The sequence below is a fragment of the Mycobacterium sp. IDUB_39 genome (genome assembly GCF_055419205.1).
In genome coordinates this window covers 1-57,671 of the sequence record NZ_JBVAXF010000015.1, presented here as the reverse complement: position 1 = coordinate 57,671, position 57,671 = coordinate 1, and the positions used below count along the sequence as shown (strand labels likewise).

Below are 57,671 nucleotides of genomic sequence, written 5' to 3'. Positions count from 1 at the left end.
ACCGTCGCCTCGCGGCGTCGAACTCCTTGAGCGCGTACGCACATTCATCTCCGACGAGATTTCGCCGATCGAGGAGAGCTACCGCGCCGAGGTCGCCGCCCTGCGAGCCGGCGCCGGAGACCCATGGACGCCGCTACCGATCCTCGACGAACTGCGAGCGAAGGCTCGGGCGGCCGGCCTCTGGAACCTTTTCCTCCCGGCCGAGCACGCTGGCGACTACGCCGCGCGGTTCGGCACTGACGGCGGTCGAGGATTGTCCAATGTCGACTACGCGCCGATCGCTGAGGAGACCGGGCGCTCGGAGATCGCGCCCCACGTCTTCAACTGCAACGCACCCGATTCCGGGAACATGGAGGTGCTGCTGCGCTACGGGACAGAGGAGCAGCGTGCGCGTTGGCTCGAGCCGCTACTAGCCGGTTCCATCCGATCGGCGTTCGTCATGACCGAACCGGGCGTTGCGTCATCGGATGCCACGAACATGGCGGCCACCGCCTATCCCGACGGGGACGACATCGTGCTCAATGGGCGCAAATGGTGGTCGACCGGCATCGGACATCCCGATTGCGAGCTGCTCATCTTCATGGGCTTGTCGAATCCCGAGGCCCCGCGGCGGTCCCGGCACACCATGGTGCTGGTGCCTCGCAGCACTCCGGGTGTGTCCGTCGAGCGGATGCTGCCGTCGATGGGACTCTACGACGAGCCGTTCGGCCACGGCGAGGTGTCGTTCACCGACGTACGGGTCCCCGCATCCAACGTGTTGCTCGGCCACGGCCGCGCATTCGAGATTGCCCAGGGCCGTCTCGGGCCGGGGCGAGTTCACCACTGCATGCGGCTGATCGGGCTGGCCGAGATGGCCCTCGAGCTAGCCTGCCGCCGCGGCCGGGACCGACACGCGTTCGGTCGGCCGATCATCGAACTCGGCGGCAACAGGGAGCGAATCGCCAAGGCTCGCATCGCCATCGACACCGCCCGCCTGCTCGTGCTGAATGCCGCATGGAAGCTGGACACCGTCGGATCTGCCGGCGCACTCGGCGAAGTGAGTCAGATCAAGGCCCACGTGCCGACGGCGGTACAGGAGGTCATCGACTTCGCGATACAGATCCACGGAGGCGGCGGGCTGTCAGACGACTTCCCGCTCGCGGTCGGGTGGATGCTGGCTCGCCAGCTGCGCCTCGCCGATGGGCCCGATGAGGTACACCTGGGAGTGATCAGCAAACTGGAGCTGGCCAAGTATGCCTAGCCGTCCGGAGGCTCCCGCGAACGCCGACGAGGTGCCCGATGTGTCCTCTGTGCGCGCCGAGGACGCATTCGACATCGACCGCTTGCACGGCTGGCTACGCGGACACGACCCCAGCCTCACCGCGCGGCCCGAGGTCCTGCAGTTCTCCGGCGGCGCCTCGAATCTGACCTATCTACTGCGGTTCCCACACAAGGACCTGATTCTGCGTCGCCCGCCAGGGGGGCACAAGTCCTCCGGCGCGCACGACATGTCCAGGGAGTACCGCATCCAGCACGCACTTCGGCCAGTCTTTGACTACGTGCCGCGCACCGTAGGACTCTGCGAGGACACCGAGGTCATCGGCACGCCGTTCTACGTGATGGAACGCATCGACGGCCACATTCCCCGCCAGGAGTTCCCCGCGGGGATGTCGCTGTCGGCGACCGAGGTCACGGCTTTGTGCACTGGCGCACTCGACGTGCTGATCGACCTGCATCAACTCGACCCTGCGTCCGCAACTCTGGACTGGCTGTTCAAGGGTGAGGGCTACGTCAACCGCCAGCTACGGGGGTGGTCCAAACGCTACCGACAGGCAAAGACACCCGACGCCGGCGACTTCGAAGCGGTGATGACTTGGCTGGAGGACAACCAGCCGTCCGATGATCGTTCCTGCCTGATCCACAACGACTTTCGGTTCGACAACGTCGTGTTCGATCGGAACCGTCCGCATGCGCCGGTCGGCCTGCTGGACTGGGAAATGGCGACGATCGGCCACCCGTTGATGGATCTCGGCGGTGCGCTGGCCTACTGGATAGAGGCCGACGACGAACCGGAGATGCACCAGTTTCGCCGCCAACCCACTCACGTGGCGGGCATGCTGACCAGATCGGAAGTCGTCGACTACTACTGCCGCCGCATGGGCATTGGGCTCACCGACCGGGAGTGGGGCTTCTACGAGATCTTCGGACTGTTCCGGACAGCGGCGATCGGTCAACAGATCTACTACCGCTACTACCACGGGCAGACCACCAATCCCGCATTCCAATCGTTCGGCGTGCTCGCCGCCCAGATGGAACGCCGCTGCCGCAGCATGATTCGCCGCTATCAGTGATCGGCGGTTACGCCGGATCAGGAACGACACCGGGGCCGGGTGGACGATGTGACATCTCTGTCTGTCGTCCGCCCGGCCCCGTGTTCGAAGCTGACCGTTGTGGCGGCGATCGCATCAAGCGATCGCCGCCATCCTCATCACCGAGGTAGATTCACCAGTTCACCGAGCCGCGCCCGGTGCCGGCCTGGGGTGCCCAGTGCGATCTGGTCGGCCTTGGCCCGCTTGAGGTACAGGTGCGCCGGATGTTCCCAGGTCATTCCGATACCGCCGTGCAACTGCACGGCCTCCTCGGCAGCGGTGACAGCGAGGTCGCCGCAGAACGCCTGGGCAATGGCAGCCGCCACCGGGGCATCGGGGTCACCGGCCGCGAGGGTAGCAGCGGCATACCGCGCTGCGGCAGCGGCAGACTCGACACCGGTGTACAGGTCTGCCAGCCGGTGCTTGAGCGCTTGATACCCGCCGACAATCCGCCCGAACTGCCGTCGTTCCTTGAGATAGCCGACCGTGGTGTCGAGGCACCATCTCGCAAGACCTAGCTGCTCGGATGCGAGTAGAGCGGCCCCTACTTCCAGCGCTCGCCGGATCGCGGCATCGGCGTTGGCATTCACCATCATGCCGGTCGCCCCGTCCAACGTGACATTGGCGAGCTGCCTTGTCATATCCAGTGAGACAACCGGAGTCAGCATCGCCTCGGAGGCAGCGACGGCGTACACCGCAATGCCGTCCTGGGTAGCGGCTGGTATCAGTAGGAGGTCGGCCTCCAGCGCCCCGGCGACACTGGTGATCGTCCCACTGAGCCGGCCATCAACAACACGCACCATCGGAATGACGGAATTCGGCTCAGCCGACCAGGTTACGGCCAGCGCAGCAGTCTGTTGTCCGGAGACTAGCGAGCCCAGCAGATTGGTATCGGAGTCCAGCACCAGCGTGGTGGCGATGACAGCGCTGGTCAAGAACGGGACCGGTGCGATGACGCGGCCCAACTCCTCCAAGACCACCGCGGCCTCGCGGAAGGAGGCCCCTTCACCACCGTGCTCTTCGGGCACCAGCAGCCCGGCCAGCCCGATCTCGACCGACAGTGTCTTCCACAGCCCGTCGATTACCGACCGATCTCCGTCGTACAACCTGGTGACAGCCACCGGGTCGCACCGGGCGCTGAGCAGGCTGCGCACGCTGGCACGCAGCTCGTCTTCGACTTCGGTGTAGAGCAGATCGAGTTCACTCACTTGGCCATTTCCTTCCATGGAATGTCCTTGTCGACACGGGGTTCGCTGGGCAGACCCAACACCCGCTCGGCGATGATGTTGCGCAGGATCTCTGAGGTGCCGCCCTCGATGGAGTTGCCCTTGGCGCGCAGGTAGCGGTAGCCCGCGTCGCGGCCGTTGAAATCGACCCGAGAGGGCCGCACTTCCGTCCAGTCCGAGTAGTGCAAGCCCTCCTCGCCGAGCAGCTCCAGTTCCAGCCCCGACAACCGCTGGTTCAATGAAGCGAACGTCAGCTTCATCGCCGAGTCCTCGGGACCGGGCTGACCCTGCGCGAGCTTCTGCCGCATCCGCGCTCCGGCGAAGCGAGAGACCTCGGCCTCCACCCACAACCGCAGCAGCCGGTCGTGCAGCTCTGGCGTCCGCTGCAGTGGGTGACTGCGCCACGTGTTGGCGACGACACCGATCAGCCCGTCTTCTCGAGGTGCACCGCTACCGACGATGGACACCCGCTCATTGTTGAGCGTGGCGGTAGCCACGGCCCAGCCTTGGCCCTCATCACCGAGCCGGTGACTGTCCGGGATCCGCACATCGGTGAGGAAGACCTCGTTGAACTCCGCCTCGCCGGTGATCTGCCGCAGTGGGCGCACGTCGATGCCCGGGACGGTCATATCGCACAGGAAATAGGTCATTCCGCGGTGTTTGGGGATGTCGGGGTTGCTGCGAGCGACCAGAATGCCAAACCGGGCGTTGTGTGCACCCGAGGTCCACACCTTCTGGCCATTGACCACCCACTCGTCACCGTCGCGCACCGCTCGGGTGGCGAGTCCAGCGAGATCGGAGCCGGCACCGGGCTCGCTGAACAACTGGCACCAGATCTCCTCGCCGGTCCACAACGGCTTCAGGAAGCGCACCTTTTGTTCCTCGGTGCCGAAGGCGAGGATCGTCGGCGCCGCCATGCCCAGTCCGATGGCATTCGACTCCGGGTTATTGTCCGGCGCACCAGCCTGTTCGAACAAGGCGTCAACCTCGGCCTGCCAGATGTGCGGCAACCCCAGCCCGCCATGATCCGGAGGGAAGAACACCCAGGCAAGTCCAGCATCAAAACGGGCCCGAAGGAAGTCCCGCCGCTCGGTTTTCGCAGGATCGTGGGCCGCGAGAAACTCCTCGACCCGGCCCCGTACCTCGTCCAACGTCATCGTGTACTTACCTTTCTTGCAGAATGCTCGGTGCCGGGGTCCGCGGGCTTCGAGCCGGCGAATCCCGCACTCACGACAGGCGTTCGAGGATCATGGCCATGCCCTGGCCGCCGCCGACACACATCGTCTCCAGTCCGAACTGCTTGTCATGCCACTGCAACGAGTTGATCAGCGTGCTGGTGATGCGGGCACCACTCATGCCGAAGGGGTGGCCCACCGCAATCGCGCCACCGTTGACGTTGAGCCGCTCGAAGTCCAGGCCCAGTTCACGCGCGGACGGAACCACCTGCGCGGCAAAGGCCTCATTGATCTCCACCAGATCGATATCGTCGATCGTCATACCCGCGCGAGCCAGCGCTTGACGGGACGCCTCGACCGGTCCCAACCCCATGATCTCCGGGGACAGACCCGAGACCCCGGTGCTGACGATGCGCGCCAACGGCGTGAGGCCAAGCTGCTTGGCCCTGGTGTCGGACATGATCACGATCGCGGCCGCACCATCGTTGAGGGCACAGCAGTTACCTGCGGTGACGGTGCCATCGGGACGAAAAACCGGCTGCAGCGAAGACAACCCCTCCACAGTCACCCCCGCGCGCGGCCCGTCGTCCCTGCTGACCACCGTGCCATCAGCCAGCGTCACCGGCGTGATGTCGCGCTCCCAGAAACCACTGACAATCGCGGCTTCGGCACGGTTCTGACTGCGCACGGCGAAGCAGTCCTGCTCGCCACGAGTGACACCCGCGAACTGCGCGACGTTCTCCGCGGTCTGCCCCATGGCGATGTAGACATCGGGCAACAAACCCTCAGCCCGGGGGTCGACCCAGCTCTGCCCACCGGCAGCGAAGGTCACAGTCCGCGCCTTGGCGGCATCGAAGAGTGGGTTCTCGGTATCGGGCATGCCATCGGCGGCACCCCTGGGAAAGCGACTCACCGTCTCCACGCCCGCGGAGATGAACACCTCACCCTCCCCCGCCTTGATCGCGTGAAAGGCCATCCGGGTGGTCTGCAGACTGCTCGAGCAGTAGCGATTGACGGTCACACCGGGCAAATAGTCCATACCTGCAAGTACCGCAACGGCTTTACCGAGGTTGTAGCCCGCCTCACCCGCGGGCTGGCCACAGCCCAACATCAGGTCATCGATCGCCTTCGGATCCAACTCCGGCACCTTCGCCAAGGCCGCCAACACCATCTGGACAGTCAGATCATCCGGACGCATATCCTTCAACGATCCCTTGCCAGCCCTACCGATCGGCGACCGGGCAGTCGAGACAATCACGGCTTCAGGCATCCACGCTCCTTCAGAGTTACTGAACACGCGCGCAGGCCAAGCAGATTCAGCGCGACCTGTCGATGATCCTGGGCAATGCGCCAATCGCCAATTTTTCGGGCGAACTATGCCCCAGGTGGGGGATGCCACTGGCCTTATGCGGAAGACAGTGTGCGCAAACTGCTTTGCGCGCGACAGCCCGCGCTCAACCCGCTGGCGGGTGCGACCTACGGAGACGCGCTTGTATCAGCAATGCCGCTGAGAACTATGCGGCTCATCGCTTGGCCGACCTCCGCACCGCTTAGCTCCCCGCCGGGGCGGTACCAACGGTGCATCCAGTTGACCGCGCCAAGGACGGTGTAAGTGACCATCCGAGCGTCCAGGTCAGCCTTGAGGTCCCCTTTTCGGATGCCGTCGTCGACGATCGCCAGAACAGCGGCCTCGAAGCGTTCGGCACTCTTCACAAAGAACTCCTGCAGCTCGGTTCCCGCGGAACTGAGCCAACGGCCGTCCTCCTGGACGTACAGATTGAGAAATGGGTAGTGCTCCTCGTAGGACGAGGCCAGCAACTCGATCACCTCAGCTAGTCGATCGACCGCTGAACCAGGCTTGGCGGCCACCGCTTCGGCCCCAGTGACGTTGTAGTCGGACGCTCGGCGCACCAGTTCCAGGAAGATCTCCTGCTTCGTCCCGAAGTAGTAATAGATGTTGGACTGGCTGACGCCGAGATGGTTGGCGATGTCGGTGATGCTCGTGCCATTGAAGCCGTTGAGTGCGAACACCTCGGCGGCCTTCGCAAGAATCAGCGCGCGCTGTTCCAGCCACGCCGGGTTGCGTTCCTTGCGTGCCAACTCCCTGCGCTGCGCGATCTTGCTGGGCTCGCGGGCCTTCGACTCCTTCATGAGTCAACTTTCTCATCGTCCGGCGCCTGGAACGCAGTTCTGGCTCGCAAGATGGTGGTCGGCGTTGTATTGATGGTTCCTCAGTCTGTACGACCCCAGCCGAGGCGATCCGTCCGAGCCAGCATCGTTTGCGCAGCTCAGCTTGTCGGTCTTACTGCTCGGGTTGCGCGGCAGTACGGCCAGGAAGTCCATCGAACGGCGTACTTCAAGCCTGTTCAGCCGTCGCGAGAGTACGCCATGACCTCGGCCTGGGGCCACTTCCCCCGGTCTAAGTGGCCGGTGGGTTTCGGGTGGGTCATTGCCCGGTTGGGATGGGTCGGTCTGGGTTGGGGCGTCCGAGTGCGCGAGCCACGCCGCGGTGCTGCCGAGGCGCATCATCTGCACCAACAACTCACGCTTGCATCAGCTAGGCGATGAGACCCAACTGTTGGGCGCGACTGGCGGCTTCGGCGCGGTTTCGCACTCCCAGTTTGCGATACACCGAGCTAGCGTGTTGTTTGACCGTCCATCGTGACAAGTTCAGCCGCACTGCCACTTCGGGATTGCTGAGGCCCAAAGCGACGTGCTGCAGAACGTCGAGTTCTCGTTTTGACAGCCTCTTCGTGGTGGACGCCGCGTCCTTCGGGAACACCTGGGCGCCCTCTGCGACACGTTTGACCGCGGCGACGATCGCGGCCGATGGCATCTTCTTGGGCAGAGACGCCACCGCCCCGTGCTTTTCCGCCAAGGCTGCCGATACCGGCGCCTCTGCCGATGTCAACACGACCTTGACGTGCGGCATCCGTTCCTTGAACGCGCGGCACAGATTGAATCCCGACTGGCCCCCCAGCGAAGCGCTGACGAGCACCAGTTGTGGTTGGCGCCGCTGCGCCACCTGCCAGGCCGTTTCCGCTGATGCCGCGACGAGACACGATGCCACCCATGGCTCGTCGGTCAGGACTGCACGCAGCCCAGCGCCGAGTAGCGGATGTTCTTCGACCACCAGCACGCGCTGCGGCAGGCAGCGGGCCGCCAGGGTCGGCGAGGTGTGGCCGGGTCGCAGCGAACGCTGCTTCTGCGCCGTTTGTTGGTGCATGCTGGCGGCCTGAGTGACCCATGGATTGACTTGCCCACGATCGGCGGGACGCAACGACTGCACTCTTCTGCCGCTGCCGGTGTCGCCGATTAAACCGGCGTCGCTGGCTACCGTGACCATGGAGACACCTTCCTGACCGGCGCTTTCGCCAGTATCGATCGAATAGCTGAAAGCCCTGATGGGCGTCTCTTGTGAGTCACGGCTCCCGGACTGCCACAACGGGACTCATCCGCGGATCAGTCGTCGTAGATGATGACGCCGCGCAGATTCCTGCCCTCCCGCACATCTCGTCACCACTGGATCATCTTGGTTTCGAGATATGCGGCGATCCCCTCGGGACCACCCTCACGTCCGTGACCCGACTGCTTGAAGCCGCCGAAGGGCTGTGATGCGCATACCGTGTGGCTGTTCACGAAGATCTGGCCGGTGCGCACTTCACCGACAACACGCTTGGCGACCTGCGGGTCGTTGGTGTACACCGAACCTGATAGCCCATAAGGCGAATCGTTGGCGATGTCGATCGCCTCATCGAGGGTGTCGTATGAGATCAGCGAGATGACCGGGCCGAAGATCTCCTCGCGGGCTATCCGCATGCTGTTGTGGACATCGGTGAAAAGGGTCGGCTCGATGTAGAACCCCTTGTCGAGATTCGACGGCCGACCGCCGCCATAGGCGACCTTGGCGCCCTCCTGCCAGCCGATCTCGATGTAGCGCTCCACGCGATCACGCTGACGCTCCATCGCCAACGGCCCGAGCACCGTGGCCGGGTCGAACGGATCACCGACGACCATCCCGCTCATCGCGGCGGCCATGGCCTCAGCGAATTCGGCTGTGCGTGAATGCGGGATCAGCACCCTAGTGAGGGCGGCGCATATCTGCCCGGAGTGGCCGATTCCCCCCGCCAGCAGGGTCGGCAGTACATCGGCGACCTCGGCGTCCTCGGCGACGATCGCGGCCGACTTGCCACCAAGTTCCAGGGAGACCCGAGCAATGCGTTCGCCGCAGATGCTCGCGACCCGCTTCCCGGCGTCGGTGCTCCCCGTGAAGGCCACCTTGTCCACGTCGGGATGCCGAACAAGGTGCTCACCGATCTCACGCCCGGCCGGCAGAATGCTAACGACGCCCTCGGGTATCCCTGCCGCCTGCAGACATTCGGCCAACATGTAGCTAGTGAGCGGGCCCTCGGGGGCGGGCTTCAGCACCACGGTGCACCCAGCCGCCAAGGCGGAGCCCAGCTTCAGCGCGGCGCCGCCAACCGGCGCGTTCCACGGGATGATCGCACCCACGACACCCACCGGCTCGCGGACGATGCTCACGTTGGCGTCGCCGTCGACACGATCCTCGACGAGCGACACCTGCTCGTGTAGTGCGGCGCTTCGCCGGAACGTCGCGGCGGCCATAGAGTGGAGCGCCTCGGCGAGTGCCATTGGGGCACCGATCTCGGCGGCGAACACGGGGGCGAAATCCTGTATCCGCTTTTCCACCTCGTCGGCGATCCGGTTCAGAAGTTGGCCCCGCTCCTCGGGGCTGGTCTTGCGCCAAGGTCCCTCAAAAGCCCGCCGCGCCGCCACAACGGCTCGATCGACGTCCTCCACAGTCGGGTTCGGGACGCGCGAGATGACCTCCTCCGTACTGGGGCAGATCACCTCGATGTGCTCATCGCCCGCCGGTTCGACCCACTCCCCGCCCAGATACAACTGCGCGAAGCTGGGTACCGTCCGTCTGCTCAGTCCTGACGTCATCGAACGCTCCTCTGCCCCGTTGGTATGGGTTGGCCTGGGATGGGGCGACCGAGCGCGCGGTCTCCCCCGCAGTGCATCTCGGGATCGTCGGGCTCTGGCACCAAATCACCCGTGCGCATTGCGGACTCGACGGTCATGCCCAGACGTTACCGTCACCACAACGCATCGTCAATAGCTCTATTGACGATGTGTTGTGGTGACCATTCGACATCAAAATCTGTGCGGTTCACAAACTCTCACCACTCTTGGCGGCAACCATGGCTGCGGTGTCGAAGTAGAATGGCCGTGCCGAGACGAAGCGGCCACCGCGGATCTCCCACAGCTCACCGAAGGGCATCTCGATCTCCTGATCGCCGTCAATGCCCCGCCACACCATGCTCCCCAGGGCCATGACCAGGTCACCGTCCACAAGGAAGTGACGCATTTCAAGAGTGGTGAAGTCGACGTAACGGGAGATCGTCTCCACCAATCGCAGACTGGCCTCCGGACCTCGATGCTCCCCGCCATATGGTAGCGATTCCGCTTGGTAGACAACAATATCGTCGTCCATTGCCGCGGTCATCGCCTCGACGTCCCCCGCCGCAGCTGCGGCGTAGAAGTTCTGGACGAATTCGCGATTGTCGTTCTCCGACATGGGTCTGCCCCTTAAGGATGTGTTGTCGTACGCATGGTTTGGTGGCTAACGTCTAGCCGGCGGCAATGATGAGAGCCTGTTCAGGACACGCGGCAACGGCACCACGCGTTACCTGTTCGTCACCCGGATCAACGGTGCGTACCTCCACGGTCGAGAATCCCTCGTCGTCAATCGGGAAGAGGTCCGGGTCGACTCCGTGGCACACACCATGAGCCTGGCAGCTGCTGCGGTCAAGGCGAATCTTCATGTGACGCTTACTCCTCTACTCTCCCTGGGGAGGTTGGCTGTCAATCGCGAATGCGACCTGGTTGCAACAACATTTGGCACTCATGGGTGTTGTTGCGGCTTTCCGTACACGGCCACTACGACGGTGCGGTCGAGGCTGTTCTCCGACCAGACGCCGATATCAGTGTTGGCGCAGTCCGACATGATGGCGAATACGGCGGGGTCGTGGTACCACCGGTTGATCAGTTCGATACCACTCATCGCCAGCGCGGGATTGATGGCCACGGTTTCAGCCACTGTGCCGCGGTACCCGGCGCCGTTGGCGCGGTCTTGGGGGGTGGAGCCGTCGGATCCTATGTCACCGTTGAGATCCCGGTTTGTCAGCACGTCGAGGGTGTGCCGCTGGGCGACTAGCCGCAGTACGGGGCTCGTCCTGACGTCATTGGTGCAGCCCGCCTGACGCTGAACGGTGTAGATGCCCGACACGACACTGCTGTTGAAGCGGCTGTTGTCCGCACCGGCCGTCGGTGCACTCAGCCCGGCGGCAGCGCAGAGCAGAACACACACCGACGCTATGGTTCGTGAGTTCGGCACATGTACCTCCTATGTGTTCGGGCCCCCTAGAACGGGGAGTTAGGGTGAGCGGTTCTCTGCGGCCGAGTTCCTCAGCTGCCAGATCAGCGGAGGGCACAGCTCGTTGACCGCCTGGCCGACCAGGTAGGAGGCTTGAAATTCGTCGGGGTTGGCGAAGTCGGCTTTGACGCTGTCCATCACGTCGGCGTACGGCTGGCCGGCAGCGATCTTGTCGCAGATCCCGCGCCCGTAGGCCAGTGCATCGTCGGCATTGGCGAAGTTGTATCCGGGACGGACCGTCACATTGATCAGGTACGCGACAGCATCTGCGCGTGCATGTGGGGGCCCGACCAGGGCGGCGGCGGTCAAGCCCACGACCTGGAGCGTCAGGAGCATCTTGATGGGGCGCGATTTCACCATGATTGTCCCTGCCTCACACCGGGGTCAGATCCGAGATCAGCCAGCGTCCGCCGACCTTCTCCAACGTCACCTTGACGCTGGAGGCGGTGTCGGTGGGGGCACCTGCACCGACGATGACGCTCTGGTTGACGAACATCAGGGCAACGGCGTGATCGGCTGTCGCTGATACGACGGCCGCGGCGGGAACCGTGGCTACCGCCGCGATCGACTGCTGCTTCGCGCCGGGTATCACCACATCGGTCGTCAGCTGTGTGTACGTGTTCTTGAAGTCACCGGTCAGCAGATTCCGCGCGGCGTCGAGGTCAGCCTCGACGGTGTCCGGCTGGTACGACAGCAGCGCGACAACGCCATCCTTGGCCGCCTGCACCGACTCGATCCCCGCGGTCTGAGAATCCCGGGCCGAGGCGTCGTGCCACTTCAGGAACCCCGCCCCCAGTGTGAGGAGCAGCGCCAATCCGGGTAGGAGACCGAAGGCAAAGATCCGCGACCACCGAATCTGGCGCCCGCTGGTGGTTGCCTCGCCGGTGGCGGTGCCGGCATCGAATGCGCTCACGGCACGAACTGGACGTTGGACACCTTGGCGCCATCGTCCACCTTTTGAACACTGAGCCGCATTCGCCACAGACGCGGCGGATCGTCTGGCGATCCCGGCGTCACCGTCTTGATCGAGACGGCGACGAGAACCTCGGCCTGACCTTCGGTGAACGACTCCACCCCAGCCTCGGTAATCGTTCCCTCCGAGGAGGATTGGGTCTGCTCGAGCACATCGACGAACGGGCCCGCATTCTTTTGAAAGTCGTCGTGAAATGCCCCAGTCGACGAGTTCAGGATCCGTTGCACGGCGGCCTCGGCGTCGGTGCCCTTGATGGTGGTGAGGTTGAGGGCACCTTGGCGGCCTGCGCTGAGGAAGAGTGCGCGCTGCGCCGCGTGCTGATTCGACCGATAGGCCTCGGTAGTCAGCCACGCGGTGAGGCCACCCAAGACCGCGATCGCGATGAGCCCCACCGCGACGGCGAGGCGCGTGGCCGTCGCCAGGCGCGCAGGTGTAGTCGCCGCCTCGGTCATCTCGCCCACCGGGTCGGGGTGGTCCTCAGATGGACCGGCATCGCTGTCGCCGGGCCCATTCAGTTTCCGGGCGGAGGAGTCAGCATTGTCTGCCATGTCTTGTCCTTCGGAGCGTTCTGGGCAAGGTCGGCCTGGGTATACGTCCGCCCATCAGGGCCGACGTAAGAGCCAGTGGCCGGGTCGTAGAAGGCCGTGGCGATCGGTGGCGCTGCCGCCGGCGGGGGCGTCTCAGCTGCTGGTGGCGCGGGCGGAGCTCCCGGGGGCAACTGCGGAATGTCCTGGCCAGACAGCGTGGCGTTTGGGTCGCCTTTCCAGTTGAACCCGTCGTTGAGCGGTACGTACTGCTCGTCGCTTTCACACAACTTGACCGTGGGGGCTCGCTTGCCGGGCCTCGTCAAGCAGGGGTAATTGCGTGCACCGCGCACCGCGGTGAATCGAGACTCCTGCGGTATGCGGCAGTAGATGGCCCCGGGCACGGTGTCGGGAGCATCCTCGAAGCTCGGCGGACGGGTCTGCGTTGCCGGTAGGAAGCCCGTCGTACACGGTGGCGGCGCATTCAAGTTGAGGTTGAAGTCCATCAGCGTGGCCTTGTAGGGCGTCTTGACGTTCTGCGTCATGACGGCAGTGCCTGACATACTGGCGATCCCGTGCGGCACCAGCACCAAGAGCTGTTCGATCGCGGGTTGGTAGGCCACCGCGACGCTGCCAAGACTGACCAGGTTCGCGAGGAGCACCGGCACGGTCGGCTGCAACCGATCGATGAGTTGACGCGCCTCATCGGCTGCTGCCGCCCCAGTTGGCAGAAATCCGGAGAGATCCGCGTCGTGGTCTTTCAGCGAGCCGCTGATGGTGGCCAGGTGCGCGGCCCAGGATCTGATCGAGTCCGAGGTCTGGGTCTGGGAATCCAGCACGGGCGCGACGTTGTCGATCGCCGACGTGATGGAGTCCAGGTTCGCCCGCGAGTCGATGGCCAGTGCCGTCGTGCCCTTGACGAGTCGGGCGATGTCTGGGCCCAATCCCCCGAACGCCGTGTAGCTTTCGTCGATCGCTGTCCTGAGATCATCCCGAGGGATTGCCTGCAGCCCCCGGTTGGTGGCGTCGAGTAGTCCGTTGATGTCCGGGGGGACGCTGGTTCGGCTCTCGGGGATGACGTCACCGTCCCGGAGTGGTCGCGATGTTCCGTTGCGTGGCAGGAGCGCTATGTACTGCTCCCCGATGGCGGACTGGCTGTGCACCTGCGCGTCGAGATCGGAGGGAATCTCGATGTCGGATTTCAGCGACAGAACGGCCTGGACTCGGCCGTCCACGATATCCACGCTCTGGATACGGCCAACCTCGGTGCCGCGGTATGTGACGTTGCCGGCCGGGTAGAGGCCGCCGGCACGAGGGAGTTCGACGGTCACGCTGTAGCGGCCGATCCCGAAGACCAGCGTGGGCGCCTTGATGTAACCCAGGATCATGATTGCCCCGGCTATCAGCGATATGGAGGCGAATATCGCCAACTGGATCTTGATCCGTCTAGTCAGATGCATCTCAGCGCCCCTGGTCGGCTTGGTAGGGAACGAGGAGTGGGTTTCCGGCGGTGTACGGGCTGGGTAGTTGGCCGATCGTCCGACCCCAGCGCATCTCCAGCTCGGTCAGTTTTCCTTCGAACCGGGTCCCGGTGAACATCGACGCATCGATGCGGCTGAGGGTCAGATCAAAGATCCCACTCAGGTTCACATAGTCTCCGCGCACCCAGTTCTCGACAGTCTCCTTCGGAAACGGATAGGTCGACAGGTAGCTGAGCGAACGTGTCAGCGCCGGTCCCGCATCCGCCAGCGACTTCAACACTGGGCCAATGTCATTGAGTTCCTTGACGACGTTCTCCTTGCTCCGGTCCACCGCATCGGCCGCCAGTGCGCTGAACTTGCCGAACTGGTCGAAGGCCTCAGTCAGATCCTCGCGTTCGCCTTTGAGCACTTCGAGGGCGTCGGGGATGGTGTCAAGAGCCTTGTCGACAACGGGTTGTTGGGCTGCAAACTGGCCAGCCAGGGCGTTGAGGCTGTCGGTGGCCGAGATGATGTCGTCCTTCTGAGCATTGAGATGTCCCACGAAGACGCTCATCTGGTCGAGAAAGCTGCGCAAGTCCTGCTCCCGGCCCTTGAAGGCAGTGCCGAACGCCTCGGTGATGTCCTGGACCTGCCCGAGGCCGCCGCCGTTGAGCAGCATCGACACCGCGGCCAACGTCTGCTCCGTGGTCGGGTAGTTGCCACCGTTCTGCAACGGGATCAGGGATCCGTTGTGCAGTTTGCCTTCCGGTGCCACATCGACCGGCGGGGCAAGCTCGACGTGCAGCGTGCCCAGCAGGCTGGTCTGGCCAATTCTCGCCGTCGCGTTCGCAGGCAAGTCCACGTTTCCGTTGAGGGTCAAGGTGATCAGCGCATGCCAGCCCTGTCGTTCGATCTTGCTGACATTGCCCACCGTGACGTCGCCGACGCGGACACGCGAGTTCTGCTCCAGGTTGGTGGCTTGGGGCAACTGCGCCTGCACCTGGAAGGCACCGGGCCCGCCACCTTCGGTGCCCGGCAGCGGCAGCGAGTTCACTCCTCGCCAGCCGCAACCGGACAAACCAGTCACCAAGGCCAGCAGGACCACCGCCACCCCGGTGCGCCGACCGGCCTGGCGCATCATGAACCCGCTCCGGCGGGGACCATCAATCCGGGCAACCCGGCGGCGGGATCGGTTGGGGGCGGGCCGGGCTGGGCGGCGTCGGACAGCGTGTCAGACTCGGCGGCCAGCGGGGCGTCCGACGGCGGGGCCGGCTGCGGCGGCGGTGCCGGACGGTAGTCGGGGCGCATCCAGTCCTCGCTGTAGGTGATCTCGTTGGGCCGTGCCATCGTGCCGACGACCGGGTTGATGCCGATGGGCGGAAAGTTCCACTGGCGGTTCTTGACGATGGGTGCCAGATGCTGCACGCACAACTTGGCCGACTGCTCGGCATTGAGCCGAGATGCCGCCTGTACTGCGCCGCACAAGAAGGAGATCGGATTGGCGAAGTTGTTCGCCGCCAGAACGCCGGTGACCGCGGCGCTGCCAGGCTGGAAGATGTTGACGAAGTTCTGCATCCCGTTTGGCAGGACGTGCAGTGTCTGCTTGATGTCGTCGAGGCTGTCATTGAGTGCGGAGGTGATCGACGCCAGCTTGTCGGATGTCGTGCCCAGTGCGTCGCGATTCTCGGCAACGAACTCCTGAACGTCGCCCGCGGCACTGTAAATGTCGCCGAGGGCCTGCCCGAGTTCATCGGGATTGTTGGACAGTACTGAGGTGACCGTCGACAGATTTCGGTTGAGCTGACCCATGAGGTCCGAACTGGACTGCAGTGCCGTCACGAGTATCGACAGGTTCTTGACCGTGCCGAAGATGTCACTGCTGTGATCTCCGAGCGCCGAGAAGGCCTGCGCCAGTTTTACTATGGTGTCGCGGATGCTCGCACCCTGGCCACGCAGGTTGTTGGCCGTGGTGGTGATGAAACCGCCCAGCGGGCTCACGCCCCCGGGATCTGTCGGCTGCAGCGTGTCGGTGAGCGTCTGCAACTGTTCCCGAAACTCGTCCCATTCAACTGGAACCGCGGTCCGGCTCTCGGGGATCACGCCGTTGTCGGGGAACTCCGGACCGCCGGTGTACACGGGCGTCAGCTGGATGGCTCGCGCCGACACCAGTTGAGGCGAGATGATCACGGCCTTGACGTCGGCAGGGATCTTGTACTTGTCACTGACCCAGAATGTGATCTTCGCGCGTTCGGGCTGGGGCTCGATTGTGTCGATCTTCCCCACGGGAACACCGAGCACGCGGATCTCATCACCGGGAAAGATGCCATTGCTGTTGTCGAAGAACGCCACTAGGTGAGTGCGCCCGAGCTCGGGCACCGAGCGTATGGCCACCACGACGCCGGCGATCAGAGTGAGACTCAGGATGATCGCAAGGCCAAAACGTGCGCTGAGAACGCGGCTGGTCATCACTGCTCTCCGTCTGTCGGACCCGGGGTTGTCGCCGGGATCGCGGGCGGAGGTCCATCCGGCCCGATTGCGGGTGGCCCCGGCGGCGGGCCGCCTGGCGCGGGTGCCGGCAGTGGTTCGCGGTAGGGGTACCGAGGGTCTCCCGGCTTACCCGTGATCGCGTCTGGCAGAGTGAGTTTGGGCTCACCACCCTGCCCTGTCCGGGGGTAGGGCATAGGAAGCGCCGGCGTTGCGGGTTGACCCGTCTCTGGATCGATTCGCTCCGTCGGCAACAGCACATTCGGGTCCAGGCCGAGATCGGAGAACGCGGCGTCCACGAACGGCTGAATGAACTGTCCGGGCGGCAGATTGGCCAGGATCGCCTTGAAGTACGGCCCAGACGCGACCGCCTCTCCCAGTTGGATCGCGTAGGAGTTGAGCAGTTTGATCGATTTCTGGATCTGCCCCTTGCGGTTCTCGACAATCGTGAGGACACCATTGAGCTTGTCCAGCGCAGGCTTCAGCGTGTCGCGGTTGTCCTCGACGAGTCCTGACACCTGCCGAGACAGCGCGGAGATGTTGCCCGAGAACTGGTCCAATGCAGCGCTTTGTGTCTGTAGCTGCGCCAGCAGTGCGTTCGTATCTGCAATCAGACCGACGACCTCGTCGGTACGCTTGGCCAGCACCCCGGTCACTTTGTTGGCGTTCGCCAGAAGGTCACGCAGTTGCGAGTCCCGCTCGTTGAGAGTCTGCGAGAACCGAGCCGCGCCTGCCACCGCGGCCTGTAGATCAGGTGCAGTGTTCTGAAATGTCTGGGCCAGGGTCGTCAGCGACTCATTGAGCTGATCGGTGTTCAACGCGCCGATGGTGGTCGCCAGATCACCGAGCGCATCGGGAAGTTCATAAGCCGGTGTCGTTCGCTCCAACGGTATTGGTGCCAAGAGTCTTCCGTCACCACGGGGGGTGATCTCGAGGATCTTCGCTCCGAGCAGACTCTTCGTCTTCACCGCGGCTTCAGCGCGATCACCGAGGTCGACGTCATCATCAACCTTGAACGTGATGACGACGTGGGTGCCGTCCAAGTCGACGCCTTCCACGGCACCAACCCGAAGTCCGGCCACCTGCACGGCCGCGCCGGTCTTGAGGCCGCCGGCCTCGGCGAAGTATGCGGAGTACTCCCTGCCGGTATCGAAGAACGGCAGGTTCTTGTATTGCAGTGCCCCGACGGCGACCGCAGCGACCGTCGCCACGCCGATCATGCCGATCACCGCTGGATTGCCTTCAGAGAAGCGTTTCATTTCGGCGCGCACCGTCCCGAGTCCTGGCCAGCCAGTTTGACGTAGACGGGTTGACCGCCCTTACCGTTGACCTTGAGGAACAGGTCGCAGATGTAGAAGGAGAAGAAGTCGCCTTGTAGCCCCTGTCGCGCAAGACGTTGGTAGGCATCGGGCAGCGTGTTGAGCAGATTGTCGAAGTACTCGTGATCCGCCACCACGATGCTGCCAACCCGGTCCGACTGTTCCACAACGGTTTTCAGTGGCGGGCGGGCTTGACTGAGCATATCGGCGACAGAGCCGGAGACGGCGTTGGTGTAGGCGACCGCATCGCTGATATCGGTCCTGCGCTCCGCGAGACCATCGACGAGTTCCGACAGTGAGTCGACCGCCTTCGCGAACTGATCGCTTTGCTTGCTCATGGACCCGAGCACGGTGTCCAGGTTGCCGATGACCTGTCCGATCAACGCGTCGCGGTCGGCCAATGTGTTGGTCAGGGCGGCGGTCTGGGACAGGAACGAACTGATCGTCGCACCCTGCCCCTGGAACGCGTCAATCAACTGGCCGGTGAGCAGATTCACCTGGTCGGGGTCGAGGGCGCGAAACAGCGGGCGGAAGCCGCCGACGAGCGCGTCTAGATCCAACGCCGGCTCGGTGCGGTCCTTGGAGATCGCCTGACCGGGATTGAGCCGCTTGAGGCTTCCGGTGCCTTCGCGGAGCTCCATGAATCGACCGCCGATGGGGTTGTCATAGCGAACGGCCGCTTGAGAGCCCTCGGTCAGAACGACCGACTCATCGGCCGTGAACTCCACGACCGCGAGGCGCTCCTTGTTGAGAGATATGTTCTTGACCTTGCCGACCTCCACACCGGCGATGCGCACGAAGTCACCCGCCTGTAGCCCACTCACGCTGGTGAAGTCGGCACGGTACGTCGCCTCCTTCTGGAATCGCAGCTGCGCGAACAGCGTCAGCAGGACAAATGTCCCCAGTAGGCACACCATCACGAACAACCCGAGGCGCCAGATCACGCCACCCAACTTGTCTCTCACCGCGTCATTCCTCTGTCGCTCATTCGGTCACGGTCCTGGTGGCGCTTCTTGTGACGGACCGGGGTTCGGTCCGGTACCGGTTCCGTACGGTGGCGGCGGGTTCAGCACGCCGGGTACTGGAGGCGGCGGCGCACCCGGCGGTGGCGCGGCCCATAGCGGCAATCCGTCCGGCCCGAACAGAGGCGCCCCATATGGCGGTGCTCCCGGATAGGGCACCGGTCCAATTGCCGGCGGCCCATCACCCCGTACGCTCGGCGGTTCTGGCACCCCGCGAGTCGTGGGGAGCCAGTTGACATAGAAGGGGCTCCCGATCCCCGGATTCGGGCGGATGTCGAGACCCGTGCCCCAACCCGTGTTGGTGACCAGCTGGCGCACCGGGAACTGCTTAGCCGGATAGGGAAGCGACCCACACCCCGGCTTGCCACCCGGCCCACCCTTCGCCGCAACGACGGGCACATTCTCCGGGAACTTGTATGGATCCTTGCCGAAGTGCAGTCCGGCATCGGCGACCAGGCTGCGGCCGTTTCCACCGATCGAGGCGTAGGCGCCGTTTTCAAGGTAGTAGTGCGCGCCCACGAGCATGCAGGTGTACGACGGGTCGTACTTCAGCAGCAGATCTGTCGTCGGCTCCAGCGTGTTGATTGCGTCGACGAAGGTGTTCGCGTGGGGTTCCAGCAGTCCGATTGCGCTGCGTGAGAAGCCAATTGCGTTGAGGAGCAGGCTGTCCAGCGCGTCGGATTGGTTCGTGATCGTCGCGCTGGTGGTGCTGGCGGCGTCCAGCGTCGCCAGGATGTCCTCTGCCGCAGCACTATAGGTGTCGCCGAAGCCCTTCAACGACCTGAAGTTCTCCGCGACTTGGTCCATCCGCGGGTTGACGGCCAACAGAACCTGGTTGGCGTCGACGGTCGCCTCGCCGATGCGTTCACCCTTCCCCCGTACGCCCTCGGCGATTGCGCTCAGCACTGCGTTCAACTTCGACGGGTCGATCTGATCCAGAACTCCGAGCAGACTCTGAAAGACCGTGTTGACCTCGGTGCTGACATTGCGTGACTGCAGCACCGCGCCTGATGTGAGTCCGTGCGCGCTCGGATCAGCCGGTGGGATCAGCTCGACGTACTTGGCTCCGAACGCCGTCGTCGCACGGATCTCCGCCTGCACGTTGGCGGGAATTCGGCCGGCCTGGTCGGGATAGATGTCCAGCTTCAGGCTCACCGGCTGCCGGCCACCTTCGATGCCCGCCACGCGTCCGACCTGGACGCCGAGCATCTTGACCTTTGCGCCAGACTCCATGACGAGGCCGGATCGGTCCGAGGTCAGCGTGACTGAGACGAACTTCCGGAAGGTTCCCGCGAACAGGCCGACACAGAGCAGAACGGCGGCAATCAGCGTGACGATGAGGCCGGCCGACCACCAGCCGGGGTGGATGCGCGCATACAGACTCTTGGTACCCATAGTCGCTATCCCGAGAGGTTGAAGTTGCCGGACTGGCCATAGATGGCCAGCGAAACCAATAGGACCGCGAGGGCCGAGGCCACCAACGAGGTGCGCACTGCACGCCCAACTGCCTCGCCGACCCCGGCTGGGCCGCCGCTGGCCGTGAACCCGTAGTACGTGTGGACCAGCATGATGACGACGGCCATCGTGACCGCGAGGAAGAACGACCAGATCAGGTCAGTCGGACTCAAGAAGGTGTTGAAGTAGTGGTCATACACGCCAGTCGACTGCCCGTAGACATAAGTCGTACCGAAACGCGCTGCGAAGAACGACATGAGGACGGCCACGCAGTACAGCGGGATCACCACGATGATGCCCGAAATCACTCGGGTCGACGCCAGATAGGCCACCGATCGGATACCCATCACCTCCAGGGCGTCGATCTCCTCGTTGATCCTCATCGCTCCCAGCTGGGCAGTCGCCCCCGCACCAATGGTCGCCGCCAAGCCGATTCCCGCGGTCAGCGGAGCGATCAATCGAACGTTGAAGTACGCCGATGCGAAACCTGTCAGAGCCTCCACGCCGACCTGAGAGAACTGGTTGTATCCCTGGACAGCAACCAGCGCCCCGGTGGTCAACGTCAGGAATCCCACGATGACCACCGTTCCGCCGATCACCGCCAAAGCTCCAGAGCCCAGGCCCATCTGGGCGATCAGGCGCAGCAACTCGGTCCGATATCGGCGGAAGACGTCACCGATCGAGGCGAGCGTCTCGACAAAGAACTGCGTCTGTACGCCCAGCTGAACCCAGCTGTCCGACCAGCGACGCAACCTACGGTGCAGCCGCGGGAATCGCGAGCGCAGCACTACCTGACTCATAGCGTGACCTCCACACCCACGGCGCTCGCGAGAATGTTGATTGCGAACAACGCCACGAACGTGAAAACGACTGTCTCGTTCACCGCATTGCCAACGCCAGCCGGCCCGCCGCCGACCGAAATGCCCTTGTAGCAGGCGATCAACCCCGCGGCCAGGCCGAACAGTCCCGCCTTGATCAGTGCAGTCACCACGTCCGCCAGGCCGGTGATGATCGTCATCCCACCCGCGAAAGCGCCCGGAGTCACGTGCTGAACGAAAACCGAGAAGAAGAAGCCGCCCGCAATGCCGACGAGGATGACCACCGACGACAACAGCACCGCCACGAACGTGGCGGCCAGAACCCGCGGCACCACCAACGCCTGGATCGGGTCGATACCCATGACCCGCAGCGCATCCAGCTCCTCGCGGATCGTCCGGGCACCGAGGTCGGCGCACATCGCAGTCGCCCCGGCGCCGGCGATCACCAGCACTGTCACCACTGGGCCCAACTGAGTGACGGTGCCATACGCCGCGCCAGTGCCTGAGTAGTCCGCAGCCCCGAACTCGATCAACAGAATATTGAACGTGAACACCAACAGCACGGTGAAGGGGATGGACAACATCAACGTCGGTAGCAGCGATACTCTTGCGACAAACCATGACTGGGTGAGGAACTCGCGCCACGCAAACGGCGGCTTGAACATCAACACGAACGTGTCCAGTGACATCGCAAAGAAGCCACCGACCCCGCGGAGCGGTTTCATCGCAGTATCTCTACCGATCAACTTCGGTTCCTCTGTTTACGCGGCGATGCCGCTGGTGGCCGCTTGCCCGGAACGAGGAGTTGTCTTCCGACGCCCTCGCCGCGGACGGCGCCTATGGAGCGATATGACTGTGGAGCTGTGGATCTTTCGGTGTATGCCGTCAACGAGGGCGAGTGAGGATCGCTACCCCGTCATTGGATGTCGCCCCTACAGGCGGTGATCGCGAACGGCTGGCGCTGGTTTGCTGCCAGCCGGTTCACCGGCTCGAGCTCTAGACTCGATGGTCATGTTCAGGGAGGCTACCGTGACCCGCATCACGCGTCAATGGTGTTGCGGCAGTTGGTTCAATAGTCGTTCGTGCAAATCGCACACATGGTCCGTCAATCACCCGATTAGCGTGAACCCGCTCTGCCACAGGCATTTTCGTCACCTTTGGATCGTTCGGGACACTCACGCCAAGTGCCGACCACCGCACAGCATCATCACGTGACCCGCCGGACAACCGCTGATCGCACATGTAGTTGAGATCGAGGAACGTCGGCTTGCTGACTACAGCACAGCGCGTGAATGCGCCCACAGCACAAGGGAGGGTGAGCGACTCGTCGGACGGGCACGCATCGACTTGGCACTACGAGGAGTTCCCGGTGGCGTTCTACAGCGGGGAGATGAATGACTTAGATTGTTGCGCACCATGATCACCTTGTGGCGGCCCTACCCACCGGACGTTTCGCCAATCGGACTTGCCTGTTCACTCTCATCTCCGATCGCGTGGGTCAAATAGGCTTTCGCTTGGTTCACTTGGGTGCGGGTGCTCAAGCCGCCGTGCAGTCCCGGTGGGTCAATGCCCCGTTGAGATGGGTTGGGCGTCCGAGTGCGCGGGCCACGCTGCGGTGCATTTCGGTGGTCGATGGCTCATTCGCACCGACGGTCAGACTCTCGCGCATCGACGGCCATGCCCAGCGACGCTACCGCCACCCACAGCCTTCGTCAATGCCACTATTGACAAAGGTTCCGTAGCGCGCCTTGATCGCGGCCCGGCCCCAATCGGATCCACGGCGCGTTGGCTCATTGCCGTTGCCCGCCATCGAGGCCGTAGATGAAGTCGTGGATGCTGGCGATAGCAGCCTCGTAGACGTCGGCCATGTGCACCGGAAGGATGACATCCGCGGCGTGACAAACCCCTTCGACGGTGCGAGTGCCGGTGCGGACGCCGGCCTCCTCGAGCTTGCCCAGATAGGCCAGGCCTTCGTCGCGGAGCGGGTCGAGTTCGTTGACCGATACGAAATGCGGTGGCAGCCCGCGCAACTCCTCGACTGTGGCGTGATACGGCCAGCACAGCGGGTCTGTGTCATGGCTACGGGCGGGGTCGTACACGGTGGCCATGATGTCCATCAGGGCGCAGGACAACAGGTAGCCGTCGTTCTCGACCAGGGAGGGCAGTTCGCGTACGCGTTGAGCCTCCGGGGCGCCATACTGTCCCGAGATGTAGGGCACCTGTGCATAGACGCCGTCGATCAGGTGCAAGTGGCCGTCCCGCTTGGCCTTGAGTGCGGTCGCCAGGGAGAGGTTCGCTCCGCCGGACTCTCCCGCGACGGTGAGGGTGGAAATGCCCAGCTCCTCGCGGTTCTCGTCAATCCAGCGCAGGGCCGAGCTGCAGTCGTTGAGCCCAGCCGGGAACGGATGCGGGCCGAGAACTCCGGCGGCATTGCGGAATTCAACCCCAATCACGACGGCACCGGTCTGGGCGATCGCGTTGCGGAAGCGTACATATTCCGGGCCGCCCGCGGACAGGAACACCATGCCACCGCCATGGATGTGCAGCACCCCCGGAATCGGTGCCGTCGCGGTGGCAGGCCGACTGATAAAGAGAACGATCTCGTTGTCGTCGACTCCGGTGATCGTCACGCTCGATTCGACGACACCGTCGATCGCGGGCGCCCCGCCCAACAACGCGCCGAACACCGCGCCGAAGCCTCCCTCGAGTTCGTCGAGGAAACCCAGCTGTGCCGAAAGTGGCGCGGTGGAGTCGAATGGCGTTGTGGGAGTGGCTCGGTCGAGTTGGAACGGAGCCAGCGCTTCGACCATCCGGGGATCGCTACGAGGATCGCTATGCAGTTCGAGGGTGGGATCCCCGAGACGTCCCGGCAAGCTCCCGTCCTTCGGACCATTCGTGGCTGATTGCGGCAGTGTTGTCATCGGGTCCCCTTTTCGACTGGAGGTATCGCCGGACAGACCAACCGCCGCGGCGTGAATTCAGACCCGGGCCACGTTCGCTCGATGTCCGGCGAGGCAGTACCGGCAGTTGGTACTGCCTCGCTCGAACTGTCTTCGACCGTTGTCCCGGTTGGCTTCTCAGGCAGGTTGGCGGAGCTGTGACCGCATCTTGATCCACTCGGGCATGCACTTCTGGGCGAACAGCCGCATACCCTTCTCGGCCTCGGCGTACGGGCGACCGCCCAGCGAGAACACGCCCGCGAGGTCGTAGTCACCGGCGACCTCGAGGTTGGCGCGCAGCTTCTCCAGCACCTGCTCCGGCGTCCCGTAGGTTTGGGCTTGGATGTAGCCCTCGGCCGCGTTCTCCAACCCGGCCTCCTTGAACAGCTTCGACATCTGGTCATAGGACTCGTAGCTCTTGATGCCCGCGAAGTGATCACCATCGAGCTCGTAATGCCCCATCAGAACCATGAAGTACGAGCCGATCGCCTCCCGATGCAGCCGCTCGGCCTCCTCGGCGTCCTCGTGCACCGTGATCATGTCGGCCATCATCGGCGCCGGCGCGGGCACACCGTTGGCCTCCTCATAGACCTCGCGGTAACGCTGCAACTGCGGAGCGATCTGGGGCATCGGGAACTGGATGAAGCTGGCCATCCTGATCCCCAGCCGAGCCGCCCCCAGCTGGGACTCCTCCGACATCGCGATCTCGGTGGTCCGGCCCGTGAGCGAGATCCCCGAGAATGGGGCGATCTGGGTGTGCGGCTGCCGGTAGTGCGGTCCCTCACCGCTGATGAAGCCGGTCTCCTGCGCCTTGGCGATCATCGCGTAGGACTCATCCCAACGCTCCCGCGCCTCTGCCATGTCGATGCCGAACCCGGCATACTCCTTGCGCGACAGACCCCGACCGAACCCGACCTCCACCCGTCCATTGCTCATGATGTCGAGCAGGTTGATCTTCTCCGAAACACGCAGCGGGTCATTCCACGGCAGGATGCACGCGCCGACCCCGATCTTGATCTGGCTGGTCTTGGCCGCCAAATAGGTCAGGTAGAGAAAGTTGTCCGGACACATCGAATACCGTGCGTCGAAGTGGTGCTCGACGCACCACACGGCCCGATACCCCATCTCCTCGGCCGCGATGGCGAGGCGCATCTCCTCGTGCATGAAATCGTGCTCACTCAACCCCTCATGCATATTGCCCATCATCAACATCAGGCTGGGGGTCAAATCCTGCTGGCTCATACTCAGTCTCCTCGCGAAGTTCGATACATAGGGGTCAGGAATCCATCTGGGACACACCGGTCAAGCCCAGCGCGCCGTCGATACCGATGGTCTCGCCGGTCACGTAACCGGCCATGTCGGAGGCCAGGAAGGAAATCAGGTGCGCCACTTCCTCTGGGGTGCCGAACCGACCCGCCGGAATGCCGGCGACGATGCCTGCGCGGACCTCCTCGGGAAGGGACTTCATCGCCTCGGTGTCGGTCCCGCCCGGGGATACCGCGTTCGCGGTGATGCCGTGCCGCGCCTGCTCGGCGGCAAGCGTCCTGATCAGGCCGAGCAGTCCCGCCTTGGATGCCGCGTAGGCGGCCTGCCCTGGCATCCCACCCTCCGCGGCGACGGAGGACATCGCGATGATCCGACCGAAACGCCGCTCGCGCATACCGCTGAGCGCGGCCTGGATGGTTCGCCACGCGCCGGTCAGGTTCACGTTGATATCGCCCTGCCACTGCTCTGCGGTCATGTCCTGCGATGGCGCGACAGTGCTGACGATCGCCGCGTTGGCGACGACAACATCGAATGTGGCAAACAGCTCGGGATCCAGCGGGGAGGAGAAGACGTCGAGCGTCAGGTCGCAACCGGGCGCGATATCGAGCGTCACGACGTCCATACCGTCCTCGCGGAGCCGTCTCGCCGTGGCCGCACCGATCCCGCGCGCGGCACCGGTGACCAATGCCTTGCGGGTCATCGGTTGGCCTCCATCCAGCGGGTCAACTCAGTGACGTCCTGCGGGTACACGTCGGCCTTGGCGATCAGCCCGTCAACCACCTCGTAGACCTCGACGTAGGGCATCCGGATGACAGAACCGGTGCGATGCGATGTGTAGACCGCGGTCATCTGGCACGCCGCGGTGCTGCCACCGTCGAGGATCCTTGCGCCTTCCACGCCGAGCGAGAAAGCGCCCGCGATCTGGGGAAGAAGGGTGTTGAAGAACACCTCGGCACCGCGATAGACCCCACCGAAGGGCAGGCTTTCCGGCTCAATCACCACGATGTCGGGGTGCAGCACCGCGGCCATTGCCTCGCCGTCCATAACCGAGACCGCATCGATGAACCGCCCGACGACGGCGGTGGCCGCCGTGTCCAGAACTTGTCCCATGAGCACTCCTCACCTCGGGTTGTCACGCTCGCCCGATTTCAATTGCTGACCGTTGTCAACTGCTTATCACGCTGTTAAGCTGCAACTTATCGCCGCGTTAAGTAACCTGTCAATAGGAGATTTCATGACCCGATCGGCCAGCGACCTACCCCAACGGCACCTGATGGATCCCGAGGTCATGGAATGTCCGTTTGGCTACTACGCCGAGCTGCACGCCGACCAGAACCCGGTCCGTGACGAGGGGCTCGCCGGCTGGATCGTCTCGGGTCACAGTGATCTCGTTGCGCTGAGCGACGAGCCTTCGCTGTCCAACCAGTTCCACGGACCGGACGGCATGAAGCTGATGGGCATCAGCCCGGAGCCCTTCTCGCCGGAGGTTCAGGAGCTCAGCGACTCGATGCAGCAGATGGCCAACGTGATGCTGTTCGCCGACCCGCCCACCCATACGCGGACCAAGGCGCTGTGCGCGAAGGCGTTGACGCCGGCTCGGGTCCGCGCTATGCGCCCGATGATCGAGAAGATGGCCGACACCCTGATCGAGTCCTTCGCCGGCGACGGGACTTGCGACTTGGTGTCCCAGTTCGCCGCGCCGCTGCCGTCACAGGTGATGGGTTATCTGCTCGGTATCGACACCGCGTACATGGAGGACTTCAAGCGCTGGGTCGACCACATCGCGGCGGGGGTCGGGGATGTGCTGGACAACGAGCAGCGACTCGTTGTCGGCCGCTCGATCAAGGAGGTGCAGGAGTACCTGCTCGCGCGGATCGAGCAGGGACGGAAGACCCGGACCGATGACCTCATCGACGCGATCATTCACGCCGAGCTCACCCTGGACGATGTCGACGCCGACGGTGCCGTGATCAGCGGACCACGCCGGCTCGACGAGAGTGAGATCCTCGCGATGGTCGTTCAGCTGATTGGTGGGGGCGTCCACACGACGACCCAGTTGATAACCCTGACACTCGGCCACCTCGTGCAGCAGCCCGAGGCCATGGCGGCGGTCCGCGCCGACCTCGGACTCGTGACGAACGCCGTTGAGGAGACGCTGCGCCTGGAGTCACCGGCCCAGTTCGGCCGCCGAATCGTCACGGCGCCAGTCCAGGTCGGCGATGTCGAGATCCCGGCTGGCGCCACGATGGGCCTCTGCTGGGGCGCGGCAGGCCACGACCCCGAGGTCTTCCCAGAACCGGAGCGTTTCGACATCTACCGGGAGAACGTGCGCAAGCACATGGGTTTCGGCCACGGTCGGCACTTCTGCCCGGGCACGCATGTGGCGCGGGCGGAGGCCACGATCGCCGTGACGTCGCTGCTGCAGCGGCTCGAGGACATCCAGCTGGTGGACGGCACAGTGCTCACACCCCTCCCGTCCTTCACCTTCGCAGGGTTGGTCTCGCTGCCGGTCACGTTCCGGCCAGCGAGCTAACGTATCGGTGTGACGCGGGAGCAGGAGAATGCAGCGAGTACCTCACTTCCGGATCTCCGCGCGCGACCCGACCGGCGGTCGGCGCCCGTGCGGGCCGAGATCCTCGACTCCATGGCACGCCTGCTGAACAGGGGTCGTCTGCACGAGTTCTCGGTCGAGAACATCGCACAGGAGGCGGGTGTCTCACGCCCGACGTTCTACTCCTATTTCGCCTCCAAACTGGAGATCGTGCTCGAGCTGTACCAGGTCGCCGCGGCCGAGATGTACGACGCGGTGACCCCGATCTGGAACCGCCCGGCAGACCAGACCCCGCCGGACGCAATCCGGCAGGGCCTGCGCGCCATGGCCGACGCCTGGATGCCGCGCCGCTCGGTGTTCGAGGCGGCCGTTGAGCTTCGGTACGCGGACCCCGAGATGATGTCGGCCTCGAAACAGACGATCGCCTACTTCGCCCGCGCCATCGGAGCCCAGCTGGATGCCGACCGCGAAGCTGGGATCGCTCCTCCAGGCCCGGCCACCGGACCACTGGTCACGACACTCCTGTGGTCGTCCGAGCACGCGCTCTACATCGCAGGCCGCGCGCTCAGCGACGACCTTCCCGACGAGCACTCAGCAATCCTGCCGCTCGAGACGATGTGGCTGGGTTCGCTGTACGGCATCGTCCCCACGGCGCCGTGAGTCGGTCTGCTACTTCGCGGGCCGGTCGGCCAGGATTCTGACCAGCGGCTCGCGGTCGATCGCGCGCTTGAGAATCTTGCCGGTGGAGCCCTTCGGCAACTCGTCGACGAACTTCACCACGCGTGGAATCTTGTAGGCCGACAACCGCTCTCGCGACCACGCGGTGATCGCGGGCCCGTCCTGGGGTGAGCTTGGGTGGACGACGATGACCGCAGCGACCTCTTCGCCGTAATGCTCGTGCGCGATGCCAACGACAGCAGCCTCGATGATGTCCGGGTGCTCGTAGAGCACCGCCTCGACCTCACTGGGGTACACGTTGTACCCGCCGCGAATGATCAGATCCTTGGCCCGGTCCACGATCCGCAGGTTGCCCTCGGCGTCCATCTCTCCGATATCGCCGGAGCGCAACCATCCGTCTGCCGACAACACCTCGGCGGTGGCCTCCGGGCGATTGTGGTAGCCGCGCATCACCGTTGGGCCCTTGATGTACACCTCACCGGCGGTGTTCACCGCGATCGGTTGGCCCGCTAGGTCGCGGATCTGAATCTCGGTGTCGAACACCGCCAGGCCGACCGTCCCGGACGGAGCCGTGGCGCCGCCGAACGCCGCGACGGCGGTGGTCTCAGTCAGCCCGTACCCCTCGAGCAACGTGCAGCCGAACTTCTCCTGGAACGCCCTGGCGACCTCGGTCGGCAACGACGCGCCCCCGGATATGGCGAGGCGAAGATCGGCGAAGTCCGCGGCGGTCGCGTCGCCGGCGTCGTGCAGCATCGCATTCCACATAGTCGGGACCCCACACATAATGGTGAGCCGATCGCTGCGCAGCATGTCCAGCATCGCTCCGGCCGAGAACCGTGCCAGCAGCGACATCGTTGCACCGGCGGTGAGCGCCAACATCAGCACCGCCGTCTGACCAAACACGTGAAATAGCGGCAGGCCGGTTCCGACCCGATCCTCGGGTGTGGCGTCGGTGAGCCGTGCGGAGATCTCTGCTGCGGACAGCACGTTCCCGACGGTCAACTCGGCCCCCTTGGGCCGGCCGGTGGTTCCGGATGTGAAAAGGATGACGGCCACGTCGTCAATCGAGCGGTCATGTACCCCGGCCGGGCTCACGTCACCAGCCACTGCCGCGCCCTCGGCCAGGCTCACGTGGGCAATGCCAGCAGTTGCGGCGGCGTCGGCACTGGCGGAGCCCAGGTCGTGCCATGCGACGACGAGCGAACAGCCGGCGTCACCGATGAAGTACTCCAGCTCTGCCCTCGTCGACATGGTGTTGACCGGAACCACGACTGCACCCAACGCGTGAATGCCGAGGTAGGCGATGACGAACTCCGGCACGGTCGGTGCGATCAGCAGCACGCGGTCTCCCGGTCCGATGCCCTGCCGGCGAAGCGCCCCGGCGTAAGCCAGGGCGGCGTCGCGGAGCTGTGCGTAGGTCCAACTGCTCTGCGCGCCCTGCACCGCAACGTGCTCGGGCCGCCGGTCGGCGTGGCTGAGCAACGGCGTCATGACGTTGACCATGTCAATACCTCTTCCGATGATGCGGTTCTACGCACGCCGACACTCGGCGCGGTATCGGGATGCCCGGGATCACAACGGAATTCAGTCGACCCGTTCAACGGCGACGAAAGTCGAATTCATGGCTGGACTCTGCGACAGCGGATCCAGGTTGTCGTCGGGGATCAGGAGATTGCGGTTGGAGCCATAGGACTCGGGCGTGCCACCGTTCTTGGGGTCGAAGATCCGTGATCCCCAACCGTGCTTCATGACCACGACACCGGGCCGGGGCGCGTCACTGATCTGCACGGTCGTCTCCAGGGAGCCCACCGTCGAACTGATCCGGACGCGGTCACCGTCGGCGACCCCTATCTCAGCAGCGTCCTTTGGGTGGATCTCCACATCGTTCCCGCGGTGTTTCTTGTGCAGGCTCGGCCCTTCGTTGAGCCAGGAGTTCATCGAGTGCCTGCTGCGCTTGTTGGAGAGTTGGAATGGGTACCCCTCCGGCGCCTTCGGGTGCGGTAGGCGCATGAGGCGCCGGCACTCGCGCATGAACTGCGGTGGCGCAGCGTGGATCTTCTTGTCCGGTGTGAACAGGTTGTTCTTCAGATGTCCGAACTCCCGCTCACCAAACACCCAGCCGTGCGGGTGATCAAGAATGTCCTTGTACTTGATTCGTCGGCCAATCCGGACCAGGAGCCGGTCGAGCCACGACGGGTGGAACGCCAGCCCGGGCCGATTGAGAATTCGGGACAGGGCTCTCGTCGTCTTCACGAACGTGTTGACCCCGCGGACCCCGAACAACGGCCGGCCCATGGCGAGCGTGAGATCGGTGAAGAACTCCCACTCGTTGCGCACCCCGGGTGGGGCCTCCACGGCACGCCGCCCGTAGTGGACGTAGGGCTCGTCCCGGAACTGATTGGTCAGGATCGAGAGGTCATTGCGTTCGAGCCAGTGGGTACCGGGGATGAGCCAGTCCGCATGGCGGTGGCTCTCCCGTTGCACCAGATCGACGGCGACGAGCAGTTCGAGATCCTCCAGCGCCCGGTCGAGCTTGTCACCGTCGGGACCGGATACGACGGGATTTCCCGAGTTGATCACCATCGCGCGGATTTGGCCCCGGCCCGGGGTGAGGATCTCGTCGGCGAGCTCGGCGAGGGTATGCGCACCGGCGACCATGGGCCGGCCGGCTACCCGGCTGATGTGCTTGGATTCCGGGAACATCTTCTGCGCGAGCGCGGCGGTGTTGGAGAATCCGCGTTGGTAGAACTGGCCACCGGGCCGGTCTGCCCGCCCGGTCACGTGCACCAGCAGCCGTCCCAGCCACTCCCCGATCGTGCCGGTGACGTGGTGTGACACACCGGTTCTGGTGACCAGTTGCGCGGTGCGGGCGGTGGCGTACCGCCGGGCCAGGTCCTGGATGGTCTCGACCGAGATATCGCAGCGCGCAGCCAGATCCGCCAGATCCGCCTCCGCCACGAGATGCCGAACATCGTCCATCCCGTTGAGTTCGGCGCAGTCGGCGGTGTGTTCCAGGCCCTCATCGAGGATGACCTTGAGCATCGCGAGCAGCAGCGCCCAGTCCTGCCCGGGCCGGATCGCCAGATGCTCCGACGCCGCGGCGGCGGACTCGGTTCGGACCGGGTCGACGACGACGATGGTGGCGCCCTGTTTCTGGCGTTCCAGCATCCGCCGCCACCCACCGGGGACAACCTCGATCCACATCGCCACGCTCACAGCAGGATTGCTGCCGACCACGACGAAGAAGTCGCAGTCATCGACATCAGACACCAACAGCAGCCACGAGGAGCCGTACATGGCCTCCGAGACGACATGCAGGTTGTTCTCGTCCACCGAACCCACGTGGTAGCGCTGGCCTGTCCCGATCGCGTCCATGAATGCGTTGTTGAACGGAACGTTCGGAGAGTTGAAGGCGGCTGGGTTGCCCATGTAGCAGCCCACCGAGTCGGGGCCGTCGCGGTCGATGATCGCGTTCAGCCGTGTGGAGATGTCACGGATCGCCTCATCCCACGTCGCCTCCACGTACTCGGTGCCGACGCGTCGCATCGGCGCGGTGATCCGTCGAGGATGTGAGATCACCTCCGCCGCAGTGCGTCCCTTCGCACAGAAGTCATGCCAGGTGTGCGGATTCTCTTTGTCCGGGGCGATCTTCGCGACCTTGCCCAGGTCATCGAGGGTCACAACCACCCCGCAACCGGCATTGCAGTATCCACAGTGGGTGGTGATCGTCTTCAAGCCGTCGGTGGTAGTCATCGGGGCAGGCCCACCGCCGGTTGCCGGAGTTGTGTGCGCATCTTGATCCACTCGGGCATGCACTTCTGGGCGAACAGACGCATACCCTTCTCGGCCTCGGGGTAGGAACGACCACCCAGCGAGAACACCACCGAGAGGTCATAGTCACCGGCGACCTCGAGGTTGGCACGCAGCTTCTCCAACACCTGCTCGGGAGTCCCAAAGGTGTTGGCCTGGATGTAGCCCTCAGCCGCGTTCTCCAACCCGGCCTCCTTGAACAACTTCGACATCTGGGCGTAGGACTCATAGCTCTTAGTGCCCGAGAAGTGATCACCATCGAGCTCGTAATGGCCCATCAGGACCATGAAGTACGCCCCGATCGCCTCACGATGCAACCGCTCAGCCTCCTCGGCATCCTCGTGCACCGTGATCATGTCGGCCATCATCGGCGGCGGCGCGGGCACACCGTTGGACTCCTCATAGACCTCGCGGTAACGCTGCAACTGCGGCGCGATCTGAGGCATCGGGAACTGAGTGAAACTGGCCATCCTGATCCCCAGCCGAGCGGCCGCCAGCTGCGACTCCTCCGACATCGCGATCTCAGTGGTCCGACCCGTGAGCGGAATCCCCGAGAACGGAGCGATCTGGGTGTGCGGCTGCGGATAGTGCGGCCCCTCACCACTGATGAAACCGGTCTCCTGCGCGCGCGTGATCATCGCGTAGGACTCATCCCAACGCTCCCGCGCCTCGGCCATGTCGATACCGAACCCGGCATACTCCTTGCGCGCCAAGCCCCGGCCGAAACCGACCTCCACCCGACCGTTGCTCATGATGTCGAGCAGATTGATCTTCTCCGAGACCCGCAGCGGATCATTCCACGGCAGAATGCACGCACCGATCCCCAGCTTGATCCGACTGGTCTTGGCCGCCAGGTAGGCCAAATAGACAAAGTTGTCCGGACACATCGAGTACCGCCCGTCGAAGTGATGCTCAACGCACCACACCGTGCTGTAACCCATATCCTCGGCCGCGATGGCGAGACGCATCTCCTCGTGCATGAAGTCGTGATCACTCAACCCCTCATGCATATTGCCCATCATCAACGTGACGCTCGGGGTCAAATCTGGCTGGCTCATCTACCGTCTCCTCGAAAGTTCATTACTTAGGTCAGGAATCCATCTGGGACACACCGGTCAGACCGGTCGATCACCACGGAGATCAATCAATCCGCTCGACGGCGACGAAAGTCGAAGACAGTGCCGGATTCTGGGACAACGGATCCAGGTTGTCGTTGGACACGAGCAGATTGCGGTTGGTGCCGAAGGACTCCGGCGCGCCACCGTTCACAGGGTCGAAGATCCGTGATCCCCAACCGTGCTTCATGACCACGACACCGGGCCGGGGCGCGTCACTGATCTGCACGGTCGTCTCCAGGGAGCCCACCGTCGAACTGATCCGGACGCGGTCACCGTCGACGACCCCTATCTCGGCGGCGTCCTTCGGATGAACCTCGACGTCGTTCCCGCGGTCCTTCTTGTGCAGCCCGGGAACCTCGTTGAGCCAGGAGTTCATCGAGTGCCTGCTGCGCTTGTTGGAGAGCTGGAACGGGTAACCCGCCGGTGCCTGCGGACGCGGCGACCGCAGCTGACGCCGGCACTCATCGACGAACTGCTTCGGCGCAGCGTGGATCTTCTTGTCCGGGGTGAGCAGGTTGTTCTTCAGATGCCCGAACTCCCGCTCCCCGAACACCCAGCCGTGCGGGTGATCGAAGATCTCCTTGTACTTGATTCGCTTGCTCATCCTGACCATCAGTCGGTCGATCCACGACGGGTGGAAAGCCAGCCCCGGCCTATTGAGGATTCGGGACAGTGCCCTAGTCGTCTTCACGAACGTGTTGACCCCGCGCATCCCCAAAAGCGGCCTGCGCATCGCCAGCGTGAGATCGGTGAAGAACTCCCACTCATTGCGTACCCCGGGTGGGGCGTCCACGGCGCGCCGCCCGTACTGGACGTACGGCATGTCGTGGAACTGGTTGGTCAGCGTCCAGAGGTCGTCGCGTTCGAGCCAGTGGGTACCGGGGATGAGCCAGTCCGCATGGCGGTGGCTCTCCCGTTGCACCAGATCGACGGCGACGAGGAATTCGAGATCCTCCAGTGCCCGGTCGAGTTTGGCACCGTCGGGACCGGCGATCACGGGATTCCCGGCATCGATCACCATCGCGCGGATTCGGCCCTCACCCGGGGTGAGGATCTCGTCGGCTAGTTCGGCGAGGGCGTGCGCACCGGCCACCGTGGGTCGGCCGGCGACCCGGCTGATGTGGCCCGTCTTCGGAAACAGTCGGGGGGCGAGCCCGGAGACGTTGACGAATCCGGGGTTGTAGAACTGGCCGCCGGGCCGGTCCGCCCGCCCGGTCACGTGCACCAGCAATCGTCCCAGCCACTCCCCGATCGTGCCGGTGACGTGGTGTGACACACCAGTTCTGGTGACCAGTTGCGCGGTGCGGGCGGTGGCGAACCGACGGGCCAGATCCTGGATGGTCTCGACCGAGATATCGCAGCGCGCAGCCAGATCCGCCAGATCCGCCTCCGCCACGAGATGCCGAACATCGTCCATCCCGTTGAGTTCGGCGCAGTCGGCGGTGTGTTCCAACCCCTCATCGAGGATCACCTTGAGCATCGCGAGCAGCAGCGCCCAGTCCTGGCCCGGCCGGATCGCCAGATGCTCGGAAGCCGCGGCAGCGGACTCGGTCCTGATCGGGTCGACGACGACGATGGTGGCGCCCTGCGACTGGCGGTCCAGCATCCGCCGCCACCCACCCGGGACGATTTCGATCCACAGTGATGCGCTCACAGCGGGATTGCTGCCGACCACGACGAAGAAGTCGCAGTCATCGACATCAGACACCAGCGCCAGCCAGGGCGACCCGTACAGCTCCTCCGCGACGAGATGGAAGTTGTTCTGATCTGTGGAGCCCACGTGGTAGCGCTGACGGGTCCCGATCGCATCCAGGAATGCATTGAAAAACGGGACGTTCCAGGGGTTTCCACCGCCTGGGTTGCCCCAGTAACTGCCCACGGAGTCGGGGCCGTCGCGGTCGATGATCGCGTTCAGCCGCGTGGAGATGTCGCGGATGGCCTCATCCCACGTCGCCTCCACGTACCCCGTACCAACGCGTCGCATCGGTGCGGTGATCCGTCGGGGATGTGAGATCACCTCTCCCGCAGTGCGTCCCTTCGCACAGAAGTCATGGCGGGTGTGCGGGTTCTCCTTGTCCGGGGCGATCTTCGCCACTTTGCCCTGGTCATCGAGGGTCACGGTCACGCCGCATACGGCGAGGCAGTACCGGCAATGAGTGGTGATCGTCTTCGAACCGTCGTCGGCAGTCATCGCGGTTGGCCCACTCCCTCTTTCGCACTGTTGAGTCGCAGGAACATGACGCTAACTTATCGCGGTGTTAAGTGACTCGTCAACGAGGAAAACCGCGGTGGATTGGCCTCCGATGCAATGCCGAAACTTTCTATTGACGACCACTTAACAGAGTGATAAGTTTCGCTTGGCGGCGCGACGTGCACCGTCGACGGCGACAGACGGTGCGCCGGCGGTTCTTGGGGTCGCCCGGCCCCTGCGTGTTCGATGACCGTCACGTGAGACAGGGACGGAGCTGACGATGATCACCATGGAACCGGTGCCCGCGGACTCGTCAGAGCTGCGGAATGCCTACGGCTGCTTCCCTTCCGGGGTGGCAGCAGTGTGTGCGCTCTTCGACGGTCAACCCGTGGGGATTGCCGCAAGCTCGTTCACGTCGGTGTCGATTGACCCGCCACTGGTGTCCGTGTGCGTGCAGAACAGTTCGGCAACCTGGCCGCTCCTGCGTGGCCGGCGCAGGCTGGGCTTGAGCGTGCTCGCCGAGGAACAGCACAGCCAATGCCAATCGCTGGCGATGAAGAATGGTGATCGGTTCGCCGATGTCGACTGGGGCACAACCGAAAACGGCGCCGTGTTCATCAATGGTGCGAGCGCGTGGCTGGAGTGCTCCATCCATTCGGAGGTGCGTGCCGGCGACCATGCGATCGTGCTGCTCGAGATCGCGGGGCTGCGCGCCAACCCCGACGTTGCACCGCTTGTCTTCCATCTCAGCCGGTTTCGTCGGCTCGCGGTCGCGTGAGATAGCCAGGAGGTGACCTGACATGAGGGCACAATCAACGTCGATAGGCCCCGGAGCCGCGGTCGATGCCGCGGTGGCTGCGTTGGCTGAGGGCCGGATGATCGTTGTCGTCGACGATGAGGACCGCGAAGACGAGGGTGACCTGGTCGTGGCGGCGGACCTGGTGACCGAGGAGCAGATGGCCTTCCTCGTCACGCACACGACCGGAATCGTGTGCGTGCCCCTCAGCGATGACCGCGCCGACCGGCTGAACCTGCCGCTGATGGTGGCCCACAACGAAGACACCCATGGCACCGCGTTCACCGTTTCGGTCGATCATGTCGACACCGGGACCGGAGTGTCGGCGCGTGATCGCGCCCGCACTGCACGCGCCGTCGCAGATCCGACGACAGCCCCGTCGGATCTGCGACGGCCCGGACACGTCTTCCCGCTGCGCGCGCGGGCCGGCGGGGTGTTGGTGCGGCAGGGACATACCGAAGCCGCCGTCGACCTACTGCGGCTGGCCGGACGTCCCGAAGTCGCGGTGATCAGCGAGATCGTCGACACCGACGGCTCGATGCGGCGCGGCGAGAGGCTGCGGGCATTTGCCGACGAACACGGTCTGCCGATGGTGTCAATTGCCGAATTGGTCCGCCATCGCAAGGCCACAGAGCGGACTATCGAGCCCATCTCCGAGTCGGCGCTGCCCACCCGTGCCGGCTCCTTTCGCGCTGTCGCCTACCGCAGCACGGTCGACGGGCTTGAGCACCTGGCGTTGGTACTCGGCGACGTTGCGGCCGCCGGACGCTCGTCGCACGGCGTGCTGGTTCGAGTGCACAGCGAGTGCCTCACCGGAGACGTGCTCGGCTCACTGCGCTGCGACTGCGGCGACCAACTCGACAGCGCGGTACAGGCCATCGTGGACGAGGGCTGCGGGGTCCTGGTCTACCTGCGTGGCCATGAGGGCCGCGGAATCGGGTTGGCGCACAAGATACGTGCGTATGCCCTCCAAGACGACGGGATGGACACGGTAGAGGCCAACCTCGCGCAGGGACTGCCGGTGGATGCCCGTAGCTATGGCATCGGGGCGCAGATCCTCGCCGATCTGGGTGTTCGCCGGCTTCGGCTCATCACCAACAACCCCGCCAAATATGGCGGGCTGGACGGATTTTCCCTGACGATCGTCGGGCGCGTCAGCCTGCCGACCACGGTGACCGACCAGAACCTGCGTTACCTGAGCACCAAACGGGACCGCATGGGACATAACCTGCCCCCAGCGCTGACGGCGCCCTGACCGCGACGCGCTTCACTGGATGCTTCACGGCATCGGCCTGGCTGTCGGGTCACGCCGGGATAACAGTCAGTCAGTCGACCTCAGCCACGAAGGCCAGCCGGCCTACGGTGCTTCCCTCGCCGAGGCGCGCAAGGCCATCAGGGACATCTGACAGCTCAAGTCGTTCGCCGACAAGCGGTCTGACCACGCCAAGGTCCGCCAACCTGGTCAACTCCTCGTGGCACTCTCGAACGGGAGCAGAGTTCTTGGTGTTGTACAACCCCCAGTGCAGGCCAATGATCGAATAGTTCTTGACCAGTGCATGGTTGAGGCCGGGTGCCGGAATGGTTCCACCTGCGAAACCGATGATGAGTATGCGTCCCTCGAACGCAATGCACTTCGTCGACTTCGTGTACGACTCGCCGCCGACCGGGTCGAACACCACGTCCGCCCCGCGACCACCGGTGACATCCTTGACCACTTCGACGAAGTCCTGTTCACGGCGGTCCACCACGATATCTGCTCCGAGTTCGGCAGCGTAGGCAGCTTTGTCGGCACCCCCGACGACCCCGATCACGGTGGCTCCGGCTGCCTTGCCCAACTGCACGGCAGCGCTACCAACACCGCCTGCCGCCGCGTGCACCAGCATTGTCTCGCCCGGTTGCAATTGCGTGCGGCGGTGCAGCGCAAACCAGGCAGTCTGGTAGCCGACGGTCAGTACCGAAGCCTCTGCATCGTCCAACGACCGCGGCGCGAGGAAAATGGTTGATACCGGCATGATTGCCGATTCGGCGAATCCGCCGTGCTCCTGAGTGGCGACGCCGATCACCCGATCACCGATATTGAAGTCGGACACCCCGTCGCCCAGCGCCGTTATTTCACCGCATAGTTCCAAGCCGGGAGTGAAGGGCAGGGGAGGTTTCACCTGATACTCACCGAGGCACAGCAGTACGTCGGCGAAGTTCGCGGCGGCCGCAAGTACCCGCACCCGCACCTGCCCGGGCGCTGGTTGCAGCTCATCTACTTCGTGGAGTCGAAGCACTTCGCGAGGCTGACCCAATTCTTCAACACGCCAGGCCTTCATAATTCTCAATCCCTTGGTTCAAACATCTTTTGGTTCGAAAGTGGCACCGATTCGTCGGACGACTGCCGCAACTGGTTTCGAAGCGACGCGATCAGCTTCGGCTTCGATCCGTTCAGCGAGGTACCTCAACACATCTAATATGAAGTTGACGTCAAGTTCAAGTCGGTGGTCCGCCCGACTTTCGGCGAATTCCTCAGGGGTCCGCTGCCACCGATACGTAGCCCTCGGGCGAGCGAACTCTGTTGATGCACAACGACTTCAGCGCAGAACTAGGTAACTCCCTCATCGCCGGGGTAGATTCACCTGTTCACCGTCCGCCTCGGGCACGAGCAAGCCGGCCAGTCCAACCTCGACCGACCTGGTGACGGCCACTGGGAGCAGATCGAGTTCACTCACTTGGCCATCTCCTTCCATGGAATGTCCTTGTCGACACGGGGTTCGCTGGGCAGACCCAACACCCGCTCGGCGATGATGTTGCGCAGGATCTCCGATGTGCCGCCCTCGATAGAGTTGCCCTTGGCGCGCAGGTAGCGGTAGCCCGCGTCGCGGCCGCAGAGATCGACGCTGGTGGGCCGCACCATCGTCCAGTCCGAGTAGTGCAAGCCCTCCTCGCCGAGCAGCTCCAGCTCCAAGCCCGTCAACTGCTGGTTCAATGAAGCGAACGTCAGCTTCATCGCCGACCCCTCGGGACCGGGCTGACCCAGCGCGAGTTTCTGCCGCAACCGCGTCCCGGCGAGGCGGGCCACCTCGGCATCCACCCAGTGCCGCATCAGTCGGTCGTGCAGCTCCGGCGTCCGTTGCTCGGGGCGACTGCGCCACGTGTTGGCGACGACACCGATCAGCCCGCCTTCGCGCGGGGTCGCCTGACCGCCGATGGCCACCCGCTCGTTGTTGAGCGTGCCATTGGCCACTGCCCAACCCTGACCCACGTCACCGAGCCGCTGGCTGTCCGGGATCCGCACATCGGTGAGAAAGACCTCGTTGAATTCCGCCTCCCCGGTGATCTGCCGCAGTGGGCGCACGTCGACACCGGGAACATTCATGTCACACAGGAAGAACGTCATTCCGCGGTGTTTGGGGATGTCGGGGTTGCTGCGAGCGAGCAGGATCCCGAACCGGGCGTTCTGTGCGTCCGAGGTCCACACCTTCTGGCCATTGACCACCCACTCGTCACCGTCAGGCACGGCACGGGTGGCGACCGCTGCGAGGTCCGAGCCGGCGCCGGGCTCGCTGAACAACTGGCACCAGATCTCCTCCCCGGTCCACAACGGTCGCAGGTAACGCCGCTTCTGTTCCTCGGTACCGAAGGCCAGGATCGTCGGCGCCGCCATACCCAACCCGATGATGTTCGATTCTGGTCTATTGTTCGGCGCGCCAGCCAGATCCAACAATGCATCGACCTCGGGTTGCCAGGCCGCGGGCAGGCTCAAGCCACCGTGCCCCTCGGGATAGGACACCCGAGCCAGTCCGGCGTCGAAGCGGGCGCGCAGGAAGTCCACTCGCTCCGTCGTCTCAACATTGTGGGCCGCCAGGAACTCCTCGACCCGTCCTCGTAACTCGGCTAGCGTCATCGTTTCGGGACCTCTCTCGTCGCTCACGTGTCACCAGTGGTGAGGCTCACGCCGCCGTCGACGACGACCGTCTGGCCTGTCATCCAGGCCGAGTCCTCGGACAGCAGGAACGCCACCACGCTGCCGATATCGTCGGGTTCACCCAGCCGCTTGAGCGGGTAGGCCGCCGCCACCGTATCCGCGCGACCCTCGTACAGGGCTGCGGCGAACTTGGTCTTCACCACCGCCGGCGCCACCCCGTTTACCCGGATGGTCGGGCCGAGCTCGACGGCCAGCAGTTCGGTGATCGAGTTGAGCATCGCCTTGGTGGCGCCATAGAACCCGATGCCCGGTTCGGTGCGAATCGCCGAGAGCGAGGAGACGTTGACGATGACACCGGCGTTGTCCCTCATCCACGCCCGGTGGACCTTTTGCACCCATGACAACGTGGAGATGCAGTTGACCTCGACGATCTTGCGCGCCGCAGCAAGGTCGAGCTCCAGCACCGGACCATAGGTCGGGTTGATTCCGGTGTTGTTGACTAGAAAGTCGATGCTACCGAAGGACGAGATCGCTTGGCGGACAGCGTCGTCCTGATGTTCGAGATCATCAGCCTTACCGGCTACCGCCAGGGCATTCTCTGGGCCGCCCAGCTGCGCGACAGCGTCATCGAGTGCGTCTTGGCCGCGGGCGGTGATGACCACCTTCGCGCCGTCGGCCACCAACCGTTCCGCGATCGCCAGACCTATACCGCGGCTAGCTCCGGTGACGATTGCGGTCTTGTCGGCGAATCGGTTGCTCACGACAGGCGTTCGAGGATCATGGCCATGCCCTGGCCGCCGCCGACACACATCGTCTCCAGTCCGAACTGCTTGTCATGCCACTGCAACGAGTTGATCAGCGTGCTGGTGATGCGGGCACCACTCATGCCGAAGGGGTGGCCCACCGCAATCGCGCCACCGTTGACGTTGAGCCGCTCGAAGTCCAGACCCAGTTCACGCGCGGACGGAACCACCTGCGCGGCAAAGGCCTCATTGATCTCCACCAGATCGATATCGTCGATCGTCATACCCGCGCGAGCCAGCGCTTGACGGGACGCCTCCACCGGCCCCAACCCCATGATCTCCGGGGACAGACCCGAGACCCCGGTGCTGACGATGCGCGCCAACGGCGTGAGGCCAAGCTGCTTGGCCCTGGTGTCGGACATGATCACGATCGCGGCCGCACCATCGTTGAGGGCACAGCAGTTACCTGCGGTGACGGTGCCATCGGGACGAAAAACCGGCTGCAGCGAAGACAACCCCTCCACAGTCACCCCCGCGCGCGGCCCGTCGTCCCTGCTGACCACCGTGCCATCAGCCAACGTCACCGGCGTGATGTCGCGCTCCCAGAAACCACTGACAATCGCGGCTTCGGCACGGTTCTGACTACGCACCGCGAAGCAGTCCTGCTCGCCACGAGTGACACCCGCGAACTGCGCGACGTTCTCCGCGGTCTGCCCCATGGCGATGTAGACATCGGGCAACAAACCCTCAGCCCGGGGGTCGACCCAGCTCTGCCCACCGGCAGCGAAGGTCACAGTCCGCGCCTTGGCGGCATCGAAGAGTGGGTTCTCGGTATCGGGCATGCCATCGGCGGCACCCCTGGGAAAGCGACTCACCGTCTCCACGCCCGCGGAGATGAACACCTCACCCTCCCCCGCCTTGATCGCGTGAAAGGCCATCCGGGTGGTCTGCAGACTGCTCGAGCAGTAGCGATTGACGGTCACACCGGGCAGATAGTCCATACCTGCAAGTACCGCAACGGCTTTACCGAGGTTGTAGCCCGCCTCACCCGCGGGCTGGCCACAGCCCAACATCAGGTCATCGATCGCCTTCGGATCCAACTCCGGCACCTTCGCCAAGGCCGCCAACACCATCTGGACAGTCAGGTCATCCGGACGCATATCCTTCAACGATCCCTTGCCAGCCCTACCGATCGGCGACCGGGCAGTCGAGACAATCACGGCTTCGGGCATCCACGCTCCTTTGAAGTTTCCAGACAGGCGCTCGGCCAAACAGATGTAGACGTCACCTGCCGATGTTCCAGAGTGCTCGAAATCGCGTCGATGGCCTAACTTCTCGCGAACTTTTGCCCCGGATGGGGGATGCCGTGTCCCACGGCTCAGGAGCGACCTACGGAGATGTGGCGGAATCCACAATGCCGCGAAGGAGGATGTCGCTCATAGCTTGTCCGATTTCGGCGCCGGTCAGCTCACCGCCGGGGCGGTACCAACGGTGCATCCAGTTGACCGCGCCAAGGACCGTATAGGTCACCATCCGAGCGTCCAGGTCAGACTTGAACTCCCCGTTCCGAATTCCGTCTTCGACGATGGCCCGGACTGCATTCTCGAAGCGTCGGGCACTGTCCAGGAAGACCTCCTGCAGTTCGGTCCCCGAGGAGCTGAGCCAGCGAGCGTCTTCCTGGACGTAGATGTTGAGAAACGGGTACTGCTTTTGGTAAGACATGGCCAGCAATTCGACCACCTCAGAAATTCGATCAATCGCTGGATCCCGCTTGGCCGCCACCGCTTCGGCACCGTCGACATTGAACTCGGTGCTCTGGCGCACCAGTTCCAGGAAGATCTCTTCCTTCGTCGCGAAGTAGTAGTAGATGTTGGACTGGCTGATTCCGAGATGGTTGGCGATGTCGGTGATGCTCGTCCCATTGAAGCCGTTGAGTGCGAACACCTCGGCGGCCTTCGCAAGAATCTGCGAGCGCTGTTCCAGCCACGCCGGGCTGCGTTCCTTGCGTGCCAGTTCACGTCGTTGCGCGATCTTGCTGGGCTGGCGGGCCTTCGACTCCTTCATGAGTCAGCTTTCTCGTCGTTCGGGACTTGTCTGGAGCACGCCTGTGGATCGCGAAGTGCAGTGATGGCTCGCAGAGCCGTCATCAGCATGTCTTCCATGCTCTCATTGCCTGTCCCGCCCCAGGGCACCAGATGACGGCGATTCGACCCGAGGCTTGAGATCGCTTCTCGGGCCGGTCATGTCCCGGTCGGTGCGGGCCGGCCGCGGTCGGGGCGCACGGGTACGCCATCGCCACCGCCAATGTCGCGCAGCGTCAGGGCTTTACGGGCGCCGGTTGCCGATTCACCGGTTCGCAGCGCAGCGTCGATGGTCATGGAGGCAGAGGCTACCGGCCACCGCGCCGCCGGTCAATATATGTATTGACCGGCTCAGCCGGTGTTGCTCAGCCGGTCGTAGGTCGCGGCGCTGTTCCCCTGATCCCGCAGCAGGTGCTTTCGCACCCGCGATGTTGGTGTCTTCGGCAGCGCGTCCGCAAGCTCGAGATAGCGCGGTTGCATGAACGCGGGCAATCGATCGCTGAGGAACTCGGCCACGGCCGAGAGCCGGATCTGCGCGCCGGCCTCGGCAACAATGAAGACCTTCACCTCGTCATCGCCCGCGTACTCGCCGGGATGGGCGACACAGGCCACCTCGTCAATGCCGGGGAACGCCAGCACTTCGCGCTCGACCTCGAAGCTTGAGATGTTCTCGCCGCGTCGGCGCAGCGAGTCCTTGTAGCGGTCGTGGAAGTAGTAGAAGCCGTCCGCGTCAACGCTTACCGCGTCCCCGGTGTGGTACCAGCCATCGCGCCATGCATCAGTCGTCGCATCGGCGTCGCCTTGGTAACCGAGCGACATCAAGGTCCGCTCGCTCGAGCGCACGATCAACTCACCTATCGCGCCTGTTGGCACGTCCTGACCCTCGTCGTCGACAATCCGCGCATGGAAGCCGTCGCGCACGGTTCCGCAGCTGCCCCGGGGCACCGACTGATCGATCACCTTGGTGATCACCATGCTCGTCTCCGTGGAACCGTATGCCGTGCACAATCCGCGCAATCCGAACCTCTCGATGAAGCCGGCCGTGTCGCCTGGCAGCGGGGCTGCGAGGAGGAACTCCATGCTGTGGTCGCGGTCCTCGGCCGACACCGGTCTGGACTCGAGATACTGAGCGACAGTGCCGGGGGCGACGGCGAAGGTCGAGCCGAGTTCCTTGGCGGTCCGCCAGTAGGAGGACATTGCAGGTGACCGCCGCACGACAATGGTGCCGCCCAGCCGCATCATCTGAACCGACGGAGCGAACGCCGAGAGGTGGAACCATGGCAGATCGGCCTGGAAGACCGAGTTCTCGGTGAGGCCGGCCCCCTCGATCAGCCAGTCGACGACGCCACAGAAGTACGCGTGGGTGCTGATCGAAGCCTTCGATGGCCCCGTCGTCCCGGAGGTCAGCAGTAGACAGTGCGGGTCCGACGGCAGTACCACCGGAGGCGGCGGCGCCGGTGCGGCGCAAACCCCGGCGAGCGCGCCGGGCGCGATTCGTCGCGGCGCCCAGAGTGGCGGAAGGTTTTGCGCCTCGGCGTCCTCGGCAACCACGACGGCAGGATCGATCCGGTCGCACGCGTTGCTCAGCATCTCCCCGCGGTACGTCGGATTGACCGGAGCGATAACGGCCCCCAGCAGGGTCGCCCCCCACCAGGTTCGGATCCACCCCTCTCCGTTCGGCAACAGAATCATCACCCGGTCGCCCGGCCCGACGCCTTGCTCGGCGAGAACAGCTGCCGCGCAGCTGCCGGCATCAAGGCTGTCTTGCCATGTCCACGTCACCCCGCCTTCGAACTTCACCAACGGGCGGCCCGGCCAGGCCGCCGCCCCACGGAGCAGAAGTTCGAGGATGGTGTCGGATTCGGACATGTGGGCTCCTCCTGCGGCGATGGCTCCCAGCGAGCCTACGGTGTTGTCGACAGTCGAGTTGCGGCCAATTCAACCTGGCTGGGTGAGGTGCGACCAACACGGCCCTTCCCGCCGGAGGCTATCCGACGGGAAGTTGCCGCGTGAGTGTGACTGTAAGGATTGACTTCTGAGGATCCGAGCAGGGACTAGTGGAAGTCCATCCAGTGCCCGTGAGGGGTCCAGCCGACCGCGAAGGGCAGCTCGATCTTGGCGATGGGGCCCGACGGCAGATCGTCGGCGTTGAAGATCATGAAATCGGTGTTCCGTTCGTTGAAATACGACACCGGGGTGATGAGGTAGCCGTCGCCTTCTAGGGCGTCCGGAGTCCTTGGCACGAACACCGATTCGTACACCCCGATCGGACGGTCATGCTTGATGGTGTAGCTGTCCTCTTTGCCGGTGTGGACGTTACGCCGCATCACGGTGTTCATCCGCATGCCGTCCTTGACCGGTTCGCCGGCGGTGTAGAAGCCCCACTCGTAGGGCTTGCCCCAGAACCGCTCGTCGATCTTGGGCAGCTCCGCCGGGGTGTCGCTGAGATGTTCGCTGGTCGCCCTGCCCTTCTCCAGGTCCAGAACCCAGCGCCCGATGCAGGTGGTACCGACCTGCCAGAACGGGATGAACGGTCCACCGGGAGGGTACAGCTCATCAGTCTTGAAGGGCGGGGTGTTGAAGATAGGCCCGTCGAGCACGATCTTGCCGTCAATCTCGTTGGCCGACAGGGTGTGCATGATGTACTCGGGCTCGAAATCGGCCTCGATCCACTGCACCGGACCATCGATGTCATCACGCCGGATCACAGCGATCACGGTCGGCAGGCTGGCATCCCAGCCATAAAGCCCACGCCCCTGGGCGATCCGCGCCCGGTCCTGCAGGAACGGCGCGAACGCCACGATGGCGTAGTTCTCGGTGATCCACATGTCGTGGGCGATCGCACAGTACGGGCCGTCATCGAGGTGGCGGGTGCGCACCACACCGTCGGTGGTGACAACGTGCACGCTGATGAAGGGCTTGCGGTCGCGGTAGGTGCAACTCCACAACTCCTCCTTCACGTCATCCCACTTCGGGTGCGGCCCGAACGCCCCGTCCCCGAAGCACACCTTCTCGAACAGGCCATCGGAGAGCTGGCTCGACCACGGGACGATTCCCTTGGTCTCCAGGGTGATTGGGTCTAGGGCGATGGGCGGGCAGCCCTGCTCCGAGAGCGCCAGGATCTCGCCGTTGAAGGGCATCGCGTTGATATTGGCCACGCCCTGGGGGATGCCCGCGTTGTGCTCGTCGCGGATGGCATCACCCAGGCCCCAGCCCCGCCAGTCACCGAATTCACCGTCGGCGTAGGAGAACAACGACCGGCCCGCACGCTCCTCGGCGACGAACTTCGGCGTACGCACCCAGCGATTGCGGAATTCGACCTTGCCGTCGCGGATCACCAAGCCCTGCACCATGCCGTCGATCGTGTAGACCGTCTCGAGGCCCTGCTTGTTGGGGCGGCGCCACGTCGGGCCGTTGCGGTAGAAACCGCCCTCCAGCCCCTCCGGCAGTTCACCCGAGACGATGCAGTCTTCGATCGTGGCTTCGAAACGCATGGGCCGGTACGGCCCTCGCTGATTCGCGGGAACACCCATAGAGATCCAACTCCTTTAACTGAGGCATTAGGACACGCCGGCAGGCCGCGCCCGTGGCGTTGGCTGTCAATAGCATTATTGACAGCAGTCGGGTTGGGTGTCAACCCTCAAGTGCGCGAACAGATGAACGCGTGGCGCAGGCCTGCTGCACTACCCCGTTTGGGTGGCATCAACCCACAAGAAAGGACCCGGTGGTGGAGAGCATGCTCCCCACCACCGGGTCCCCTGGTTCCCTCTAGTGGAAGTCCATCCAGTGCCCGTGCGGGGTCCAGCCGACAACGAAGGGCAGCTCGATCTTGGCGATGGGGCCCGACGGCAGATCGTCGGCGTTGAAGATCATGAAGTCGGTGTGCCGTTCGTTGAAGTAGGCCACCGGGGTGATGAGGTAGCCGTCCCCCTCGGGGGCGTCCGGAGTCCTTGGCACGAACACCGATTCGTACACCCCGATCGGACGGTCGTGCTTGATGGTGTAGCTGTCCTCTTTCCCGGTGCGGACGTTGCGGCGCATCACGGTGTTCATCCGCATGCCGTCCTTGACCGGTTCGCCGGCGGTGTAGAAGCCCCACTCGTAGGGCTTGCCCCAGAACCGCTCGTCGATCTTGGGCAGCTCCACCGGCGTGTCACCGAGACGTTCGCTGGTCGCCCTGCCCTTCTCCAGGTCCAGGACCCAGCGCCCGACGCGGCTGGTGGAAACCTGCCAGAAGGGGATGAACGGTCCACCGGGACTGAAGAGTTCGTCGGTCATGAAGGGCGGCGCGTCAAAGATCGGCCCGTCGAGCACGATCTTGCCGTCAATCTCGTTGGCCGACAGGGTGTGCATGATGTACTCGGGCTCGAAATCGGCCTCGATCCACTGCACCGGACCATCGATGTCAGCACGCCGGATCACCGCAATCACGGTCGGCAGGCTGGTGTCCCAGCCGTAGATGCCACGGCCCTGGGCGATGCGCGCCCGGTCCTGCAGGAACGGCGCGAACGCCACGATGGCGTAGTTCTCGGTGATCCACATGTCGTGGGCGATCGCACAGTACGGGCCGTCATCGAGGTGGCGGGTGCGCACGACGCCGTCCAAAGTGACACAGTGCACGCTGATGAAGGGCTTGCGGTCGCGGTAGGTGCAACTCCACAACTCCTCCTTCACGTCATCCCACTTCGGGTGCGGCCCGAACGCCCCGTCCCCGAAGCACACCTTCTCGAACAGGCCATCGGAGAGTTGGCTCGACCACGGGACTATTCCCTTGGTCTCCAGGGTGATTGGGTCTAGGGCGATGGGCGGGCAGCCCTGCTCCGAGAGTGCCAGCACCTCGCCGTTGAAGGGCATCGCGTTGACAGCACTGACACCCTGGGGGATGCCCGCGTTGTGTTCGTCGCGGATGGCGTCGCCCAGCCCCCAGCCCCGCCAGTCACCGAATTCGCCGTCGGCATAGGAGAACAACGACCGGCCCGCGCGCTCTTCGGCCACGAACTTCGGCGTACGCACCCAGCGATTGCGGAATTCGACCTTACCGTCGCGGATCACCAAGCCCTGCACCATGCCGTCGATCGTGTAGACCGTTTCCAGGCCCTGCTTGTTGGGGCGGCGCCACGTCGGGCCGTTGCGGTAGAAACCACCCTCCAGCCCCTCCGGCAGTTCCCCCGAGACGATGCAGTCCTCGATCGTGGCTTCGAAACGCATGGGCCGGAATGGCCCTCGCTGATTCGCGGGAACACCCATAGAGATCCGCCTTCGCTCGCGCAACGAAGCAGCGACCGTCCCCGCCCGTTGTCAATGCCATTATTGACACGGTCCACGAGCCGTGTCAAGGCTGCGGTTCAGCGCACGGGCGTCAGTACGAATATTGGTATCTGTCGATCGGTACTGCGCTGATAGTCGGCGTAGTCGGGCCAAGCTGCCACCGCGCGTCCCCACCAGAGTTCCCTCTCCTCGCCGAGAACCTCGTGCGCGTCATAGTCAGCACTTACTGTCCCGTCTTGCAACTCGACGCGAGGGTTCTTCTTGACGTTGTAGTACCAGACCGGATTCTTGGGTGCGCCACCCAGCGAGGCGACGATGGCATAGTGGCCTTCGTACTCGACTCGCATCAACGGGACCTTGCGCAACTTACCGGTTTTGGCGCCCACGCTGGTCAACAGGACGACCCGCTTGCCTTTCAGTACAACCCCCCGAGTGCCACCCGAGTCCAGGTATTCCTCGGCGTTCTCGCGGGCCCAATCCCACGCGCATGGTTCATATTCTCCGACAAGTGGCATGCGGCCAGCGTAGTCGTGCATCGCCGTTCGCACCGGGGTTACCGGTTGCTGGCCGTTCGAATCGTATTATGCAACAACAGTTCACACGTCTTCGGTCCCGAGTCGTCGCGACCTTGGCCACGTCGCCGTTGCCATCGGCCGTACCGGCATCGTGACCTACCGTGGACATGGCGATACCGTCCTGACCGAGGCCGCCGGACCGTGCCGGCGTCGAACTCATACCTTTATTCGCGTTGATCGGCCTCGCGCGGTGGCCTTTTCCACGCTGACACACCACGAATGGTGCACGCGCAAAGGACCATTGCGCGTGGTCGTCACCAGCCCCGGCAATCCGTGAATTCAGGTAGTCCGGACCCCCGAAAAGGATCAGTCGTCGTAGATGATGACGCCGCGGAGGTTCTTACCCTCCCGCATGTCGCTGAAGGCCTGGTTGATGTCCTCTAGGCGGTAGGTCTGCGTGATGAGCTCATCGAGCTTCAGTTTCCCACCGCGGTACAGATCGCAGATCCTGGGCACGTCGTTGCGCGCGATGGTGTCTCCGTACAGCGAGCCCTGAAGTCTCTTGCCGGACATGGCGACTGAGAACAGATTGATCTTGACGTCAAGCTGCGTCGCAGGTGCGGCGGAGGTCAGGACCATGACACCGCCGGGACGCGTCATCACTTCGGCACCCTCCAGCAGATCTCCGGTCATTATTCCAACAGTGATGATCACCCGATGCGCGCCTTGACCATTGGTCAGCTGCGCGAGTATGGGCCCTGCTTCCTCATAGCTGGCCACCGCATGCGTGGCGCCGAACTCTTTGGCCTTGTCACGCTTGAATGCCACCGGATCGATCGCGATGATGTCGCGGGCACCCTTGTGCACCGCGCCCTGGACTGCGTTGATCCCGACCCCGCCGATACCGATGACGACGACGGTGTCACCCAACTGCATATCAGCCGCGTAGACCGACGAACCCCAACCGGTCGGCACACCGCACCCGATCAGGGCAGCCTTGTCCAGCGGAATGTCCTTGCCGATCTTGGTGACCGCATTGACAGGAGCGCACACATACGGCGCGAAGGTTCCGAGATAGGACATACATCCCACGCCCTGACCGCGCGCGTGCACGCGGTGCGTCCCGTCCGGTGCGACACCGCCGAGGATTCCCGCGCCGAGCACACACAAGTTGCCACGGCCGGACGCGCACAGGTCGCAATGCCCGCAGGCCGGCAGGAATGACATCACCACGTGGTCGCCGACAACCAGGTCGTCGACGTCGGGTCCCACCTCGACGACGACGCCCGCGCCCTCGTGACCGCCCAACAGCGGCGCAAAGGGTATCGGGATCACTCCATCGTCGAAGTGGTTGTCGCTGTGACAGATACCCGAGGCCGCCAGCTTGACCAACACCTCGCGCCGTTTGGGAGGATCGATTTCGATCTCCTCGACGCTCCAGCCGGAATTGGTGCCCGGCTCCCAGAGCAACGCGCCTTTGGTCTTCATTCGGTTCTCCTCTGCCTGGACTCGCTTGTCACCACTGGATCATCTTGGTTTCGAGGTACGCGGCGATCCCTTCGGGACCACCCTCACGACCGTGACCCGACTGCTTGAAGCCGCCGAAGGGCTGGGATGCACAGACCGCGTGGCTGTTCACGAAGATCTGACCGGTACGGACCTCACTGACGACACGCTTCGCCACCTGTTGGTCATTGGTGTACACCGAACCGGACAGCCCGTACGGCGAATCGTTGGCGATGTCGATCGCCTCGTCGAGGCTGCCGTAGGAGATCATCGAGATGACCGGGCCGAAGATCTCCTCGCGAGCAATCCGCATGCTGTTGTCGACATCGGTGAACAGGGTCGGCTCGATGTAGAAGCCCTTGCCCAGGTGCGCCGGCCGACCGCCGCCGCAGGCAACCTTCGCGCCTTCCTGCCGACCGATCTCGATGTAGCCCTCCACCCGGTCGCGCTGACGCTCCATGGCCAGCGGGCCCAGCATGGTCGCTGGATCGAAGGGGTCGCCCACGACCATCCCGCTCATGGCGAACGCCATTGCCTCGGCGAATTCTGCGGCACGCGAACGCGGGACCAGCACCCTAGTGAGGGCGGCGCATATCTGCCCGGAGTGGCCGATACCACCGGCGAGCAGGGTCGGCAGTACATCGGCGAGTTCCGCGTCCTCGGCGATGATCGCGGCCGATTTGCCACCGAGTTCGAGGGATACCCGGGCAATGCGTTCGCCGCAGATGCTCGCGACCCGCTTCCCGGCGTCGGTGCTGCCCGTAAAGGTCACCTTGTCCACGTCGGGATGCCGAACAAGGTGCTCACCCACCTCGCGCCCGGCCGGCAGAATACTGACCACACCCTTGGGCACCCCGGCGGCTTCCAGACATTCGGCCAACATGTATGTCGTGAGCGGCCCTTCGGGTGCCGGCTTCAGCACCACGGTGCAACCCGCTGCCAACGCGGATCCCAGCTTCAGCGCGGCGCCTCCGACGGGGGCATTCCACGGGATGATCGCACCGACCACCCCGACGGGCTCGCGGACAATGCTGACGTTCGCATCACCATCGACGCGATCCTCGATGAAGGGCACCTGCTCGTGCAGTCGCGCAGCCTGCCGGAACATCTGGACGGCCATCGCGTGCAGCGGTCCGCCCAGCCCCACCGGGGCACCGATCTCGGCGGCGAACACCTGGGCGAAATCCGGTACCCGCTTTTCCACCTCCTCGGCGATCCGGTTCAGTAGTTGGCTGCGCTCCTCGGGACTGGTCTTGCGCCAGGTTCCTTGGAAAGCCTGCCGTGCCGATGCCACCGCTCGATCGACGTCCGCAGGAGTTGGTTCCGGGACGCGTGAGATGAGTTCCTCCGTGCTGGGAGAGATCACCTCGATGTGCGCATCGCCGGCCGGCTCAACCCATTCGCCACCCACAAACAACTTGTCGAAACTGGGGACCGATTTCTTGTTGAGTACTGACGTCATCGAACGCTCCTCTGCGCGGTTGGTGCCGGTTGGTCTGGCTGTGGCCGCCCGAGCGCTCGGGCCATGTTCCGATGCGCCTCGGTGACCGAGGGCTCGTTCTCACCGATGAGCAGGCTGTCGCGCAGGCCGCTTTGGATCGCCTTGTTGATCCCGGGCACCTGGGCGTAGTCCTCCTCCTCAAGTGCAACCCTGGCCAGTTCGTAAAACGGGCCGACGGCGGCGCGTTCCTCATCCGACATATTGGCCTTCAACATGATTCGGTTGTCGGTCAACTGCTGGTCCGGTTGCCGCCCAGGGAACAGCCGCGTGACGAATCGGATATCGGCGAACTCCGGTGCGGTGATGATCGTGTTAGGCCACAGGTAGAGCACGGTGTTGTACGGAGCGCTGGCGAGGCCGTCGAGCACTGCCTCCACATCAGGTTCCGTTGCCATCTCCTTGACCACGTTCATCGACCAGGTGGTCCGGAAATGACGCCCCTCCGGCCCGAACGCATCATGGGTGGAGACGTTGCCGATGAACGACGGGGCCAGGGTCCGGGCATGAACCGTCTTGACGTGATAGCTCTCCAGGTAGCCGCACAACGCCACCTTCCAGTTGACATCGTGGGGCAGTGTCTGCAACTCCTCAACAGCGAAGGTGTCGAAATTGCACATCTCCAGCTCAGCCGCGAAGTCCCCGAGAAACGTGTCGATGTCCATCTCGACCTTCGGGTCGAGCACCACGAAGATCAACCCGTACCGTTCCGCGCAGGGAAGTTCCACCAGCCCGTAGTCACAGAAGTCGATATCGCCGAACTTGCCCGGCTGGGTCACCGAGAGCAGCTCTCCGGCCGGACTGTAGGTCCAGGCGTGGTACGAGCAGCTGATCCGTTTCTTGATCTCACCGTCACCCTCGAGGAGCTTGGCTCCGCGGTGTGAACAGGAGTTCAGGAATGCCTTCATCGATCCGTCGTCCTGGCGGACCAGCATCACAGGCACATCGAACAACAGCTCGGTGCGATAGGTCCGCGGGCCCGGCAGCTCAACGGACGTCGCCGCCACGATCGGCACCGCGTGCATCAACGCCCGCTCAGCGGCCGCCAACTCAGGATCGAGATACTCACTGGCCGGCACTACACGAGCGCCATCAGGATGGATGTCTGTGGTCCCCGCCCGCACATGCTCTATATGGCGCAAAGTCAGTGCGCGGCGCGTCAGCCCCGCGAGATCACCGGTATTCGTTGCGGACTCGATGGTCATGCCGGGCTACGCTACCGCTCCACAGCAACATTCGTCAATACAATTATTGACGACTGTCGGTGTTGACTGTTTGGATCAGCCCAAGCCGGGACCGACACGCCCCACGCTCCCACGGGCCACCCCGAGGCGGACGACACAGACTCGGCAGTGATCAACACCGATGACGGTGGCCAGCCGGGACCCTCGCCCACGACGGCAGTCCATGCGACCAAAACGGCTCATCACTACTGCCGGCAGCATGTGCACGCAGCACCAATGAGCTTCCGTTCCCGTCCGCGACGCCAAGAGGAGTCAAGCGCCACATGAATATTCGCCTTGATCGCAGCAAGTGCCAGGCTCACGTTCTGTGCTATGCGGTCGATCCTGGGCTCTTTCCGATCGATGACGACGGGTACTCGACCATGACCGAACGCAGCATCGAGCCAGGCGACGAGCAGGACGCGCTCGCTGCTGTTGCGGCCTGCCCCGAAGATGCGCTCATCATTCGCATGGATTGACCCTCGAGAATCCGGCGGTCGCGATACCCGACCGTCGCGACCCGATCCAACGAACACGATGCCGAGTACGGTCCAGCAAATCTCTCGCTACGTCGACTTCGCCAGTCTCAAGATGGACCACTTCCTCGCGGGAGACGACCTGGTGATCGCGCTGGGCAGCGTGGTGTGGCGGGGCCTCGATGCTGGCTCCTACTGCAAAAGATGCTGCGGCGTAGTCATTGCTTCGGACTATTCAGCACGCCCACAGATGAGAGTGGCGGCGCTACAGAGCTTTACGAGAGTCCGAGGTTGACCGATCGGCGGTAGGGCATAGTGCCGACCGGTCAGCCTCGAGCGTGTCTTCGGGAGACTAGTTGACGCCGGCCAGACTCGCGGCGGCGGCCGCGCTCGCCAGCCCATCCCCTACCTGCAGAACCAGCTTGCCGGTGTTGGCACCGTCGAAGAGCATGTTCATGGTGCGCCCGTACGCCTCAATGCCACCGGTCTCCACCTGTTCGTGAGTAACCACATCACCGCGGCGAATCCAGTGCCCCAGCGCGGCATACGCCTCTGGATAGCGGCGCGCGAAGTCGAAGACGATGAAACCGGTCAACGATGCCCGCTTCATCAGCAGCTGCATGTAGCGCGACGGTCCTGGCTGGGGATCGGTGGCGTTGTAGGAGGAAATGCCGCCACACAGTGCCACTCGTGCACCACGACGCAGATGGCCCAGCGCCGAGTCCAGGATGTCGCCGCCGACGTTGTCGAAGTACACGTCGATGCCCTTGGGCGCGGCCGCTCTGAGGGCCTTCCCGATCGAACCGGCCTTGTAATCGATGGCGACGTCGTAGCCGAGTTCGTCGGTGAGCCAGGCACACTTCTGCGGCCCACCGGCGATGCCGATGACTCGGCAGCCGGATACCTTGGCGATCTGTCCGGCGATGCTGCCGACCGCGCCCGCCGCACCCGAGATCAGCACCGTGTCACCGGGTTTCATCCGGCCGACGTCGAGCAGCCCGAAGTATGCGGTCAGTCCCGGGAAGCCAAGGGCACCCAGCCAGGCCGGCGCCGGTGCCAGCGACTCGTCGACGTGCATGACGTCTTCGCGACCGTCGGATACAGCGTATTCGCACACGCCGAACATTCCGGATACCAGTTCGCCCACTTGGTATTTCGGGTGGTTCGACGCGTACACGCGGCCGACGGCGTGGGCGCGCATGACGGCACCGATCTCCACCGGCGCCACATAGGTCGGAACCGCGCCGATCCATCCGCGCATGGCCGGATCCAGCGACACGTACTCCACGCGGACAGCGAATTCACCCTCGCCGGGTTCGGGAATCGACTCGGTGGTTATCTGCCAGGTGGAGTCGTCGGCTCGGCCCACTGGGCGTTTCGCGAGTCGGACTTGTCTGTTCACTGTCATCTCCGTTTTGGGTATGGGTGTTCAACCCGGCCGCCGATGAGTCATGCTGGCCGAGCGGTGGTTTGGGTGGCTATTTGCCGGACGGGACGGGCTGGTCTGGGTTGGGACGCCCCAGCGCCCGTGCCATCACCCGATGCATCTCGGTGACAGATGGCTCGTTCTCGCCCACCAGTAACCTGTCCCGGAGGCCACTGCGGATCGCCTTATTGATCCCGGGCACCTGACCGTAATCCTCTTCCTCCACGGCCGTCCGCGTGACCTGCTGGAATGGCTCCACCATCGCCCGCTGGTCATCGGACATGTGCGCCGGAACCATTGTCCGATAGTGGGTCATCTGCTCGTGCGGCTGATGACCCGGGAACAACCGATTGATGAATCGGATATCGATGAAATCGGGTGCCGTGATCACGGTGTTCGGCCACAAGTACAGCACCGTGTTGTAGGGCGCATACTGCAACCCATCAAGCACCGACTCCACATCGTCGGCCTCGGCCATCTGCACAACTTCGTTCATCGACCATGTGGTCCGGAAGTGACGCCCATCCGGGCCGAACGCATCATGAGTGGACACATTGCCGATGAAGGCCGCCGCCAACGTCTTCGCGTGCACCACCTTGACGTGATAGCTCTCCAGGTACCCGCACAGTGCGAGCTTCCAGTTCACCTCGTGGGGCAACGTCCGCTCGTCGGCAACCGCGAAGGTGTCCAGATTGCACAGCGCCAGCTGCTGTGCGAAATCGCCTAGGAATGCATCGATGTCCATCTCACCCTGCGCGTCGAGCATCACGAAGATCAATCCGTAACGCTCCGCGCACGGCAACTCCACCAACCCGTTGTCACACAATTCGACCTTGCCGAACTTGCCGGGCTGCGTCACCGACATCAAGTCGCCGCTCGGCGAGTACGTCCACGCGTGATACGAACAGCTGATCCGCTTCCCGACCTCGCCCGCACCCTCGAGCAACCGCGCCCCACGATGCGAACACGAGTTCAAGAACGCCTTGACCGACCCGTCATCCTGACGCACCAGCAACACCGGCACATCGAACAACATCTCCGTGCGATACGACCGCGAACCCGCCAACTCGCCGGACATCGCCGCCACCAGCGGCACCGTGTGCATCAACGCCCGCTCCGCAGCAGCCAACTCCGGATCTAGATACTCGCTGGCGGGTACCACCCGCACCCCATCAGGATGGGCATCTGTAGTGCCCGCCCGTACATGCTCGATATGGCGCAGGGTCAGCGCCCGCCGCGTCTCTGCCGCCAAATCGCCGGTACTCATTGTGGACTCGATCGTCATGCCCGGCGACGCTACCGCCATCCGCATCGTTGGTCAATAGATGTATTGACGAACGGTGGGGACAGCAGCGCCCGCGCAAGCCGCGGTGGCTCAGCCCCTCAGAGGTCTCGGCGCTTCTGCTTGCGTCCGGCCGGCTTCACTGGAAGCTTCAGCGCATTGACCCAGAGTTTTGTGACGACCTCGACGACCTCGTCAAGGTCGCGCTCCCCGATGACGAGGACCTCCATCGCCATTCGACTCACCATGCCGGACAGCGCATAGGACGTCAGTAACGGATCCAGAGTCGGGTCCGCGAGGCCGCGTGCTTGTAACTCAGCAATACGACGGGCATTTCGTTGCGCGAATTTCTCCGACCGGCGCCGACGCAACTCTTCGAAGTCGGCGTCGATCGTAGCGACCTGCCGCATAAGCGCCATCAGCTTTGCGTTACGCAAATACGCTACGAGATAGGCGCGGTTGCTGACCTCTATAACTGCCGCAGGGTCATCGTCGTCGGCGACATGGGCCATTCCGGGGTGCAGCATGTCGTCCTGCGCCGCTTCCAACACCTCGGCGAAGATCTCCTCTTTGCTTGAGAAGTAGGTGTAGAAGCTGCCGGCCGAGCAATTGGCTTCTGCGGTGATATCGGTCAGTCGGGAGCCAAGGAATCCATCGCGCTCGAAAACCGTTCGGGCTGCCGTCACCAGCGCCGCGCGTGTGCGCAGACCGCGGGCCGTACTCGGCAACTCCTTCACTTAAGTGCCATCAGCAAGCGCCAGAACATCTTCGCCGATATCCGCCGCATTCCGCTCGCACACAAGTCAAGTTCTACTTGAATCGGGATTCAGGATGCAACCTTGCACCAGATGCGCGCAGGCCCTTGTTCGCCCGCCCAGTAGATACGAACTCGCACCCAACCTGATGGTTGGGTGCGAGTTTGTGTCTGGTCGTGCTGGGAGTGGTTAGAGGGCTTTGAGTTCTTCGATGACCTCGGAGACCGATTTCTTGGCGTCCCCGAACAGCATTGAGGTGTGGTTGAGGAAGAACAGCGGGTTCTCGATGCCGGCGTACCCCGAGGACATGGAGCGTTTGAGCACGATCACCGAACGCGACTCGTCGACGTTGAGGATCGGCATCCCATGAATCGG

At 63.9% G+C, this 57,671-nt stretch carries 52 protein-coding genes (1 of these 52 running past the window's edge); 7 read left to right on the top strand and 45 right to left on the bottom strand.

Translation table 11 applies throughout. The features are described from left to right. Together ACZY0X_RS30725 and ACZY0X_RS30720 are read left to right on the top strand one after the other, a co-directional pair. Window positions 1–1,240 carry the 3' portion of an acyl-CoA dehydrogenase family protein gene (locus tag ACZY0X_RS30725; RefSeq protein WP_463775798.1) on the top strand. 11 nt of this gene lie to the left of the window's left edge, so only the last 1,240 of its 1,251 coding nucleotides appear in the window; its start codon lies beyond the left edge, outside the window; it ends in the stop codon at window positions 1,238–1,240. Beyond that, complete coding sequence (locus ACZY0X_RS30720) at window positions 1,233–2,330, top strand: phosphotransferase family protein (RefSeq protein ID WP_463775796.1); 1,098 nt, start codon at window positions 1,233–1,235, stop codon at window positions 2,328–2,330. Before ACZY0X_RS30725 ends, ACZY0X_RS30720 begins: the two co-directional genes overlap by 8 nt. 137 nt (window positions 2,331–2,467) lie before the next feature. Here the strand turns inward: ACZY0X_RS30720 and ACZY0X_RS30715 are convergent, their stop codons facing one another. From ACZY0X_RS30715 to ACZY0X_RS30600, 24 genes are all read right to left on the bottom strand, one after another. After that, entirely contained in the window at window positions 2,468–3,556 is a 1,089-nt protein-coding gene (locus ACZY0X_RS30715) for an acyl-CoA dehydrogenase family protein (protein ID WP_463775795.1), read from the bottom strand. Continuing rightward, entirely contained in the window at window positions 3,553–4,731 is a 1,179-nt protein-coding gene (locus ACZY0X_RS30710; RefSeq protein WP_463775794.1) for an acyl-CoA dehydrogenase family protein, read from the bottom strand. Before ACZY0X_RS30710 ends, ACZY0X_RS30715 begins: the two co-directional genes overlap by 4 nt. A 70-nt stretch (window positions 4,732–4,801) precedes the next feature. Continuing rightward, complete coding sequence (locus ACZY0X_RS30705; RefSeq protein WP_463775746.1) at window positions 4,802–6,019, bottom strand: acetyl-CoA C-acetyltransferase; 1,218 nt, start codon at window positions 6,017–6,019, stop codon at window positions 4,802–4,804. Window positions 6,020–6,225: 206 nt separating this feature from the next. Next, window positions 6,226–6,900: a TetR/AcrR family transcriptional regulator gene (locus tag ACZY0X_RS30700; protein ID WP_463775792.1), complete on the bottom strand. Its 675-nt coding sequence runs from the start codon at window positions 6,898–6,900 to the stop codon at window positions 6,226–6,228. Between the two features lie 406 nt (window positions 6,901–7,306). Then, complete coding sequence (locus ACZY0X_RS30695) at window positions 7,307–8,194, bottom strand: response regulator transcription factor (protein WP_463775791.1); 888 nt, start codon at window positions 8,192–8,194, stop codon at window positions 7,307–7,309. A gap of 71 nt (window positions 8,195–8,265) precedes the next feature. Beyond that, a complete protein-coding gene (locus ACZY0X_RS30690; RefSeq protein WP_463775790.1) occupies window positions 8,266–9,717 on the bottom strand; it encodes an aldehyde dehydrogenase in 1,452 nt (483 codons plus the stop codon). Between the two features lie 226 nt (window positions 9,718–9,943). Beyond that, window positions 9,944–10,351, bottom strand: coding sequence for a nuclear transport factor 2 family protein (locus ACZY0X_RS30685; RefSeq protein ID WP_463775788.1), 408 nt, complete (start codon window positions 10,349–10,351; stop codon window positions 9,944–9,946). Between the two features lie 52 nt (window positions 10,352–10,403). Continuing rightward, the gene (locus tag ACZY0X_RS30680) at window positions 10,404–10,598 is read right to left on the bottom strand and encodes a ferredoxin (RefSeq protein WP_463775787.1); all 195 of its coding nucleotides are present in this window, start codon (window positions 10,596–10,598) and stop codon (window positions 10,404–10,406) included. Between the two features lie 80 nt (window positions 10,599–10,678). Beyond that, window positions 10,679–11,170: a CAP domain-containing protein gene (locus ACZY0X_RS30675; RefSeq protein WP_463775785.1), complete on the bottom strand. Its 492-nt coding sequence runs from the start codon at window positions 11,168–11,170 to the stop codon at window positions 10,679–10,681. Between the two features lie 39 nt (window positions 11,171–11,209). Next, window positions 11,210–11,569: a DUF732 domain-containing protein gene (locus ACZY0X_RS30670; RefSeq protein ID WP_463775784.1), complete on the bottom strand. Its 360-nt coding sequence runs from the start codon at window positions 11,567–11,569 to the stop codon at window positions 11,210–11,212. Window positions 11,570–11,582: 13 nt separating this feature from the next. Further along, entirely contained in the window at window positions 11,583–12,122 is a 540-nt protein-coding gene (locus ACZY0X_RS30665) for a hypothetical protein (protein WP_463775783.1), read from the bottom strand. Beyond that, window positions 12,119–12,730, bottom strand: coding sequence for a mammalian cell entry protein (locus ACZY0X_RS30660; RefSeq protein ID WP_463775781.1), 612 nt, complete (start codon window positions 12,728–12,730; stop codon window positions 12,119–12,121). Before ACZY0X_RS30660 ends, ACZY0X_RS30665 begins: the two co-directional genes overlap by 4 nt. Beyond that, a complete protein-coding gene (locus ACZY0X_RS30655; protein ID WP_463775780.1) occupies window positions 12,694–14,166 on the bottom strand; it encodes an MCE family protein in 1,473 nt (490 codons plus the stop codon). Before ACZY0X_RS30655 ends, ACZY0X_RS30660 begins: the two co-directional genes overlap by 37 nt. A 1-nt stretch (window position 14,167) precedes the next feature. Beyond that, window positions 14,168–15,307 carry an MCE family protein gene (locus tag ACZY0X_RS30650; protein ID WP_463775778.1) on the bottom strand — a complete coding sequence of 380 codons (1,140 nt, stop codon included), beginning with the start codon at window positions 15,305–15,307 and terminating at the stop codon, window positions 14,168–14,170. Further along, a complete protein-coding gene (locus ACZY0X_RS30645; protein ID WP_463775777.1) occupies window positions 15,304–16,632 on the bottom strand; it encodes a virulence factor Mce family protein in 1,329 nt (442 codons plus the stop codon). The genes ACZY0X_RS30650 and ACZY0X_RS30645 overlap by 4 nt, the downstream gene beginning before the upstream one ends. Beyond that, entirely contained in the window at window positions 16,632–17,909 is a 1,278-nt protein-coding gene (locus tag ACZY0X_RS30640) for an MCE family protein (protein ID WP_463775776.1), read from the bottom strand. Before ACZY0X_RS30640 ends, ACZY0X_RS30645 begins: the two co-directional genes overlap by 1 nt. After that, complete coding sequence (locus ACZY0X_RS30635; RefSeq protein ID WP_463775774.1) at window positions 17,906–18,934, bottom strand: MCE family protein; 1,029 nt, start codon at window positions 18,932–18,934, stop codon at window positions 17,906–17,908. Before ACZY0X_RS30635 ends, ACZY0X_RS30640 begins: the two co-directional genes overlap by 4 nt. A gap of 27 nt (window positions 18,935–18,961) precedes the next feature. Then, window positions 18,962–20,386, bottom strand: coding sequence for an MCE family protein (locus ACZY0X_RS30630; protein WP_463775773.1), 1,425 nt, complete (start codon window positions 20,384–20,386; stop codon window positions 18,962–18,964). A 5-nt stretch (window positions 20,387–20,391) separates the two neighbouring features. Next, a complete protein-coding gene (locus ACZY0X_RS30625) occupies window positions 20,392–21,246 on the bottom strand; it encodes an ABC transporter permease (RefSeq protein WP_463775772.1) in 855 nt (284 codons plus the stop codon). After that, the gene (locus ACZY0X_RS30620; protein WP_463775771.1) at window positions 21,243–21,989 is read right to left on the bottom strand and encodes an MlaE family ABC transporter permease; all 747 of its coding nucleotides are present in this window, start codon (window positions 21,987–21,989) and stop codon (window positions 21,243–21,245) included. Before ACZY0X_RS30620 ends, ACZY0X_RS30625 begins: the two co-directional genes overlap by 4 nt. Window positions 21,990–23,054: 1,065 nt before the next feature. Further along, window positions 23,055–24,074 (bottom strand): alpha/beta hydrolase fold domain-containing protein, encoded by a 1,020-nt coding sequence (locus ACZY0X_RS30615; protein WP_463775769.1) that lies wholly within the window; start codon window positions 24,072–24,074, stop codon window positions 23,055–23,057. A 267-nt stretch (window positions 24,075–24,341) separates the two neighbouring features. Beyond that, a complete protein-coding gene (locus ACZY0X_RS30610) occupies window positions 24,342–25,445 on the bottom strand; it encodes an LLM class flavin-dependent oxidoreductase (RefSeq protein ID WP_463775768.1) in 1,104 nt (367 codons plus the stop codon). Between the two features lie 34 nt (window positions 25,446–25,479). Then, window positions 25,480–26,169 (bottom strand): SDR family oxidoreductase, encoded by a 690-nt coding sequence (locus ACZY0X_RS30605; RefSeq protein WP_463775766.1) that lies wholly within the window; start codon window positions 26,167–26,169, stop codon window positions 25,480–25,482. Further along, a complete protein-coding gene (locus ACZY0X_RS30600) occupies window positions 26,166–26,579 on the bottom strand; it encodes a nuclear transport factor 2 family protein (protein ID WP_463775765.1) in 414 nt (137 codons plus the stop codon). The genes ACZY0X_RS30605 and ACZY0X_RS30600 overlap by 4 nt, the downstream gene beginning before the upstream one ends. A gap of 124 nt (window positions 26,580–26,703) precedes the next feature. Between ACZY0X_RS30600 and ACZY0X_RS30595 the strand changes: the two genes are divergently transcribed. Both ACZY0X_RS30595 and ACZY0X_RS30590 read left to right on the top strand, forming a co-directional pair. Continuing rightward, window positions 26,704–28,002 (top strand): cytochrome P450, encoded by a 1,299-nt coding sequence (locus ACZY0X_RS30595; RefSeq protein WP_463775763.1) that lies wholly within the window; start codon window positions 26,704–26,706, stop codon window positions 28,000–28,002. Window positions 28,003–28,011: 9 nt separating this feature from the next. Beyond that, window positions 28,012–28,680, top strand: coding sequence for a TetR/AcrR family transcriptional regulator (locus tag ACZY0X_RS30590; protein ID WP_463775762.1), 669 nt, complete (start codon window positions 28,012–28,014; stop codon window positions 28,678–28,680). A gap of 9 nt (window positions 28,681–28,689) precedes the next feature. On the opposite strand, the gene ACZY0X_RS30585 is transcribed toward ACZY0X_RS30590, so the two are convergent. From ACZY0X_RS30585 to ACZY0X_RS30570, 4 genes are all read right to left on the bottom strand, one after another. Beyond that, on the bottom strand, window positions 28,690–30,201 hold the full coding sequence (locus tag ACZY0X_RS30585) for an AMP-binding protein (RefSeq protein ID WP_463775760.1): 1,512 nt from the start codon (window positions 30,199–30,201) through the stop codon (window positions 28,690–28,692). 81 nt (window positions 30,202–30,282) lie between these two features. Further along, window positions 30,283–32,451, bottom strand: a complete 2,169-nt coding sequence (locus tag ACZY0X_RS30580) for a molybdopterin-containing oxidoreductase family protein (protein WP_463775758.1) — start codon at window positions 32,449–32,451, stop codon at window positions 30,283–30,285. Continuing rightward, window positions 32,448–33,566, bottom strand: a complete 1,119-nt coding sequence (locus tag ACZY0X_RS30575) for an LLM class flavin-dependent oxidoreductase (protein ID WP_463775756.1) — start codon at window positions 33,564–33,566, stop codon at window positions 32,448–32,450. The genes ACZY0X_RS30580 and ACZY0X_RS30575 overlap by 4 nt, the downstream gene beginning before the upstream one ends. 82 nt (window positions 33,567–33,648) lie before the next feature. Next, window positions 33,649–35,817, bottom strand: a complete 2,169-nt coding sequence (locus ACZY0X_RS30570; RefSeq protein WP_463775754.1) for a molybdopterin-containing oxidoreductase family protein — start codon at window positions 35,815–35,817, stop codon at window positions 33,649–33,651. Between the two features lie 280 nt (window positions 35,818–36,097). Here ACZY0X_RS30570 and ACZY0X_RS30565 point away from each other — a divergent pair, with 280 nt between their 5' ends. Both ACZY0X_RS30565 and ACZY0X_RS30560 read left to right on the top strand, forming a co-directional pair. Further along, the gene (locus tag ACZY0X_RS30565) at window positions 36,098–36,595 is read left to right on the top strand and encodes a flavin reductase family protein (protein WP_463775753.1); all 498 of its coding nucleotides are present in this window, start codon (window positions 36,098–36,100) and stop codon (window positions 36,593–36,595) included. A 22-nt stretch (window positions 36,596–36,617) separates the two neighbouring features. Continuing rightward, the gene (locus ACZY0X_RS30560) at window positions 36,618–37,868 is read left to right on the top strand and encodes a bifunctional 3,4-dihydroxy-2-butanone-4-phosphate synthase/GTP cyclohydrolase II (protein ID WP_463775751.1); all 1,251 of its coding nucleotides are present in this window, start codon (window positions 36,618–36,620) and stop codon (window positions 37,866–37,868) included. Between the two features lie 70 nt (window positions 37,869–37,938). Here the strand turns inward: ACZY0X_RS30560 and ACZY0X_RS30555 are convergent, their stop codons facing one another. The 13 genes from ACZY0X_RS30555 to ACZY0X_RS30495 form a co-directional block, all read right to left on the bottom strand. Further along, a complete protein-coding gene (locus ACZY0X_RS30555; protein ID WP_463775750.1) occupies window positions 37,939–38,931 on the bottom strand; it encodes an NADPH:quinone oxidoreductase family protein in 993 nt (330 codons plus the stop codon). 392 nt (window positions 38,932–39,323) lie between these two features. Next, window positions 39,324–40,502: an acyl-CoA dehydrogenase family protein gene (locus ACZY0X_RS30550; protein WP_463775748.1), complete on the bottom strand. Its 1,179-nt coding sequence runs from the start codon at window positions 40,500–40,502 to the stop codon at window positions 39,324–39,326. Between the two features lie 23 nt (window positions 40,503–40,525). After that, window positions 40,526–41,284, bottom strand: a complete 759-nt coding sequence (locus ACZY0X_RS30545) for an SDR family oxidoreductase (protein ID WP_463775747.1) — start codon at window positions 41,282–41,284, stop codon at window positions 40,526–40,528. Further along, window positions 41,281–42,498: an acetyl-CoA C-acetyltransferase gene (locus ACZY0X_RS30540; protein WP_463775746.1), complete on the bottom strand. Its 1,218-nt coding sequence runs from the start codon at window positions 42,496–42,498 to the stop codon at window positions 41,281–41,283. The genes ACZY0X_RS30545 and ACZY0X_RS30540 overlap by 4 nt, the downstream gene beginning before the upstream one ends. A gap of 157 nt (window positions 42,499–42,655) precedes the next feature. Continuing rightward, the gene (locus tag ACZY0X_RS30535; RefSeq protein WP_463775744.1) at window positions 42,656–43,330 is read right to left on the bottom strand and encodes a TetR/AcrR family transcriptional regulator; all 675 of its coding nucleotides are present in this window, start codon (window positions 43,328–43,330) and stop codon (window positions 42,656–42,658) included. Between the two features lie 176 nt (window positions 43,331–43,506). Beyond that, the gene (locus ACZY0X_RS30530; RefSeq protein WP_463775743.1) at window positions 43,507–43,644 is read right to left on the bottom strand and encodes a hypothetical protein; all 138 of its coding nucleotides are present in this window, start codon (window positions 43,642–43,644) and stop codon (window positions 43,507–43,509) included. Window positions 43,645–43,698: 54 nt separating this feature from the next. Further along, window positions 43,699–45,216 carry an AMP-binding protein gene (locus tag ACZY0X_RS30525; protein ID WP_463775741.1) on the bottom strand — a complete coding sequence of 506 codons (1,518 nt, stop codon included), beginning with the start codon at window positions 45,214–45,216 and terminating at the stop codon, window positions 43,699–43,701. 185 nt (window positions 45,217–45,401) lie between these two features. Further along, entirely contained in the window at window positions 45,402–46,880 is a 1,479-nt protein-coding gene (locus ACZY0X_RS30520) for a carotenoid oxygenase family protein (protein WP_463775740.1), read from the bottom strand. A gap of 235 nt (window positions 46,881–47,115) precedes the next feature. Next, window positions 47,116–48,555 (bottom strand): carotenoid oxygenase family protein, encoded by a 1,440-nt coding sequence (locus ACZY0X_RS30515; RefSeq protein WP_463775738.1) that lies wholly within the window; start codon window positions 48,553–48,555, stop codon window positions 47,116–47,118. A gap of 137 nt (window positions 48,556–48,692) precedes the next feature. Beyond that, entirely contained in the window at window positions 48,693–49,130 is a 438-nt protein-coding gene (locus ACZY0X_RS30510) for a nitroreductase family deazaflavin-dependent oxidoreductase (protein ID WP_463775736.1), read from the bottom strand. 366 nt (window positions 49,131–49,496) lie between these two features. Continuing rightward, entirely contained in the window at window positions 49,497–50,618 is a 1,122-nt protein-coding gene (locus ACZY0X_RS30505; protein ID WP_463775735.1) for an NDMA-dependent alcohol dehydrogenase, read from the bottom strand. 28 nt (window positions 50,619–50,646) lie between these two features. Further along, the gene (locus tag ACZY0X_RS30500) at window positions 50,647–52,098 is read right to left on the bottom strand and encodes an aldehyde dehydrogenase (RefSeq protein WP_463775733.1); all 1,452 of its coding nucleotides are present in this window, start codon (window positions 52,096–52,098) and stop codon (window positions 50,647–50,649) included. Beyond that, window positions 52,095–53,339, bottom strand: a complete 1,245-nt coding sequence (locus ACZY0X_RS30495; protein ID WP_463775731.1) for an aromatic ring-hydroxylating oxygenase subunit alpha — start codon at window positions 53,337–53,339, stop codon at window positions 52,095–52,097. The genes ACZY0X_RS30500 and ACZY0X_RS30495 overlap by 4 nt, the downstream gene beginning before the upstream one ends. A 302-nt stretch (window positions 53,340–53,641) precedes the next feature. On the opposite strand from ACZY0X_RS30495, the gene ACZY0X_RS30490 reads away from it, so the two are divergent. After that, window positions 53,642–53,836: a ferredoxin gene (locus ACZY0X_RS30490; RefSeq protein ID WP_463775729.1), complete on the top strand. Its 195-nt coding sequence runs from the start codon at window positions 53,642–53,644 to the stop codon at window positions 53,834–53,836. A gap of 349 nt (window positions 53,837–54,185) precedes the next feature. Here the strand turns inward: ACZY0X_RS30490 and ACZY0X_RS30485 are convergent, their stop codons facing one another. The 4 genes from ACZY0X_RS30485 to ACZY0X_RS30470 form a co-directional block, all read right to left on the bottom strand. Beyond that, window positions 54,186–55,241: an NADP-dependent oxidoreductase gene (locus ACZY0X_RS30485; RefSeq protein WP_463775728.1), complete on the bottom strand. Its 1,056-nt coding sequence runs from the start codon at window positions 55,239–55,241 to the stop codon at window positions 54,186–54,188. Between the two features lie 70 nt (window positions 55,242–55,311). Further along, window positions 55,312–56,544 carry an aromatic ring-hydroxylating oxygenase subunit alpha gene (locus ACZY0X_RS30480; RefSeq protein ID WP_463775726.1) on the bottom strand — a complete coding sequence of 411 codons (1,233 nt, stop codon included), beginning with the start codon at window positions 56,542–56,544 and terminating at the stop codon, window positions 55,312–55,314. A gap of 98 nt (window positions 56,545–56,642) precedes the next feature. Beyond that, on the bottom strand, window positions 56,643–57,278 hold the full coding sequence (locus ACZY0X_RS30475) for a TetR/AcrR family transcriptional regulator (RefSeq protein ID WP_463775724.1): 636 nt from the start codon (window positions 57,276–57,278) through the stop codon (window positions 56,643–56,645). Window positions 57,279–57,485: 207 nt separating this feature from the next. Further along, a partial coding sequence (locus ACZY0X_RS30470) for an NAD(P)(+) transhydrogenase (Re/Si-specific) subunit beta (RefSeq protein WP_463775649.1) occupies window positions 57,486–57,671 on the bottom strand: 186 nt, incomplete at its 5' end.

Excerpts from the sequence above, each read along its gene's own strand:
- ACZY0X_RS30720 (WP_463775796.1), top strand. The coding sequence starts at position 1,233 with ATGCCTAGCCGTCCGGAGGCTCCCGCGAACGCCGACGAGGTGCCCGAT.
- ACZY0X_RS30710 (WP_463775794.1), bottom strand. The coding sequence starts at position 4,731 with ATGACGTTGGACGAGGTACGGGGCCGGGTCGAGGAGTTTCTCGCGGCC.
- ACZY0X_RS30705 (WP_463775746.1), bottom strand. The coding sequence starts at position 6,019 with ATGCCTGAAGCCGTGATTGTCTCGACTGCCCGGTCGCCGATCGGTAGG.
- ACZY0X_RS30700 (WP_463775792.1), bottom strand. The coding sequence starts at position 6,900 with ATGAAGGAGTCGAAGGCCCGCGAGCCCAGCAAGATCGCGCAGCGCAGG.
- ACZY0X_RS30690 (WP_463775790.1), bottom strand. The coding sequence starts at position 9,717 with ATGACGTCAGGACTGAGCAGACGGACGGTACCCAGCTTCGCGCAGTTG.
- ACZY0X_RS30685 (WP_463775788.1), bottom strand. The coding sequence starts at position 10,351 with ATGTCGGAGAACGACAATCGCGAATTCGTCCAGAACTTCTACGCCGCA.
- ACZY0X_RS30680 (WP_463775787.1), bottom strand. The coding sequence starts at position 10,598 with ATGAAGATTCGCCTTGACCGCAGCAGCTGCCAGGCTCATGGTGTGTGC.
- ACZY0X_RS30670 (WP_463775784.1), bottom strand. The coding sequence starts at position 11,569 with ATGGTGAAATCGCGCCCCATCAAGATGCTCCTGACGCTCCAGGTCGTG.
- ACZY0X_RS30660 (WP_463775781.1), bottom strand. The coding sequence starts at position 12,730 with ATGGCAGACAATGCTGACTCCTCCGCCCGGAAACTGAATGGGCCCGGC.
- ACZY0X_RS30655 (WP_463775780.1), bottom strand. The coding sequence starts at position 14,166 with ATGCATCTGACTAGACGGATCAAGATCCAGTTGGCGATATTCGCCTCC.
- ACZY0X_RS30650 (WP_463775778.1), bottom strand. The coding sequence starts at position 15,307 with ATGATGCGCCAGGCCGGTCGGCGCACCGGGGTGGCGGTGGTCCTGCTG.
- ACZY0X_RS30645 (WP_463775777.1), bottom strand. The coding sequence starts at position 16,632 with ATGACCAGCCGCGTTCTCAGCGCACGTTTTGGCCTTGCGATCATCCTG.
- ACZY0X_RS30640 (WP_463775776.1), bottom strand. The coding sequence starts at position 17,909 with ATGAAACGCTTCTCTGAAGGCAATCCAGCGGTGATCGGCATGATCGGC.
- ACZY0X_RS30630 (WP_463775773.1), bottom strand. The coding sequence starts at position 20,386 with ATGGGTACCAAGAGTCTGTATGCGCGCATCCACCCCGGCTGGTGGTCG.
- ACZY0X_RS30625 (WP_463775772.1), bottom strand. The coding sequence starts at position 21,246 with ATGAGTCAGGTAGTGCTGCGCTCGCGATTCCCGCGGCTGCACCGTAGG.
- ACZY0X_RS30620 (WP_463775771.1), bottom strand. The coding sequence starts at position 21,989 with ATGAAACCGCTCCGCGGGGTCGGTGGCTTCTTTGCGATGTCACTGGAC.
- ACZY0X_RS30615 (WP_463775769.1), bottom strand. The coding sequence starts at position 24,074 with ATGGTCGAAGCGCTGGCTCCGTTCCAACTCGACCGAGCCACTCCCACA.
- ACZY0X_RS30610 (WP_463775768.1), bottom strand. The coding sequence starts at position 25,445 with ATGAGCCAGCAGGATTTGACCCCCAGCCTGATGTTGATGATGGGCAAT.
- ACZY0X_RS30605 (WP_463775766.1), bottom strand. The coding sequence starts at position 26,169 with ATGACCCGCAAGGCATTGGTCACCGGTGCCGCGCGCGGGATCGGTGCG.
- ACZY0X_RS30600 (WP_463775765.1), bottom strand. The coding sequence starts at position 26,579 with ATGGGACAAGTTCTGGACACGGCGGCCACCGCCGTCGTCGGGCGGTTC.
- ACZY0X_RS30595 (WP_463775763.1), top strand. The coding sequence starts at position 26,704 with ATGACCCGATCGGCCAGCGACCTACCCCAACGGCACCTGATGGATCCC.
- ACZY0X_RS30585 (WP_463775760.1), bottom strand. The coding sequence starts at position 30,201 with ATGGTCAACGTCATGACGCCGTTGCTCAGCCACGCCGACCGGCGGCCC.
- ACZY0X_RS30580 (WP_463775758.1), bottom strand. The coding sequence starts at position 32,451 with ATGACTACCACCGACGGCTTGAAGACGATCACCACCCACTGTGGATAC.
- ACZY0X_RS30575 (WP_463775756.1), bottom strand. The coding sequence starts at position 33,566 with ATGAGCCAGCCAGATTTGACCCCGAGCGTCACGTTGATGATGGGCAAT.
- ACZY0X_RS30570 (WP_463775754.1), bottom strand. The coding sequence starts at position 35,817 with ATGACTGCCGACGACGGTTCGAAGACGATCACCACTCATTGCCGGTAC.
- ACZY0X_RS30565 (WP_463775753.1), top strand. The coding sequence starts at position 36,098 with ATGATCACCATGGAACCGGTGCCCGCGGACTCGTCAGAGCTGCGGAAT.
- ACZY0X_RS30560 (WP_463775751.1), top strand. The coding sequence starts at position 36,618 with ATGAGGGCACAATCAACGTCGATAGGCCCCGGAGCCGCGGTCGATGCC.
- ACZY0X_RS30555 (WP_463775750.1), bottom strand. The coding sequence starts at position 38,931 with ATGAAGGCCTGGCGTGTTGAAGAATTGGGTCAGCCTCGCGAAGTGCTT.
- ACZY0X_RS30550 (WP_463775748.1), bottom strand. The coding sequence starts at position 40,502 with ATGACGCTAGCCGAGTTACGAGGACGGGTCGAGGAGTTCCTGGCGGCC.
- ACZY0X_RS30540 (WP_463775746.1), bottom strand. The coding sequence starts at position 42,498 with ATGCCCGAAGCCGTGATTGTCTCGACTGCCCGGTCGCCGATCGGTAGG.
- ACZY0X_RS30535 (WP_463775744.1), bottom strand. The coding sequence starts at position 43,330 with ATGAAGGAGTCGAAGGCCCGCCAGCCCAGCAAGATCGCGCAACGACGT.
- ACZY0X_RS30530 (WP_463775743.1), bottom strand. The coding sequence starts at position 43,644 with ATGACCATCGACGCTGCGCTGCGAACCGGTGAATCGGCAACCGGCGCC.
- ACZY0X_RS30525 (WP_463775741.1), bottom strand. The coding sequence starts at position 45,216 with ATGTCCGAATCCGACACCATCCTCGAACTTCTGCTCCGTGGGGCGGCG.
- ACZY0X_RS30520 (WP_463775740.1), bottom strand. The coding sequence starts at position 46,880 with ATGGGTGTTCCCGCGAATCAGCGAGGGCCGTACCGGCCCATGCGTTTC.
- ACZY0X_RS30515 (WP_463775738.1), bottom strand. The coding sequence starts at position 48,555 with ATGCGTTTCGAAGCCACGATCGAGGACTGCATCGTCTCGGGGGAACTG.
- ACZY0X_RS30510 (WP_463775736.1), bottom strand. The coding sequence starts at position 49,130 with ATGCCACTTGTCGGAGAATATGAACCATGCGCGTGGGATTGGGCCCGC.
- ACZY0X_RS30505 (WP_463775735.1), bottom strand. The coding sequence starts at position 50,618 with ATGAAGACCAAAGGCGCGTTGCTCTGGGAGCCGGGCACCAATTCCGGC.
- ACZY0X_RS30500 (WP_463775733.1), bottom strand. The coding sequence starts at position 52,098 with ATGACGTCAGTACTCAACAAGAAATCGGTCCCCAGTTTCGACAAGTTG.
- ACZY0X_RS30495 (WP_463775731.1), bottom strand. The coding sequence starts at position 53,339 with ATGACCATCGAGTCCGCAACGAATACCGGTGATCTCGCGGGGCTGACG.
- ACZY0X_RS30490 (WP_463775729.1), top strand. The coding sequence starts at position 53,642 with ATGAATATTCGCCTTGATCGCAGCAAGTGCCAGGCTCACGTTCTGTGC.
- ACZY0X_RS30485 (WP_463775728.1), bottom strand. The coding sequence starts at position 55,241 with ATGACAGTGAACAGACAAGTCCGACTCGCGAAACGCCCAGTGGGCCGA.
- ACZY0X_RS30480 (WP_463775726.1), bottom strand. The coding sequence starts at position 56,544 with ATGACGATCGAGTCCACAATGAGTACCGGCGATTTGGCGGCAGAGACG.